This window comes from Streptomyces cellostaticus (assembly GCF_023630175.1).
Classification (GTDB): domain Bacteria; phylum Actinomycetota; class Actinomycetes; order Streptomycetales; family Streptomycetaceae; genus Streptomyces; species Streptomyces cellostaticus_A.
Window position 1 is genome coordinate 1 of the sequence record NZ_JALLIN010000058.1, and the last position, 40,474, is coordinate 40,474.

28 protein-coding genes, 2 pseudogenes and 1 riboswitch are annotated in these 40,474 nt (G+C 74.0%); of the genes and pseudogenes, 10 read left to right on the plus strand and 20 right to left on the minus strand.

Features of this window, described 5'->3' with window-relative positions:
* The 4 genes and pseudogenes from MXD57_RS28045 to MXD57_RS28060 all read right to left on the minus strand — a co-directional run.
* A pseudogene (locus MXD57_RS28045) lies at nt 1-628 on the minus strand (hypothetical protein); the annotation flags it as partial.
* A gap of 170 nt (nt 629-798) precedes the next feature.
* On the minus strand, nt 799-1,977 hold the full coding sequence (locus MXD57_RS28050) for a vWA domain-containing protein (protein WP_250404935.1): 1,179 nt from the start codon (nt 1,975-1,977) through the stop codon (nt 799-801).
* A complete protein-coding gene (locus MXD57_RS28055) occupies nt 1,974-4,343 on the minus strand; it encodes a DUF5682 family protein (RefSeq protein WP_250404937.1) in 2,370 nt (789 codons plus the stop codon). Before MXD57_RS28055 ends, MXD57_RS28050 begins: the two co-directional genes overlap by 4 nt.
* Nucleotides 4,340-5,470 carry an ATP-binding protein gene (locus MXD57_RS28060; protein ID WP_250404938.1) on the minus strand — a complete coding sequence of 377 codons (1,131 nt, stop codon included), beginning with the start codon at nt 5,468-5,470 and terminating at the stop codon, nt 4,340-4,342. The genes MXD57_RS28055 and MXD57_RS28060 overlap by 4 nt, the downstream gene beginning before the upstream one ends.
* Before the next feature lie 132 nt (nt 5,471-5,602).
* Between MXD57_RS28060 and MXD57_RS28065 the strand changes: the two genes are divergently transcribed.
* Together MXD57_RS28065 and MXD57_RS28070 are read left to right on the plus strand one after the other, a co-directional pair.
* Nucleotides 5,603-6,964 (plus strand): SWIM zinc finger family protein, encoded by a 1,362-nt coding sequence (locus MXD57_RS28065; RefSeq protein WP_250404939.1) that lies wholly within the window; start codon nt 5,603-5,605, stop codon nt 6,962-6,964.
* A gap of 86 nt (nt 6,965-7,050) precedes the next feature.
* Complete coding sequence (locus MXD57_RS28070; protein WP_250404940.1) at nt 7,051-8,688, plus strand: DUF5691 domain-containing protein; 1,638 nt, start codon at nt 7,051-7,053, stop codon at nt 8,686-8,688.
* Nucleotides 8,689-8,765: 77 nt separating this feature from the next.
* On the opposite strand, the gene MXD57_RS28075 is transcribed toward MXD57_RS28070, so the two are convergent.
* A complete protein-coding gene (locus tag MXD57_RS28075) occupies nt 8,766-9,182 on the minus strand; it encodes a cobalamin B12-binding domain-containing protein (RefSeq protein ID WP_250404942.1) in 417 nt (138 codons plus the stop codon).
* A 224-nt stretch (nt 9,183-9,406) separates the two neighbouring features.
* Here MXD57_RS28075 and MXD57_RS28080 point away from each other — a divergent pair, with 224 nt between their 5' ends.
* Nucleotides 9,407-10,258 carry an esterase/lipase family protein gene (locus tag MXD57_RS28080; protein WP_250404944.1) on the plus strand — a complete coding sequence of 284 codons (852 nt, stop codon included), beginning with the start codon at nt 9,407-9,409 and terminating at the stop codon, nt 10,256-10,258.
* Nucleotides 10,259-10,401: 143 nt separating this feature from the next.
* Nucleotides 10,402-12,102 (plus strand): M23 family metallopeptidase, encoded by a 1,701-nt coding sequence (locus MXD57_RS28085; RefSeq protein ID WP_284506199.1) that lies wholly within the window; start codon nt 10,402-10,404, stop codon nt 12,100-12,102.
* 202 nt (nt 12,103-12,304) lie between these two features.
* Here the strand turns inward: MXD57_RS28085 and pcrA are convergent, their stop codons facing one another.
* Nucleotides 12,305-14,785 carry a DNA helicase PcrA gene (gene pcrA, locus MXD57_RS28090; protein WP_250404947.1) on the minus strand — a complete coding sequence of 827 codons (2,481 nt, stop codon included), beginning with the start codon at nt 14,783-14,785 and terminating at the stop codon, nt 12,305-12,307.
* A gap of 298 nt (nt 14,786-15,083) precedes the next feature.
* A riboswitch (cyclic di-AMP (ydaO/yuaA leader) is annotated at nt 15,084-15,241 on the plus strand.
* 8 nt (nt 15,242-15,249) lie between these two features.
* Here pcrA and MXD57_RS28095 point away from each other — a divergent pair.
* Nucleotides 15,250-16,398 carry a C40 family peptidase gene (locus MXD57_RS28095; protein WP_250404949.1) on the plus strand — a complete coding sequence of 383 codons (1,149 nt, stop codon included), beginning with the start codon at nt 15,250-15,252 and terminating at the stop codon, nt 16,396-16,398.
* Between the two features lie 222 nt (nt 16,399-16,620).
* On the opposite strand, the gene MXD57_RS28100 is transcribed toward MXD57_RS28095, so the two are convergent.
* Nucleotides 16,621-16,974: a hypothetical protein gene (locus tag MXD57_RS28100; protein WP_250404951.1), complete on the minus strand. Its 354-nt coding sequence runs from the start codon at nt 16,972-16,974 to the stop codon at nt 16,621-16,623.
* A 423-nt stretch (nt 16,975-17,397) separates the two neighbouring features.
* Between MXD57_RS28100 and MXD57_RS28105 the strand changes: the two genes are divergently transcribed.
* Nucleotides 17,398-18,441, plus strand: coding sequence for a C40 family peptidase (locus MXD57_RS28105; RefSeq protein ID WP_250404982.1), 1,044 nt, complete (start codon nt 17,398-17,400; stop codon nt 18,439-18,441).
* A gap of 15 nt (nt 18,442-18,456) precedes the next feature.
* On the opposite strand, the gene MXD57_RS28110 is transcribed toward MXD57_RS28105, so the two are convergent.
* Both MXD57_RS28110 and MXD57_RS28115 read right to left on the minus strand, forming a co-directional pair.
* Nucleotides 18,457-19,173 (minus strand): LuxR C-terminal-related transcriptional regulator, encoded by a 717-nt coding sequence (locus MXD57_RS28110; RefSeq protein ID WP_250404952.1) that lies wholly within the window; start codon nt 19,171-19,173, stop codon nt 18,457-18,459.
* Nucleotides 19,170-20,495: an ATP-binding protein gene (locus MXD57_RS28115; RefSeq protein WP_250404955.1), complete on the minus strand. Its 1,326-nt coding sequence runs from the start codon at nt 20,493-20,495 to the stop codon at nt 19,170-19,172. The genes MXD57_RS28110 and MXD57_RS28115 overlap by 4 nt, the downstream gene beginning before the upstream one ends.
* Before the next feature lie 189 nt (nt 20,496-20,684).
* On the opposite strand from MXD57_RS28115, the gene MXD57_RS28120 reads away from it, so the two are divergent.
* Complete coding sequence (locus MXD57_RS28120; protein ID WP_250404957.1) at nt 20,685-22,157, plus strand: PspC domain-containing protein; 1,473 nt, start codon at nt 20,685-20,687, stop codon at nt 22,155-22,157.
* Nucleotides 22,144-22,359 carry a hypothetical protein gene (locus MXD57_RS28125; RefSeq protein ID WP_250404959.1) on the plus strand — a complete coding sequence of 72 codons (216 nt, stop codon included), beginning with the start codon at nt 22,144-22,146 and terminating at the stop codon, nt 22,357-22,359. Before MXD57_RS28120 ends, MXD57_RS28125 begins: the two co-directional genes overlap by 14 nt.
* On the opposite strand, the gene MXD57_RS28130 is transcribed toward MXD57_RS28125, so the two are convergent.
* From MXD57_RS28130 to MXD57_RS28140, 3 genes are all read right to left on the minus strand, one after another.
* Nucleotides 22,350-22,880, minus strand: a complete 531-nt coding sequence (locus MXD57_RS28130; protein WP_250404961.1) for a DoxX family protein — start codon at nt 22,878-22,880, stop codon at nt 22,350-22,352. The genes MXD57_RS28125 and MXD57_RS28130 overlap by 10 nt on opposite strands.
* A gap of 280 nt (nt 22,881-23,160) precedes the next feature.
* Nucleotides 23,161-24,441: a hypothetical protein gene (locus MXD57_RS28135; protein ID WP_250404962.1), complete on the minus strand. Its 1,281-nt coding sequence runs from the start codon at nt 24,439-24,441 to the stop codon at nt 23,161-23,163.
* A 422-nt stretch (nt 24,442-24,863) separates the two neighbouring features.
* Nucleotides 24,864-25,658, minus strand: coding sequence for a class II aldolase/adducin family protein (locus tag MXD57_RS28140; protein WP_250404964.1), 795 nt, complete (start codon nt 25,656-25,658; stop codon nt 24,864-24,866).
* A gap of 143 nt (nt 25,659-25,801) precedes the next feature.
* On the opposite strand from MXD57_RS28140, the gene MXD57_RS28145 reads away from it, so the two are divergent.
* Complete coding sequence (locus MXD57_RS28145; protein ID WP_250404966.1) at nt 25,802-26,269, plus strand: pyridoxamine 5'-phosphate oxidase family protein; 468 nt, start codon at nt 25,802-25,804, stop codon at nt 26,267-26,269.
* Nucleotides 26,270-26,286: 17 nt separating this feature from the next.
* On the opposite strand, the gene guaA is transcribed toward MXD57_RS28145, so the two are convergent.
* Nucleotides 26,287-27,867 (minus strand): glutamine-hydrolyzing GMP synthase, encoded by a 1,581-nt coding sequence (guaA, locus tag MXD57_RS28150; protein ID WP_250404968.1) that lies wholly within the window; start codon nt 27,865-27,867, stop codon nt 26,287-26,289.
* 290 nt (nt 27,868-28,157) lie between these two features.
* Here guaA and MXD57_RS28155 point away from each other — a divergent pair, with 290 nt between their 5' ends.
* Nucleotides 28,158-28,415 carry a chorismate mutase gene (locus MXD57_RS28155; RefSeq protein ID WP_250404970.1) on the plus strand — a complete coding sequence of 86 codons (258 nt, stop codon included), beginning with the start codon at nt 28,158-28,160 and terminating at the stop codon, nt 28,413-28,415.
* A 552-nt stretch (nt 28,416-28,967) separates the two neighbouring features.
* Here the strand turns inward: MXD57_RS28155 and MXD57_RS28160 are convergent.
* The 7 genes and pseudogenes from MXD57_RS28160 to MXD57_RS28190 form a co-directional block, all read right to left on the minus strand.
* Nucleotides 28,968-30,773, minus strand: a complete 1,806-nt coding sequence (locus tag MXD57_RS28160; RefSeq protein WP_250404972.1) for a GMC family oxidoreductase N-terminal domain-containing protein — start codon at nt 30,771-30,773, stop codon at nt 28,968-28,970.
* Nucleotides 30,774-30,897: 124 nt separating this feature from the next.
* On the minus strand, nt 30,898-32,511 hold the full coding sequence (locus MXD57_RS28165; protein ID WP_250404974.1) for a succinic semialdehyde dehydrogenase: 1,614 nt from the start codon (nt 32,509-32,511) through the stop codon (nt 30,898-30,900).
* A 193-nt stretch (nt 32,512-32,704) separates the two neighbouring features.
* Nucleotides 32,705-33,505, minus strand: a complete 801-nt coding sequence (locus MXD57_RS28170) for a serine/threonine-protein kinase (protein WP_250404975.1) — start codon at nt 33,503-33,505, stop codon at nt 32,705-32,707.
* 74 nt (nt 33,506-33,579) lie between these two features.
* Nucleotides 33,580-35,229 carry a serine/threonine-protein kinase gene (locus MXD57_RS28175; RefSeq protein WP_250404977.1) on the minus strand — a complete coding sequence of 550 codons (1,650 nt, stop codon included), beginning with the start codon at nt 35,227-35,229 and terminating at the stop codon, nt 33,580-33,582.
* 78 nt (nt 35,230-35,307) lie between these two features.
* A complete protein-coding gene (locus tag MXD57_RS28180) occupies nt 35,308-36,978 on the minus strand; it encodes a serine/threonine-protein kinase (RefSeq protein ID WP_250404979.1) in 1,671 nt (556 codons plus the stop codon).
* Nucleotides 36,979-37,041: 63 nt separating this feature from the next.
* On the minus strand, nt 37,042-38,757 hold the full coding sequence (locus MXD57_RS28185) for a serine/threonine-protein kinase (protein WP_250404983.1): 1,716 nt from the start codon (nt 38,755-38,757) through the stop codon (nt 37,042-37,044).
* 162 nt (nt 38,758-38,919) lie between these two features.
* A pseudogene (locus tag MXD57_RS28190) lies at nt 38,920-40,474 on the minus strand (serine/threonine protein kinase); the annotation flags it as partial.

Sequence of the window (40,474 nt, forward strand, 5' to 3'; positions counted from 1 at the left end):
CCGCGGCGCCGTGCCGCTCCGCCGCGGGTTCGGAGGTGACCGGCGCGGACGGCTGGTGCACGGGCAGCCGCTCGGAGACTCCGGGGAGTCCCGGCACCTGCAGGGGGGAGGTCGCGGGCAGCGCGGCGGCCCGTGCCTCCTCGAGCGTGCCGGCCGTCTCGCGCACGACGGCGCGCACCGGTGTGACGACCCGTTCGCCGGCCTCCTCGACCGAGGTGACGGGCTGTTCGGCGACCGTGCCGCCGATGACTCCTCGCACGGCGGTGGCGGCCCGTTCGGCGACGGCCCCTTCCGTGACGGCCCCTTCCGTGACGGTTCGTTCGGTGACGGTCTCTGAGGTGACGGCCGCGGCCCTGACGGACTCTGCCGTGACGGAGCGGGCGTTCGCCTCGGTACCGGACCCGGCCGTGACGGACTTCGCCGTGCCGGACTGCGCCGTGCCGGACCCGGCCGTGACGGCACCCGCCTCGACGGCCGGCACGTCCTCGTCAACGGTCCGCGGCAGCACCGAACCCACCGGGTTGGTGGGCGTGCCCTCGGCCGCGCGGGCCTGCCCCCCGCAGAGGAAGCCGACAGCGAGCAGTCCACCGAGCAGCAGCACCAGTTGGAGCGCACGCCGCCCGGCCACGGCGCGCACTGTGCGCACTGCGGTCCCGAACGGAGCTGCTGTCAGGGTCAAGAGGCGTGGACTTCCTCGGTTCGGCAGGTGAAGGCGGCGTAGATACTCGCACGCACGGCCCGAGATCGCGCAAGCCCCCCGTTACCAATGAGTAGCCAAGTCCCTTTTCTCATGCTCCGTCAGACGGTGTCCGGTATCGGCAGTGGACGCTTCTCGATCGCGGCGGCCATCACCTCCGGGAACAGGTCGGGCGTGCAGGCGAACGCCGGTGCGCCGAGCGCCGAAAGCGCCGCCGCGTGATCCCGGTCGTACGCCGGCGCTCCTTCGTCCGACAGCGCGAGCAGGGTGACGAACTGCACCCCGGACGCCTTCATGGCGGCGACCCGCTTGAGCATCTCGTCGCGTATGCCGCCCTCGTAGAGGTCGCTGATCAGCACGACCACCGTCTCGGCGGGCCGGGTGATCCGCTCCTGGCAGTGGGCCAGGGCCCGGTTGATGTCCGTGCCGCCGCCGAGCTGGGTGCCGAAGAGCACGTCGACCGGGTCGTCCAGTTGGTCGGTGAGGTCCACGACCGCCGTGTCGAAGACGACGAGCCGGGTGTCGATCGACCGCATCGAGGCCAGCACCGCCCCGAACACGGACGCGTGGACCACGGACGCCGCCATCGAGCCCGACTGGTCGACGCAGAGGACGACCTCCTTCCTCACGGACCGTGCGGCCCGCCCGTACCCGACGAGCCGCTCCGGCACGACCGTGCGGAACTCGGGCAGGTAGTGCCTGAGGTTGGCCGCGACGGTGCGGTTCCAGTCGATGTCGTGGTGGCGAGGCCGGCTCACCCGCGCGCTGCGGTCGAGGGCACCGGTGAGGGTGGCCCGGGTCCGGGCCGCGAGCCTCTTCTCCAGGTCCTCGACCACCTTGCGCACCACCGCCCGTGCCGTCTCCCTGGTCGTCTCCGGCATGGCCTTGCCGAGCGAGAGCAGCGTGCCGACCAGATGCACGTCGGCCTCGACCGCCTCCAGCATCTCCGGCTCCAGCAGCAGGGACGCGAGCCCCAGCCGGTCGATGGCGTCGCGCTGCATGACCTGGACCACGGAGGAGGGGAAGTAGGTGCGGATGTCGCCCAGCCAGCGGGCCACGGAGGGCGCCGAGGCGCCCAGGCCCGCCGAACGGTCCCGCCCTCCCCGCGGTCTGTCGCCCTTGCCGTACAGGGCGGCGAGCGTCGCGTCCATCGCCGCGTCCCGGCCGGACAGCGCGCACCCCGTGCCGTCGGCCCGGTCGCCGCCGAGCACCAGCCGCCAGCGCCGCAGCCGCTCCGGTGCCGGGTCGGCGGATTCCGTCGGCAGGGGTTCGCCGGTCATGCGCACACTCCCGTCGGGCAGTGGTCGTCGGTCGTCGTGGTGCCGCCGCCCGGGTCCGGGCCGAGCAGCAGCCGCAGCACGGGCAGCACGGCGGCGGCGCGCGCGGCGTCCGGTTCGGCGGCGAAGCCGGGTACGGCCGCCGCCCGGGCCGTACGGGCCGGGCCCGCTCCGGGGCCACGGCGCACCAGTTCCCCGAGGGTTCTGCGCACGCCCGGCTCGTACGCCGCGAACGTGCGCCGCAGCAGCGGGAGCACGTCGGTGAAGGCGTCCGCGGGGACACCGGTCAGCCAGGCGTCGACCAGGCCGAGCAGCCGTTCGTCGTGGACCAGCAGCATGCCGCCCCCGCCCCCGGCGAAGCCCTCGATCCAGGCCGCCGCGTCGGCGGGCGGGGTGCCCGGGGAGAGCACGAGGCCCATCAGCCGGGCCGCCTCCCCGGGCTCCAGTCCGCCGTCGTCCAGCAGCAGCCGCACGGCCCGCCCGCGGACGACGCCGGACACGGTGTCCCGCGTGGCCAGGGTCCGCAGCACGGCGCGCCACCGGCCGCGCAGGTCCCCGCGCCCGGCGGCCGGGCTGCCCGCCAGGGTCTCCGCGAGCAGGCCGACGGCCGTGTGCACGGCGTCCACGTGGCCGCGCATCTCCCACGCCGCGTCCGGGTCCAGGGCGGCGCAGGCAGGGGGCAGGCCGACGAAGACCCGCTCGGCGAGGCCCGCCGCGACACCGGCCAGCGCTCCGGTGTCGGTGCCGCGCACGTCGCCGTAGCGCAGGGAACGGACGAGGGCCGGCAGGGCGTGGGCGAGGTGACCGACGTCCGTGTCGAGGGCCGCCCGGTCGGCGAGCGCCCGCATCACCGCGGGCAGTGCCGCGGGCAGCCCGGCGAGCAGGCAGTGCTCGGCGAGGGCGGTGACGTCGGCGAGGGCGCGCGCGGCGAGCGCGTCGGCCTCGGCCTTCGCCGTGGCCGCGGCGCGCACGGTCGTCCCCCACACCCCCGCCTCGGCGACCCGCACCGACAGCTCCGGTTCCCAGCGCAGCCGCCAGGTCTCCCGGAAGGTGCCCGTGCTCCCCCGGGACTCGACGGGCTCGCCCCAGCCGACGCCGAGCAGCCGCAGCCGGTGCAGCAGCCTGCCGCGGCCGGCGTCGGTGTCCTTGCGCAGGTCGAGCTCCAGCTCCCGCTGCGGAGCCTCCGGCTTCAGCCGCAGCCTGCGCTGCTCCCGGGCCAGGTCGCGCTGCAGGGGCACCGCGGGTGCCGTCCGCGGCACCTCGCCCAGCAGGTCGCCGACCACCAGCCGGTCGTGCACCAGCGCCAGCGGCACGTCGGACCCGTCGCACATCACCGCGCGCACGGCGTCCGTGGTCTCGCTCAGGCCGGGCAGCGGGCGGCCGCGCATCGCCGCGAGGGCGCCGGCGAGCCGTACGGCCTCGATGACGTGCGCGGCGGACACCATCCGGTCCTCGGCGCGCAGCAGTCGCGCCACCTCGGTCAGCCAGCGCTCGACCGGCCGGTCCGGTGCCCGGAACAGATGGCCGTACCAGCCCGGCGAGTCGATGCCGGCGCCGTAGCCGCTCGATCGTGCCAGCCTGCGGTGCGTCCACGGCACCCACGTCAGGTCGGCCCTGACCTTGGGCAGGCCCTTGAGCAGTGCCCGGTCGGCGGTGACGGTGGTCCCCTCCCGCAGCGCGGGCACGTGCCACGCGCCGCACACGACGGCCACCGCGGGGCCGAACTCCCTGCGCGCGGCCCGCACCCGGAGCCGCATGTGGGCCTCCCGCACCAGGTCGCGCGGTCTGCCGCCGGCGCCGTACCGCTCCCGCAGCGCGGCCATGGCCTCCGCCAGCGCGGCGAACGGCGCGAAGGGGTCCCGGGGCCCGGCGCCCCGGTGTTCGACGACGTCCTCCCACCAGCGCTCGGGATCGTCGTGACCGGCGGTCCCGGCGAGCACCGAGAGCGGGTCGACGCGCGGATCGTCCTCCGGGCCCTGCCCGCCCCCGGCGCCGGACGGGGTCGGCGCCTCGGCGTCCCAGGCCAGCGTGTGCGCCGCCGGCAGGTCGATGAAGCGGACCGGGACACCGTGCTCCAGGGCCCAGCGGATCGCCACCCACTCGGGGCTGAACTCGGCCATGGGCCAGAACGCCGAGCGGCCGGGCTCGTCCACGGCGTGGGCGAGCAGGGCGACCGGGGGCCGCATGTCCGGGTCGGCGGCCAGCTCGACCAGCGGGTCGGCCTCGGGCGGTCCCTCGACGAGTACCACCCCGGGCCGGGCGGCCTCCAGGGCCTCGCGCACCGCGCGCGCCGAGCCGGGCCCGTGATGCCGTACGCCCAGCAGCAGCGGCCCGGAGCCGTACGCGCCGTCCCGGGCGGCGTCGCTCACGCGCTCACCTCCCGGCAGGCCCGGTAGAAGTCCTTCCAGCCGTCGCGCTCGCGCACGACCGTCTCCAGGTACTCCTGCCAGATCACCCGGTCGGCCGCCGGGTCGCGGACGACGGCGCCGAGGATGCCGGCGGCGACATCGCCCGCGCGCAGCACGCCGTCACCGAAGTGGGCCGCCAGGGCCAGGCCGCTGGTCACGACGGAGATGGCCTCGGCCGTGGACAGCGTGCCGCTCGGCGACTTCAGCTTCGTGCGGCCGTCGGCGGTCACGCCGTCGCGCAGCTCGCGGAAGACGGTCACCACCCGGCGGATCTCGTCGATGCCGTCGGGCGCGGCGGGCAGGTCGAGGGAGCGGCCGATCTGCTCCACCCGCCGGGTGACGATGTCGACCTCGGCGTCGGGGCTCTCCGGGAGCGGCAGCACCACGGTGTTGAAGCGGCGGCGCAGGGCGCTGGAGAGGTCGTTGACGCCGCGGTCGCGGTCGTTGGCGGTGGCGATGAGGTTGAAGCCGCGGACCGCCTGCACCTCCTGTCCCAGCTCCGGGACCGGCAGCGTCTTCTCGGACAGGATCGTGATCAGGGTGTCCTGGACGTCGGCCGGGACACGGGTCAGCTCCTCCACCCGGGCCGTCATGCCCTCGGCCATGGCCCGCATGACGGGGCTGGGCACGAGGGCGTCCCGGCTGGGGCCGTGGGCGAGGAGCCGCGCGTAGTTCCAGCCGTAGCGGATCGCCTCCTCGGGCGTGCCCGCCGTGCCCTGCACCAGCAGGGTCGAGTCGCCGCTCACGGCGGCCGCCAGGTGCTCCGACACCCAGGTCTTGGCCGTGCCGGGCACCCCGAGCAGGAGCAGGGCGCGGTCGGTGGCGAGGGTGGTGACGGCGACCTCGACGATACGGCGCGGGCCCACGTACTTCGGCGTGATCACGGTGCCGTCCGGCAGGACGCCGCCGAGCAGGTAGGTCGCCACCGCCCACGGCGACAGTCTCCAGCGGGCCGGGCGCGGGCGGTCGTCCTGGGCGGCGAGCGCGGCGAGTTCGGCGGCGAAGGCGTGCTCGGCGTGCGGCCGCAAGGCCTGCGCGTCCTGTTCCACGCTCGCGTCGACGGACATCCGTTCCACGGACACAGACATGGCTGAGGCCCCCTCCAGCTCGGCCGGTTCGGATCTGGGTCCCACCGTGCACCACCCCACTGACAATCACCCTGACCTGCACGAACACGCCCGCAGGGTCGATTGTCAGTGGGGGGACCTACCGTCGTTTCCATGACTGAGCAGGGGGTGCGCCGGACCGCGGAAGAGGTGCTGGCCCTGGCGCCTGACGCCGCGTCACGCAAGGCGGGGAGCAGGCTGGGCGCGGCCGGGCCGTGGTCCGGTACGGGGAGCGGGGAGGGGACGGTGTGGGGGCTGTGCGAGGGCAGCGGCAGCAGGCCGTACCGGACGGTGGTGGACCTCGCGGGCACCGCCGGCCCCGGATACAAGTGCAGTTGCCCGAGCCGTAGGTCCCCCTGCAAGCACGCCCTGGGCCTGCTCCTGCTGTGGGCGGACGGGGAGGGCTCGGTGCCGGTGGCGGCCGGGCCCCCGGACTGGGCCGGGCAGTGGCTCGCGGGCCGGCGCGAGCGCGCGGAGCACCGGCGGGCCGGGGGCGGGGCTACGGCGTCCGGGTCCGCGGATTCCGAGGCGGCGCGGCGGCGGGCGGAGCGCCGTGCCGAGCGGGTCACGGCGGGCGCCGCGGAGCTGGAGCAGCGCCTGGCGGATCTGCTGCGCGACGGCCTGGCCGCGGCCGAGCAGCCGGGGTACGGCCTGTGGGAGGAGACCGCGGCGCGCATGGTCGACGCGCAGGCGCCGGGACTCGCATCGCGCGTCAGGGAGTTGGGGGCGATACCGGCCTCCGGTTCGGGCTGGCCGGCGCGGCTGCTGGAGGAGAGCGCCCTGCTGCACCTCCTCGACCAGGGCTGGCTGCGCCGCGACGGCCTGCCGGACGCCCTCGCGGCCACGATCCGCTCCCGGATCGGCCTGCCCGCGGCACCGGAGGGCCCGCCGCTGCGCGACCGCTGGCTGGTCCTCGCGCAGTACGACACGTCCGACGTCAGACTGACGACGCGCCGGACATGGCTGCGCGGTGCCGAGTCGGGCCTGACCCGGCTGCTCCTCTCCTACGGGGCGGCCGGCCGGGCACCGGAGCTGTCGCTGCCGGTCGGTCTCGCGCTGGACGCGGACCTGTGCGTGCTCCCGGGCGCCGGTCAGGTACGGGCGGTCCTGGGCGAGCAGTACGGCCCGCCCGCGCCCGCCGCGCCGCGCCCGCCCGGTGGGACCACCTCCGAGGCCGCGGCGCGCTACGGCGAGGCGCTGGGCGCGGACCCCTGGCTGGACTCGGTCCCGGTGACGCTGGACCGCGTCGTGCCCGCCCAGGACACGGATGCGGGCGGCGCCTGGCAACTGGCCGACGCCGAGGCCGACTCGGCGCTGCCGCTCACCGAGGCGTTCCGTTCCGGCCCCGGCCTGTGGCGCCTGATCGCCCTGTCCGGCGGCGCCCCCGTGCGGGTCTTCGGCGAGTGCGGCCACCGCGGCTTCACCCCGCTGACGGCGTGGCCCGAGGGGCCGGGCGATGCGGTGACGCTGTGCTGACCGGGACCGGCCGGCGGCCGAGGTGCGGGGCGGCGCCCGCAGCGATGGAAGAGGAAGAAGAAGAGGAAGAAGAGGAAGGGGACGTCATGCACGGACCGCCGGCCACCCGGAACGGCGAGGCCCCCTGGGAGGAACTGGTCACCGCCGCCCTGCTCGGCACCGCCCGGCGCCCCCCGGCCACGGCCGCCGGGCGGGAGGCGCCCTTGGCGCTGCTGGACGCCGCCGCCGTGGCGACCGTGCGACGGCGGGCGGGCCTGCGGCCCGGTCCGGCGGCACGGCGGCCGGAGCCCGCCCCCGAGGACCCGCGTCCGGCGCTGCCCGCGGCCGCGGCCCGCCGGCTCGCCTCGCTGCTGGCCGACCGTTCCGGCGCCGCGGGCGGCGGCCGGCGGAGCGGCTCGCCGGACCTCATGGAACTGCTCCCGCAGTGGCTGGCGGCGGCCTGCGCCCACGGCTACGCGCCCCCCGCCCAGGCGCTGCCCGCCCTGCTGGACGCCGCCCGGGGCCGTACCGACCTGCGGCCGGCGGCGCTGGCGTTCGCCGGGCCGCGGGCGTTGTGGCTGGCCCGGCTCAACCCGGACTGGCGGTTCGCCCTGCGCGCGGCACCGGGCGGTGGCGTGGCACCGCCCGACGCCGCGGACGGTGCCGCGGTGCTCCGGCTGTGGCAGGAAGGGCTGTTCGCCGAGCGGGTCGCGCTGCTGGGCGCACTGCGGGCCGGTACGCCCGCCGTCGCGCGGGAACTGCTGGAGGGGACCTGGTCGACGGAGCGGGCGGAGGACCGCCTGATGTTCCTCGACTCGCTGCGCGCGGGCCTGTCGGCCGAGGACGAGCCCTTCCTAGAACGGGCGTTGGGCGACCGTAGCCGCAACGTTCGTGCGACGGCGGCGGAGTTGCTGTCGTCGCTGCCGGGTTCGGCGCTCGCCGGACGCATGGCGGGCCGGGCCGCGGCGTGTGTGGCCGTGGACCGCACGGCGGCCTCGCCCACGCTCGTCGTGGAGGCACCGCACGAGTGCGACCCGGGCATGGAACGGGACGGTGTGGCGGCCACGCCTCCCACCGGCCGGGGGGAGAGGTCCTGGTGGCTGGCCCAGTTGGTGGAGGCGGCACCGCTGGGGGTCTGGCCCGGGCGGCTCGGCGGCCGCGCTCCGGAGCAGATCGTGGCGCTGCCGGTGGCCGACGGCTGGCAGGGCGAGCTGCACGCCGCGTGGTGCCGGGCGGCGGTGCGGCAGCGGGACGCCGAGTGGTCGAGGGTGCTGCTCGGCTCCCCGTCGGCCCCCGAGGCAGGCGGGCCCGGGGCGGTGTCCCTGGCGGAGCGGGCGAGGCTGCTGACGGCGCTCGACGCCGGTGAACGGGCCGAGTGGGTGGCGGGGTTCATCGCGACCCACGGCCTGTCGGAGGCGTTCCAGTTGCTCGGAGTGTGCGCGGTCCCCTGGGCCGCCCCACTCGGCCGGGCCGTGGTGGACGCCCTCGACATCGCGCGGGACGCCGGCAGTTACCCCTGGAGTTTCAGCGGGGTGATGGGGCTGGCCGAGCGGTGCCTGGATCCGGCGGAGGCCACCCGCCTCGACGGCCTGCTGGCGATACCGGACGAGCGGGAGGACGCCTCACCGGGCGCCGGGGGGTACTGGGCCGAGGCGTTCCAGCGGCTCGTCACCACCCTGCGGCTGCGGGCGGCGATGGCCGGGGAACTGGCACCGGACGGAGCACCCGGCCCGTCCGGGGTCTGAGAGGGGGAACCGTTCGTTGAAGGCTCCGGGGGCGCGCCCCGGAGCCGTACGGCGCCCCGCGTCCATGTCGGCCCGGTTCAGGAAGCGGCCGGCTGACGCACGTTCTCCCGCACCCACTCCACGATCGTCCCGGTGGTCGCTCCCGGCGTGAAGATCCCCGCGACGCCCTTGTCCTTCAGCGGCGCGATGTCCTCCTCGGGGATGATGCCGCCCCCGAAGACGATGATGTCCTCGGCGTCGCGCTCCTTGAGGAGATCGATGACGGCGGCGAAGAGCGTGTTGTGGGCACCCGAGAGGATCGACAGGCCGATCGCGTCGGCGTCCTCCTGGATCGCGGTGTCGACGATCTGCTCCGGCGTCTGGTGGAGCCCGGTGTAGATGACCTCCATGCCGGCGTCGCGCAGCGCACGCGCGATGACCTTGGCCCCGCGATCGTGGCCGTCGAGCCCCGGCTTGGCCACAACCACGCGGATCGGACCGGCTGCCACACCCATCACTGCCTCCATCAGACGACCCCGGAAGCGATCGCTTCCGTCCGTAACGACAAGTACCGCACTTTTGGCGCGTTCCGCCACCCGTCGCGAAGTGAACGAACGTTATCGCCAGCATCCCGCAACCGGCGGTTTCGCGGTGCGCGGGGAGGGGGAAATCACATGATGGGACATGAGGGCACGCGGGGGACCGAGCCGCCCCCCACGTGCCGACTGGAGGTCGGCCAATGAAGGTCACCGGGGTACTGCCGCTCGTCCTCCCGCTCTACCGGCGCCTGTGGCCCGGCAGACTGGTCGATCTCTCCATGACCCTGCTCAAGGCGACCGCACTGGAAGCCGCGATCCTGGCCGGGCATCTGCTGCTGTATCCCACCGGCCTCACCCAGGAACGCCGCGGCCCCGCGCCCTCCGCCCAGGACGGCACCACCCGGCTGCCGGACAGGCACGGACCGCCGGTCGTGCTGCTGCACGGCTTCATCGACAACCGCTCGGTCTTCGTCCTGCTGCGCCGCAGCCTCGCGCGCAGCGGCCCGCAGCGGGTGGAGTCACTCAACTACTCTCCGTTGACGTGCGACATACGCATAGCCGCCGAGCTGCTGGGCCGGCACGTCGAGGAGATCTGCGAGCGCACCGGCAGCACCCGGGTCGACATCGTGGGCCACAGCCTCGGCGGCCTCATCGCGCGCTACTACACACAGTGCCTGGGCGGTGACGTCCGGGTGCGCACGCTCGTCACCCTCGGCACCCCGCACTCCGGAACCCGGGCGATGCCGCTGGCCAGCGCCCACCCGATCGTGCGGCAGATGCGGCCCGGCTCCGAGGTGATCGAGGAGCTGACCCGTCCGGCGCCCGGCTGCCGTACGCGGTTCGTCAGCTTCTGGAGCGACCTGGACTCGGTGATGGCCCCCCTGGAATCGGCCTGTATCGACCACCCCGACCTCGAGGTGCGCAACGTCCGGGTGACGGGCATCGGGCATCTCGCCCTGCCGGTGCACCCCGCCGTGGCCTCCGGGATACGCGAGGCCCTCGAGGGCGCTCCCGCCGGGAACCCGCTCGCCGACGGCGTGACGGTGGCGTGAGAGAGGCCGCCCCCGAGAGGCGGGCCGGGAGCGTTCACAGCCGGTGACACGGCCGCTCGGCAGTGACACAGCGTCATCCGATATCGAACATTCCTCGAACACAAAGCCAAACTCGCGTTCACGGTCCCCCGAATCACGGCCGAATGCCCGTTTCCGGCCCACGCGAAACCGGCCGACGATTGTCGCGCCCGCGTACCGCCGGGTACAGTCGCCGCACTGCTCTGGCAGCCACCGTTGTCGAGGCGAAAGAGAAGTTGGTGAACGACCGTCACCCGTCGGGGACCATGACCACCCCGACCCCGGCTTCCGACGCCTCCACCGGGCACTACGCGTACGGAACGCAGGAAGCCCAGTACGACGACCTCACCACGTCCGGTGGCTACGACGCCACCGGTTTCACGGCCGGCGGGACCGGCGCCTTCGCCGCCGACCCGCTCTTCGGCAGCCTCCCGGCAGACGAGCAGCACACGGGCGCCTACGACGGCACGCAGTGGCAGGCCGGTACGGGCCAGTTCACCCCGTACGACCCGTACGCCGCACAGCAGCACACCGCGTACGACACGGGCGGGTACGACACCACCGCCTGGACGGTCCCGGCGCAGGCCACGGGCAACGACGTCAGCGGCCAGTGGGACGCGAACGCCTGGCTGCAGCACGACCAGTCCGCCGCCGACCCCACCCAGCAGTGGCAGTGGGGCACCCAGACCTATGACACCGGCGTGTACGACGCCACGCAGTGGAACTCCGGCGACACGCCGGAGCGGCACGACCGGCTCGACACGGCGCACGATCAGCTTTCCGAGCCGTTCGACCAGGTCGCCGAGACGGGCGAGTTCGGCGAGTACACCGACGCGGGCGAGTACACCGACTCGGGCGAGTACACCGGGACCGGCGAGTACGCGGACACCGGCGACTGCACCGACGCCGTCGACTTCGGCGAGTACGCCGAACCCGGCGTGTACGCCGAACCCGGCGCGTTCGGGGAAACGGCCGCCGGGGACGGCGGGCCGGGCGACACGGGTGAACTGCCCGCCGTACCGGGTCTGCTCGACGACCAGGAGGGTCCCGCCGCGATCCCGGCTCCCCGCCCGGGCTCCCGCAGCGCGGCGCGTTCCCGTCGCCGTACGCCCCCCAAGCGCTCCGCGCTGCTGACCATCGCCGTGCCCTCGGCCTGCGTGATGGGGGTCGCCGGTATCGCCGCCGCCTCCGTCGGCGGCCTGACCGACGACGGCAAGGAATCGTCCGCCACCGCCTCGGACGCGCAGACGGTGAAACCGTCCGTCGCCAACAGCAAGCTGGACACCCAGCTCAGGACGCTCTCCGCCGGCGCGGACGACTTCGCCGACCGGGCCAGCCGTACGCAGGAACGCATCGACCTCAAGAACCAGCAGGAACTGCAGAAGAAGAAGGCCGCCGCCGAGGCCGCGCTCAAGGAGCGGCTGCGGCCCAAGTTCGCGGTCCCGGTCGCCCAGAAGGGGCTCAGCGCCTACTTCGGCCAGGCCGGTGTGAACTGGATGTCCGTGCACACGGGCATCGACTTCCCGGTCTCGTACGGCACCACGGTGATGGCCGCGACCGACGGCGTCGTCTCCACCAAGTGGAACAGCGCCTACGGCAACATGATGATCGTGACGGCGAAGGACGGCACGGAGACCTGGTACTGCCACCTCTCCAGCTACCGCGTCGCCTCCGGCACGGTCGTCAAGGCCGGCCAGCCGGTCGCCTACTCCGGCAATTCCGGCAACTCCACCGGACCGCACCTGCACTTCGAGGTCCGGCCGGCCGGCGGGGCGGCCATGGACCCGCTGCCGTGGCTGCGGAGCCACGGGCTGGACCCGAGCTGACCCCCGCGGAGACGGACGAATGACGTGAGCCCCGCCCGGGACCGGGCGGGGCTCACCTCGTCCGGTAGTCCAGCGGGTCGCCCGGTGCCGCGACCGGAACCAGTGCCGCGTCAGCCGAGGTTCGCCCCGTCTCGACGCCAAGCGGGCACACTCGCCGCACCGGACGCCGCTCCTCGACGGGCGAACCCTGGCTGACGCGGGACTAGAGCTTCTCGACGGGCGCGTACCGCAGCAGCAGCCGCTTCGGCTTGGTGTCCCCGAAGTCGATCGTCGCCTCGGCGTTGCCACCGGTGCCCTTGACCCCGACGACCGTGCCGAGTCCGAACTGGTCGTGCGTGACCCGGTCTCCGACGGCCAGGGCGACCACCGGCTTCTCGGCCGAGCGCCGGGTGGCGAACCCGGACGCGCCCGACGTGGCGGAGCGGGAGCGGGAGGAAGACAGCGACGCGGCGATCCCGGCGGCGGGCCCGGAGGACACCGGCGCCGCCGCACCGGTCCGCTTCCACTCCAGGTGCGCGGCCGGAATCTCCTCCAGGAAGCGCGAGGGGGGGTTGTACGACGGCTGGCCCCAGGCGCTGCGCATCGCCGACCGGGTGAGGTACAGCCGCTCCCGCGCGCGGGTGATGCCCACGTACGCCAGGCGCCGCTCCTCCTCCAGCTCCTTGGTCTGGCCGAGGGCGCGCATGTGCGGGAAGACGCCGTCCTCCATGCCGGTGAGGAAGACGACCGGGAACTCCAGGCCCTTGGCGGTGTGCAGGGTCATCAGGGTGATGACGCCGTCGCCGTCCTCCTCGTCGGGGATCTGGTCGGAGTCGGCGACCAGCGCCACCTGCTCCAGGAAGTCGGCGAGCGTGCCCGTCTCGCCCTCCCCGCGCTCCTGCTCGAACTCCAGCGCCACCGCGGCGAGTTCCTGGAGGTTCTCGATGCGGGTCTCGTCCTGCGGGTCGGTGGAGTTCTGCAGCTCGGCCAGGTAACCGGTGCGTTCGAGTATGGCCTCCAGCACCGTGGCCGGTCCGGCGCCGGACTCCACGACGGTCCGCAGGTCCTCCATCAGCGTGTTGAACCGCCTGACGGCGTTGGTGGAGCGCGCGGCCATGCCGTAGGCCTCGTCCACACGCTTGAGCGCCTGCGGGAAGCTGATCCGCTCGCGCTGGGAGAGGGCGTCGATCATCGCCTCGGCCCGCTCACCGATGCCGCGCTTGGGCACGTTGAGGATGCGGCGCAGCGGGACCGAGTCCTCGGGGTTGGCGAGGACACGCAGGTAGGCCAGGACGTCCCGGACCTCCTTGCGCTCGTAGAAGCGGACACCGCCGACGACCTTGTAGGGCAGGCCGACGCGGATGAAGACCTCCTCGAAGACGCGGGACTGGGCGTTGGTCCGGTAGAAGACGGCGACGTCCCCGGCCTTCGCCTCGCCCGCGTCGGTGAGGCGGTCTATCTCGTCGGCGACGAACTGCGCCTCGTCGTGCTCGGTGTCGGCGACGTAGCCGGTGATCCGCGCGCCCTGGCCGGCGTTGGTCCACAGGTTCTTCGGGCGGCGGGACTCGTTGCGCTCGATGACCGCGTTGGCGGCGGACAGGATGGTCTGCGTGGAGCGGTAGTTCTGCTCCAGCAGGATCGTCGTCGCGTCCGGGTAGTCCTCCTCGAACTGGAGGATGTTGCGGATCGTCGCGCCCCGGAAGGCGTAGATCGACTGGTCCGCGTCGCCCACCACGCAGAGCTCGGCGGGCGGCAGGTCGAACTCGCCGGGCGGCACGTCCTCGTCGTGCTGTCCGGTGCCCACCAGCTCCCGTACGAGGGCGTACTGGGCGTGGTTGGTGTCCTGGTACTCGTCGACCATGACGTGCCTGAAGCGGCGCCGGTAGTGCTCGGCCACGTCCGGGAAGGCGCGCAGCAGGTTGACCGTCGTCATGATCAGGTCGTCGAAGTCCAGCGCGTTGGCCTCGCGCAGCCGTGACTGGTAGAGCGCGTAGGCCTGGGCGAGGGTCTTCTCGAAGCCGTCGGCGGCCTGGGCGGCGAAGTCCTCCTCGTCGATCAGCTCGTTCTTCAGATTGCTGATCTTGGCGCTGAAGGACTTCGGCGGGAAGCGCTTGGGGTCGAGGTCGAGATCGCGGCAGACCAGGGCCATCAGGCGCTTGGAGTCGGCGGCGTCGTAGATCGAGAAGGACGACGTGAAGCCGAGCCGCTTGGACTCGCGCCGCAGGATGCGCACGCACGCGCTGTGGAAGGTCATCACCCACATCGCGCCGGCGCGCGGTCCGACGAGCTGTTCCACCCGCTCCTTCATCTCGCCCGCGGCCTTGTTGGTGAAGGTGATGGCGAGGATCTGGCCCGGGTGCACGTTCCGCGCGGCGAGCAGGTGGGCGATGCGGTGGGTGAGCACGCGGGTCTTGCCGGAGCCCGCGCCGGCGACGATGAGCAGCGGCGAGCCGGCGTGCACGACCGCGGCGCGCTGGTTGTCGTTCAGCCCCCGCAGCAGCGCGTCCGGGTCGATCACGGGACGCGGGGCACCGTCGCGGTAGTGGGTGTCCCGGTCCGGCGGCACGTCGAACTTCCCGCCGAACAGATCGTCCGGAAGGGGCTCCGGCGCGTGATCGTCCTCGGGCGGCGGCGGGGGCTCCTCCGCGTGCCCGCGAGGGGCCTGGAGGTCCGCCAGGAAGCTGTCGTCAAAGAGGCTGCTCATCGCTCTACGAGTCTAGGGGGCCGCACCGACAACCGGTCCCGGCACCGGAAAGTCGGCACCCGTGAGGTCCGCGACAGGACACGGCACCGGCGCGTCGGCCATCGCGGCACGAGCGCGGCCGAAATCCCTCACACTGCGAAAGCGCCCTGTCACGCCCGCGTGAAACCGGGCCCGGGGCACGGAAATGTATCGGACATATGACGCAGCAACCTTCACAGAAGTCACACGAGTTGGCTAGGTTGCCGTCGGGCCGCACGACCCCTACCGGCGAACCTCGCCGGGCCGCGCGGCCTCCGCCGAGTCCGGTGCGCCCCTTCGTGGCGGCCGGAGCCGGGGACCCACCGTTCCTGGGGTGAATCGGCCGACTCCCGCCCGGGACGACGCCATAGGGCAACCCTTCCGAACCACCCGCCCGAACCCGACAGCTAACCCGGTAGGCGGCACGTTGGAAGGAGTCGCCAGCCTTGGCGTCGCACCGCAAGCCGGGTCCCCCGGGGACCCGCGGGACGGACATCCGCACCCCCGTCCTGGCCACCGCCGCCCTCACCTCCGTCGCCGTCCTGTCCCAGACGGCCGGGGCCGCTTCGGCCCCCGCCTCCGCCACGGGCGACGGCAGGCCGAGCGCGGAGGAGATCGAGAAGAAGATCGACGAGCTCTACCGCAGGGCGGACCCGGAGGAGGAGACCGCGGCGGCGCCGCGGTCCCGCGCCGAGGCCCCGCCCGGGGAAACCCTCCGGCGTCCGGGGCTGTTCACGAAGGCCCGTGAGGGACTGGCCCCGTTCACGGCCGCCCCCGAGACGGCCGGCTCGCTGCTCGCGGAGTACCCGGAGGACCACTTCACCCAGAACCGGCTGATGAACCGGCTGGCCTCCCGGGTGAGGGGCACGGCCGAGCGCGGGAGGTCCCCCCGGGCCCCCGAGGAGCCCGCAGCCGCCCGGTACGACGTGAAGTCGGCCAAGACGGCCGTCCAGCACAAGCTCGCCACCTCCCGGGAACTGCTGTCCCGGCTCACGGCCCCGGCCGCGGAACCGGCTCGGGCACAGGCGCCCGCTCCGGTCCGAGCCCCGGACCCGGACCCGGATCCCGCTCCGGTCCCGGCCCCGCCCTCGGCCGAGGCTGCGCCTTCGGTCGCGGCCCCGGTCCCGGCGCCGGCCCCGGCCGTGGCTTCGCCCCCGGCCCCGGCCCCGGCTCCCGAGCGGCAGCCGTCCTCGGCGGTGCCGGTGAGCGTGCCGTCCGTCGTCCCGCCGGTCCCCGTCACCAAGGCCGAGAAGGCGATCGCCTTCGCCCGCGCCCAGATCGGCAAGCCGTACGTCTCGGGAGCGAGCGGGCCCGGCTCCTACGACTGCGCCGGCCTCACCCAGGCCGCCTGGAAGGCAGCCGGTGTCACCCTGCCGCGTACCGCGCGTGACCAGGCCGCCATGGGCACCGCGGTCCCGCTCACCGATGCGCGCCCCGGTGACCTGGTCTTCTTCCATGAAGACAGCAGCCATGTGGGCCTGTGCACGGGCGACGGGACCATGATCCACGCCCCGCGTCCCGGCGCGTACGTACGCGAGGAGCCGGTCCACCTGGCGGGAGAGTCGGTCGTCCACCGCGTGGTGCGGCCCGCCTGACGGTGCGCTTCCCGCGCCTGGCGCGCGTGCTGCGCGAGGCGCGGGCGCGACCGCTCCCCGGCGTCGGGCGCCCGCCCCTTCCCGGCTCCCCGGGTCCGCGTTCGTGGGGCGGTGCCCGCACCGGCGGCGGGGGCCGCCGGCATGGCGGGCGGTGTCGTGCCGGCGGGGCCGGCCGGGGCGGTGCGCGCGGCCCTCGCCGGCCCGGTCAAGGCGCGCCGAGCCTCACGTCCACAGCACCGCGATGAAGATGTTCGCCACGGTCAGCAGGCCGACGAGCCCGAAGACGCGCTTGTCCACCTTCTCCTCGTCGCGCTGCACGTAGACCAGGCCGAGGATCACGATCAGCAGGGCCAGCTTCACGCCGATCTTGAAGGTGTTGACGTGGTGGCCGTCGGCCTCGTTGAGCCCGACCAGGGCCACGCCGGTGACCAGCATGGTGAACGCGCCGTGCAGCATCCCGGGGACGAACCGGGCCGTGCCCTGGCCCATCGCCTTCATCTGGGTGAGGAAACCGCCGAGCAGCGCGGCGATGCCAATGATGTGCAGGCCGACGAGGAGATGGATGAGTACGTCCATGACCCCGGAGCCTATGAGGGGGTCCCGGGCGGCCGGACACCGGGCCCGCTCCCGCGGCCGTGCGGGCAGGGGGACCTCACACCTGTGCGCCGCATAGCACCACACGTCCCCAGTGGGTCCCTCAACGGACACTTCGGTCACCACACGGCGTGAAGTCGGCAGCATCGCCCCGTCCACATGATCACAGGCGGACGCGACCGGCCCGTCTCGGTCACTTCCGCACAGCGTGTTACCAACCTGTCACAGTCCGGCCTAGCGTCCTCCCCCAGGTGACCGGCTTCCCACCGCCGCCCGGGCCAGGGGCGGCCGCCGGACACCTCCGCCGAGAAAGGTCCGGCGGCGGCCCGTCCCCCTGTGCGGGAAGCCGCCGGACACCCCTACCGCTCGGCCGCAGAGGTTCCATGGAAGGACGTGACGGTCCAGGTGGCAGCGCACCGCAAGCCCCCACAGCGCTCACTCGGCGGCAACACGGCCCGCACGGCCGTCACCCTCGCCCTGGCGGGCGCGGCCACCGCGACGGCCTTCGAGGGCACGGGCAACGCCGAGCCGCGACTGACGCCGGCCGAGGTGAAGGCCAGGGTCGACAAGCTGTACCACGAGGCGGAGACCGCCACCGAGAAGTACAACGGGTCCAAGGAGAAGGCGGACTCCGCCCAGCGGCGGCTCAACTCGCTGCGGGACGAGACCGCCCGCAGGCAGCAGAAGCTCGACACGGCGCGTGACGCGCTCGGTTCACTGGCGGCGGCGCAGTACCGCGACGGCACGATCGCCCCCTCCTGGCAACTGGCGCTCTCCAGCCACCCGGACCGGTACCTCGACGGGGCCGCGTTCGCGGAACGGGCGGGCGACCGGCAGGCCGGCACGGTGGCACGGGTGCGGGAACAGCTCCGCGAGATCGAGCAGTTGCGCGGCGCCTCCCGCGTCGAGCTGAAGTCGCTGCGGTCGCGGCAGGCGGAGGTACGACGGCACAAGCGGACCGTCACCGGCAAGCTCGTCGAGGCCCGCAGGCTGCTGGCACGGCTCACTCCCCCGGAGCGTTCGCGGGTCGCGGGCGACGGCACCACCGGGCACTCCTCGCGCTCCACCCCGGAGCAGGCGGGGTCCGTCGCCGCCCCCGGCTCCCGCGCGGGCGCGGCCGTCGCCTACGCCTACCAGAAACTCGGGAGCCCGTACGTGTGGGGCGCGACCGGGCCCGACGCCTTCGACTGCTCGGGACTGGTGCAGGCCGCCTACCGCTCCGCCGGCGTCTCGCTGCCCCGCACCACCTACGCCCAGATCAACGCGGGCCGGCGTGTGCCCCGATCCCAGCTCCAGCCCGGCGACCTGGTCTTCTTCTACTCCGGCATCAGCCATGTCGGCATCTACATCGGCAACGGCCGGATGATCCACGCCCCGAACCCGTCGGCTCCGGTCCGGGTGGCCCCCGTCGACGAGATGCCGTTCGCGGGGGCGACCCGGGTGGCGTGAGGGCGCGGCCGCGGGTCAGACCAGCCGGCGTGCCGTGGCCCAGCGGGTCAGCTCGTGCCGGTTGGAGAGCTGGAGCTTGCGCAGGACCGCCGAGACATGGGACTCGACCGTCTTGACCGAGATGAAGAGCTGCTTGGCGATCTCCTTGTAGGCGTAGCCGCGGGCGATCAGGCGCAGCACCTCCCGCTCGCGCTGGGTGAGGCGGTCCAGGTCCTCGTCGACCGGCGGGGCGTCGGTGGAGGCGAACGCGTCGAGCACGAACCCGGCCAGACGCGGCGAGAAGACGGCGTCGCCCTCCTGGACCCGGAAGACCGAGTCGACCAGATCGGTGCCGGTGATGGTCTTGGTGACGTAGCCGCGGGCCCCGCCGCGGATCACGCCGATCACGTCCTCCGCGGCGTCGGAGACCGACAGGGCGAGGAACCGGACGGGCCGCTCGGCATCCGCCATCAACGCGGCGCACCGGCGGAGCACTTCGACGCCGCCACCGCCGGGCAGGTGGACGTCGAGCAGGACCACCTCGGGCCGGGTCGCGGTGATGACCGAGACAGCCTGGTCGACGTCCGCGGCCTCGCCGACCACCTCGACCCCGGTCTCGGCGGTCTGCCCGATCTCCGCCTGGACGCCGGTGCGGAACATACGGTGGTCGTCCACGAGCACCACGCGCACGTGCCGCCCCCCGGCCGGCTCCGCCGCTCCCGCCGTACCGTTCGCCTCGGTCGCGTCGCTCATGACGTCTTCTCCGCCCTCTCCATCTCCAGTTCGACCTCCGTGCCGCCGCCCGGCACCGACCGCAGCCGGGCCGTGCCGCCGTTGCGCTCCATGCGGCCGATGATCGATTCTCTGACACCCATGCGGTCGGCGGGTATCGAGTCGAGGTCGAAACCCGGGCCGCGGTCGCGGACCGACACGAACACCGTCCTCCCCTCGACCTCGGCGTACACCTGCACGGCACCGCCCTCGCCACCGTACTTGGCGGCGTTGACCATCGCCTCGCGCGCGGCCTGCATCTGCGCCCCGGTCCGTTCGTCGAGCGGGCAGTCGCCGACCACGACCACCTCGATGGGCACACCGTGCTTGTCCTCCACCTCGGCGGCGCTGCGCCGCACCGCCTCGGCGACCGTGTCGGGCTCGTCCGCCTCGTCCGTGCCGGTGCCCTCGGGCTTGTACAACCAGGTGCGCAGGTCCCGCTCCTGGGCCCGGGCCAGGCGGCGCACCTCGCCGGCGTTGTCGGCGTTGCGCTGGATCAGGGTGAGGGTGTGCAGCACCGAGTCGTGGACGTGGGCGGCGACCTCGGCGCGCTCCTGGGCGCGGATGCGCATCAGGCGTTCCTCGGACAGGTCCTGGGTCATCCGGACCAGATAGGGGCCGGCGAGCAGGGTGATGCCGACGAGGACGGCGAGCGCCGCCTGGAGGACCGCGCCGAGGTGGGCGGCCGAGCCCTGCATGACGAAGATGGCGGAGACACCGGCGGTGACCAGCAGGACTCCGACGCCCGCACGGAGCAGGCTGAGGGTGCGCCGGCGGCTGCCGACCTCGACCCAGCGGGCCCGGCGGGCGTTGTCCGCCTGGCGCCAGACGAGGGCGACACCGGCCGCCACCAGCACGGCGGGCAGCAGATACGCCCGGGCCCCGTTGGTCAGGTTGACGCTGCCCACGAAGACCATGGACACGATCACCATGAGGAGGAGGGCGACGATCTGCCCCTTGTCCGGTTTGCGGGCCACGAGTCTGCGGCGGCCCTCCGGCGAGGTCCCGGTGCCGACCAGCGGTGGCTTGTGGCCGCCGACACCGCCCACGCCGAGCGGCACGAAGAACCAGAACGCGGCGTACAGCAGCGCGCCCAGTCCGTTGGCCATGAACAGGCCGACGAAGGCGAGCCGGACCCAGATGACGGGCAGGCCGAGGTGCCCGGCGAGGCCCCGCGCCACTCCGCCGAGCCAGCGGCCGTCGCTGCTGCGGTAGAGCTTGCGCGGCGGCCGCGAGTCGTCGAGGGGCACTGCTGCGGCTTCCGGCATGCCATCGATGGTCACACGGCCTCGACGGCGGAGCATCAGGGTCCGCCCCCTAGACTCCCCTGATCTCCGGGCCGGCGGTCGCTTCCCCTCTCCGGGCCGGCGGTCGGGGCGGCCGGCCGCCGGCTGCCCCGCGCCTCCTCCCCCTCGTCCCTCCGGGCCGATCTCAGGGTTCGTCCAGGGTCATCCCGACTGCCCTCGCGAAGGACGGACCGTCACCATGGACACATGACGGATCACGAGCACGCCGCGACGGGTCCGGGACCCGGCCCCGGCCCGCGCCCGGCGCCGGGCACCGGGCCGACGGATGCCGCGCCCGCCGCGACGGGAGGGACGGGAGCGCCCGGAGCGGAGGGAGCCGCGGGCGCCCACGGCGGGACGACGACGGGGACGACGCAGCGGCAGACGGAGGAGCGGACGGAGGAGCAGGACCTCTCCGGGGTTCCGGGCCGCTTCCGGCGCGACCGCCGGCACAAGATGATCGCGGGCGTGTGCGCGGGGCTGGGACGGCAGGCCGACATGGACCCGGTGATCTTCCGGATCACCCTGTCCGTGCTGGCCGCGACCGGGGGCATCGGCCTCATCTTCTACGGCTTCGCCTGGCTGCTCGTACCGTACGAGGAGGAAGAGGAGAACGAGGTCCGCAGGCTGCTGACCGGGCGGGTCGACGGGCAGGCGCTGGCCGCCGTGCTGTTCGCCCTGGTCGGCTGCGGGACCTTCCTGACCATGCTGAGGAACGGCGGGGTGCTCGCCTTCGCCGCGGTGCTCTCCCTGCTGCTGGCCGGCGCCGGGTACTGGTCGCGGCACCGCGGTGCCGCCGACCCCGATCCACTCGCCGCGCAGGCCGCCGCCGACGCCCCGCCGGAGGCCAAGGCGCCGCCCGTCGTCACCCTTCACCACGCCTCCTGGTGGCGTGATCCCATCGTCAAGGACGGCACCCACGTCGGCGGCACCGGGTACCTGTGGGGCCCCTCCGACACCCCCGGCCGGGGCCCGGCCGTCGACCTCGGCGTCGATCTGCCCTGGGCCCATCCCGGCGCCCCGCGGCCGACGGTGCCGGGACCGCGCGGCCCGCGCTGGGTCGGCGGCTGGGTGTTCCTGTCCGCCCTGCTGGCCGGGGGCCTGGGTACCGGGCTGACCTGGGACACGCACCCGCTGGGCACCAGCCTCCAGACCGGCCTGTCCTGGGCACTCGTGGCGGTCGGCCTCGGTATCGCGGTCAGCTCGTTCCTGGGCCGGACGGGGGCCGGGTCGGTACTCCTGGCGATCGTCACCGCGGGCCTGCTGGCGGGCGCCACCGCCCTGCCGAAGGACATGGCGACCCACTGGGACCGGACGTCATGGAGACCGGCCGCGACGGCGGAGGTGCGGCCCGCCTACTCCGTGGGCACCGGTGTCGGCACCCTGGACCTGGCCCGGGTCCACCCCGGCAGAGGGCGGACGGTGAGCACCGACGCGCAGGTGGGCGCGGGGCAGCTCAAGGTGATCGTGCCGCGGGACGCGACCGTGCGGATGAGCATCGACGTGGGCGTGGGCGACATCCGGTTGCCCGGTGACAGCAGGAAGGACGTGGACGTGAAGCCGGGCAGGCACCAGGAGGTGACCCTGTCTCCGGCCGGGTCCGGGAGGAAGGCGGGCACGCTCAGGCTGGATCTCCGGGTGGGCGTCGGACAGGTGGAGGTCAGCCGTGCTGCGTCATGAGTTCCAGCCGGGCAGGCTGGTCACCGGTCTCTTCCTCACCGCCGCGGGCGGGATCTACGCCGCGGACGCGGCCGGGCTGTGGGACGTCCCGTGGTTCCTGATCGTTCCCCTGGTGGTGGGCGGCCTCTGCCTGGCCGGCGTCAGCGCGGCGGCGGCGCGCGGCGTCCGCAGACGGCGGGCCGCGCGCGATGGTCAGCGGTAGCCGCCCGCCCGGACCCGTCGGCGTGACCTGAGGGCGGCGTCGAGGGAGAGGTAGGGCGTTCCGGCGAGGACGAGGGGCAGCCAGGCCATCAGGTAGGCGAGGTCGTTGCCGTAGTAGTACGGCGTCGAGGCCCAGCTCACGGTCAGCCACAGGCTGAGCGAGATCAGCGCGCCGCCGAGGGCCGCCACCCGGCCGAGCAGCCCGAGCAGGGTGCCGATGCCGACGGCCACCTCGCCGAGGGCGATGGCGAGGCCGAAGCCGACCGGGTTCCTGAGTGCCAGGTCGATCAGGGCCGGGAGGGCGGCGGAGCCGCGGGCCGCGCGCATGGTGTCAGCGATGGACCCCGCGCCGCCGGACTGGAGGAAGACGCTGTCGGTGATCTTGCTGAGGCCGGCGTAGACGAAGGTCACGCCGAGGAAGACGCGAAGCGGGAGGAGGGCGTACCGGGTGGCCGTTTCCCGCCAGCCGCGCACACCGTTCAGATCGGAGGTGTAGGTGTCCGTCCGAATTCCCTGAGTCATCGCTGCCAGCCGCCTCTCACCTGCCGTGCCGGACCCCTCAATCGACGATACGTATGACGAACGGCAACCGTTCAATCCCCTATGGGACTCTTTCACCGCTTTTACCGACTTCCGACCTCGCGGTTCGCACGGACGGCCGGAGCGGTGAAGGGCCGGCCCGGCGCCCGCCCGCGCTCGCCCCGCCCCTCGGTCGGCCCGTGCCCCACGAGCCGCGCCCCACGCGGCCCACGCCCCACGCGGCCCACGCCCCACGCGGCCCGGGACCCACGCGGCCCGGGTCTCACTCGGCGACCCGCACGACGCACCGGTTGGTCGCCGCACCGCCCGCGGTGATCACCTGCACCTCCACCGGGCCGGGTTCCACCTCGACCGGCACCGCGACGGTCAGGACCGTGTCGGTGGGGTTGCGGAAGCCGCCGGCGACGGGGACCAGCGGCACGTGGACGTCGACGGCCCCGATGCGCACGACCGTGCGGGACAGCCGGTCGGCACCGTGCGCGCCGGGCGGGACGAAGCCGGTGCCGCGGATCTCGATGTCGTCGCCGGTGCGGATCGGGCCGTCCAGGTCGCCGGGCTCACGGGCGCGGACCACGGAGAGGATCACCGGGCGACCGCCCTCCGCGTACTTGCCGGCCAGATAGGTCGCGGCGGAGACCAGCACCAGCACCGCGAGCCCCCAGGGCAGGTCGGGGAGCTGGTCGGGGCGGCGGGCCAGCCGGACGGCGGCGAACAGCAGGGCGACCGCGTTCACGACGACGTACTGGAGGTCGGCGAAGGAGCCCCGGCCGGAGTCGTCGGTCAGCAGGTCGGCGGCGCGCGGCCGGTGGGCCGGCACCTTCTGCAGCCGCTGGGCGAGGATGCGCAGGCCGACCACCCGGCGGACCAGCACGGCGATGCCGCACAGCACGCCGACGACGGTCACCAGCCCCGCGCCGCGCGCGAGGTCAAGACCGGTGAGCAGCGCGTCGCGCTCGGTGCGGCCGGAGGCGGCGGCCAGCCGGCCCACGAGCAGCAGCACGGCGTAGACCACGAGGAGGATCCAGCTCGCGGCCACGGTGCGGGAGGTGGACATGCGGTTGTCCTCGCCTACGAGCGGGGCGAGCACCCCGCCGCGCGCCCGGTGCCACCAGGAGGCGGCGGCCAGCACGCCTCCGACCGCGAGGGCGGCGAGCAGGGCGGCGGTCCGGGCGCTGCTCCAGCCCGCGCCGATCGCGGTGAGCGACTCGGCCAGCAGGAGGGCGAGGACCGCCCCGCCCACCACGCACACCGTCCGCAGCCACAGCCGCGCGAGCCACGCCTCGCCCTCGGCGCGGCCGCGCTCGGCGACCTCCTCGGCCCGCTGGGTCAGCTCCTCGGAGACCCACTGGCGGGAGGCGGAGGCCGAGTGAGCCACGGCCGGCGGCAGGCCCTGTCCGGCCGCGAACTCGTCGCGGACGCGCAGGAACGCCGCGACGGCCCGCCGGTGCCCCTGCCGGGCCCCGTGCGGGCAGTCCCCGCACGCACAGCCGCCCTCATGAGTGCCGTCGGCACCCACGCCCTGTCTCGCCTCCTGCACCGCCACGCCCGACGCCCGCCTTCCCCATGACCTCTCGACACGGCCGAAACCACCCGAAGCGCGTATTTTCGGCCGCGCGACTCCCCTGCGACGAAAGCGAATTGTTCCCTACCCCGGGCGGTCCGGACCCGACGGTCCAGGTCACTACGGGTGAATTTCGAGGCGCCATGTTGACGCGACTCCCGGGCCCCGTCCGGTCGGCCCACCTGCCCGAGCAGCCGGGTGGGCGGGGCACCGACGTCCCCGGCCCGGCCGACACGGCACCAAGGGCTGTCCCGTAGTCCCCGGTGGGTCGGCGCACGGCGCCGGATGCGATGCGCCGCGAGGCGGAGGGGTCGTCCTCACACCGGGCGTATCCGGGCGATCCGACAACGCGGCGAGGTGCCGTGGCCGTCGTCGTGCGCCCGCCGGGGATCACGGGGCAGCCCTCAGCCGAGCAGGTCGGGTTCGCTTCGGCTGACGTCCTGCCACAGCGGCTGGTAGTTGATCCAGGCCACCAGGTCTCCGCCGAGCTGTTCACGGGTGGCCACGGCCAGCTTGTGGTCGATGAGGACCGGCCGCCCGGCCGCCTTGGCCAGTAGCTGCACCTGGCAGGACCGCTCCAGGGACAGGAACCACCAGGCCGCCGCGTCCACCGAGTTCCCCACGGTCAGGAGCCCGTGGTTGCGCAGCACCAGCGCCTTGCGGGACCCCAGCGCACCGGCGATGCGGCGGCCCTCCTCGGCGTCCACGTTGACGCCGGTGTAGGCGTCGTACAGGGCCAGGTCCTCGTAGAAGGCGCAGCTCTCCTGGGTGATGGGGTCGATGAGGTCGCCGAGCGCCGCGACGGCCCGGCCGTGCACGGAGTGGCAGTGCGCGACCGCGACGACGTCCGGGCGGGCGGCGTGCACCTGGGCGTGCACGGTGAACGCGGCCTGGTTGACGTGGTACTGACCCTCGACGACCTGCCCGTCCTGGTTGACGAGCACGAGGTCGCCGACGGTGACGTGCTTGAACGGCATCCCGAACGGGTTGACCCAGAAGCAGTCGCTGTACTCCGGGTCGCGTGCGGTGATGTGGCCGGACACCCCGTCCTCGAGTCCGTCCCGGCCGAAGATCCGCAGGGCACCCGCGAGCCGCTCCTTGCGGTGCCGGCGTTCGTCCTCGACCGAGTCGTGCATCGGCGGCATCGCGAACTTCAGCCGGTCGGTGGGCAGCGGAGGCGGCGGCGTGGGCCCGTGCATGGGGTCCTCCAGCGTGGGGGGGCGGCGGTACGGGCGGGAAATTACCGCCGGTCGGCGCAAAAGGGCAGCGCTGGTTGGTAAAGATGCCGCACGCGGTGGATATCGGACAGAGGGTGTCCGGTTTGCCGGTGAGACTGGCCGGCATGAACTGGGCAGCCTTCACCACCGCCGCACCCGAGCTGGCGGCCGTCACCGAGCGGCGCTTCGGCGCCTTCCGCCACCACGTCCTCGCCACCCTGCGCCGCGACGGCTCGCCGCGCACCTCGGGCCTGGAGGCCGACTTCCGGGGCGGCGAGCTGTGGCTCGGCATGATGGACGGCTCGCTGAAGGCCCTCGATCTGCGCCGCGATCCGCGCTTCGCGCTGCAGGCGAACCCGGGCGGGGGCACCGGGATGGGCGGCGGGGACGTGCGGATCGCCGGACGGGCGTACGAGGTCGGGGAGGGCGAGCGGCGGGCCGCGTACGTGGAAGAGGTGGAACCGCCGCAGCCGTTCCACCTCTTCCGCACCGAGTTGACGGAGGTCGTGCGGACCTGCGTCGAGGACGACACGTTCCTGGTCGTCCAGGTCTGGCGGCCCGGCGCGCCGGTGCGCACGCTCAGGCGGACCTGATCCTCATCGGGTGAGGATCACTCCCACTCGATGGTGCCCGGGGGCTTGGAGGTCACGTCCAGGACGACGCGGTTGACGTCCCGGACCTCGTTGGTGATCCGGGTCGAGATGCGGGCGAGGACGTCGTACGGCAGCCGCGACCAGTCGGCGGTCATGGCGTCCTCGGAGGAGACCGGGCGCAGCACGATCGGGTGGCCGTAGGTGCGGCCGTCGCCCTGGACGCCGACGCTGCGGACGTCCGCGAGCAGGACCACCGGGCACTGCCAGATGTCCCGGTCCAGGCCGGCCGCGGTCAGTTCCTCGCGGGCGATGGCGTCGGCATCCCGGAGCAGGTCGAGACGCTCCTTGGTGACCTCGCCGACGATGCGGATACCGAGGCCGGGGCCCGGGAAGGGCTGACGCTGCACGATCTCCTCCGGCAGGCCCAGCTCCTGGCCGACCATCCGGACCTCGTCCTTGAACAGCTTGCGCAGCGGCTCGATCAGCTTGAACTCGAGGTCCTCGGGCAGCCCGCCGACGTTGTGGTGCGACTTGATGTTGGCGGTGCCGGTGCCGCCGCCGGACTCGACCACGTCCGGGTACAGGGTGCCCTGGACCAGGAACTCCACGGCCGGGCCCTCGTCGGCGATGATCTCCGCCTGCGCCTGCTCGAAGACGCGGATGAACTCACGGCCGATGATCTTGCGCTTCTGCTCCGGGTCGGAGACGCCCTTGAGGGCGGTCAGGAAGCGCTCCTCGGCGTCCACGACGACCAGCTTGACGCCGGTCGCGGCCACGAAGTCCTTCTCGACCTGCTCGGTCTCGCCCTTGCGCATGAGGCCGTGGTCGACGTAGACGCAGGTGAGCTGGTCGCCGATGGCCCGCGCGACGAGCGCGGCGGCGACCGCGGAGTCCACGCCGCCGGACAGACCGCAGATGGCGCGCCGGTCGCCGACCTGCTCGCGGATCTCGGTGACCTGCTCCTCGATCACGTTGCCGGTGGTCCAGGACGGGGTCAGGCCCGCGCCCCGGTACAGGAAGTGCTCCAGCACCTGCTGGCCGTGCGTGGAGTGCATGACCTCGGGGTGGTACTGGACGCCGTACAGCTTCTTCTCGTCGTTCTCGAAGGCGGCGACCGGGACGACGTCGGTGGACGCCGTGACGGCGAAGCCTTCGGGGGCGGCGGAGCAGGCGTCGCCGTGCGACATCCACACGTGCTGCTCGTCCGGGGTGCCCTCGAAGAGGGTGGAGCCCGACCTGGAGACGTGCAGGTCGGTGCGGCCGTACTCACGGGCGCCGGTGTTGTCGACGGTGCCGCCGAGGATCTGCGCCATGAGCTGGAAGCCGTAGCACATGCCGAAGACGGGGACACCGGCCTCGAAGAGCGCGCCGTCGAGCCGGGGGGCGCCCTCCTCGTACACGGACGAGGGTCCGCCGGAGAGGATGATCGCCGCGGGGTTCTTGGCGAGCATCTCCTGGACCGGCATGGTGCTCGGCACGATCTCGCTGTAGACCCGCGCCTCGCGGACGCGACGGGCGATGAGCTGGGCGTACTGCGCGCCGAAGTCGACGACCAGGACGGTGTCGGGGGAGGCGGCAGTGGAGGTCGCTGATGACACGGGGTGCCTTCTGGTGGTCGGGCGGGGTCTGTGCTAACGAGTCTAGCGGTGCGGGCGGGCGCGCCCTCCCCGCGCGGGGACCGTGGCATACTGGCCGCATGCTCGCGCACTCGACCTTCCTCTTTACCTATGGCACCCGGCCCGCCGGCTGCCATGGTCGTGCTGCTTGAGCGAACAGCCGAGCGACTTACCAGGCGCCCCGGGCCGACAAGGCCCGGGGCGCCTGTCGTTTCTCCGGGTACTGCCGCTCCGGGGCCTGAGGTCAGCCACCTTCACGAGGAGACCCCGACATGACCACCCTCACCGCGGAACAGACCATCGAGGACGCACGTTCCCGCATCGACGCGCTCGACGACCGGATCATCGGGCTCATCCAGGAGCGGATGGCCGTGTCCACCGTCGTCCAGGAGGCCCGGATCGCGTCCGGTGGCCGGCGGGTGAACCTCTCCCGCGAGATGGAGATCCTCGGCCGCTACCGCGAGGCGCTCGGCAGGCCGGGCACCGCGCTGGCGATGACCATGCTGGAGCTGTGCCGGGGTCGCATCTGAGTTCGGTCCGGGTCTCACCCGTACGGCGCGTGACCGTCGCCCGCACCGCTTCGTTGAGACGGTTGTCCGTGCCAGCCAGGGGCGGGCCCGACAGAACCACGCGTGGCTCACCGGAGCGATGAGGCGTACGGGTCGTGCCGTACACCGTGGGACCTCGCTCCGGAGAAGTGACCGGACGGCAGGGGACAGCAGCCCGGTCATCGAAGAGAACGGCCGGCTCCGGGGACGCCCGGGGCCGGCCGGCGGAAGACACAAGGCCAGGAGCACAGAGCAGGCGGCGCGACCCCCCGGCGCCGCTCCCGGGCACCGGCGCGCCCCCGCGCCGGTGCCGGCGAAAGGAGGGCCCCGCGGTTCGAGTCCCGCGGGGCCCTTCGTCGCGCCCGGCTCCCGCCCGCAGCGCATGTGATCCACACCACACGAATTCCGGTGCATCCGGAAGCAACCATTCATCGCCCTCGCGGATCAAACCTGCTGCCGGATCAAGAAGACGGTGTGCGGCGGAGGACCTGCGTTCGGAGGGGGACGCAGGTCCCCCTGCGTCCCCGGGTCCGGCTACTCCTTCGGCGGCACCGCCGGGATGCCCAGGAACGGCAGCCTGAGCGCGCCGAACGCGTCAGCCGGGACCGCCGGCTCGCGCGGCTCGACCGGCTTGAGCCGCTCGTAGGCCGCCCCCTGGGCCGGACGCGGGTCCTCCTCGCCCTTGTTCGGCCAGTACGACATGGCCCGCTCCGCCTGTGCGGTGATCGTCAGCGAGGGATTGACGCCCAGGTTGGCCGAGACCGCGGCACCGTCCACCACCGAGATGCCGCAGTGACCGTAGAGCCGGTGGTAGGGGTCGATCACCCCCCTCTCCGGGGAGTCGCCGATGGGGCAGCCGCCGAGGAAGTGCGCGGTCAGCGGGGTGCCCATCAGCTCACCGACGTTGCTGCCCGGGAAGCCGTTGATCTCCTCGGCGAGCGCGGCGGCGGCCTCGGAGGCGGCCTTGATCTGCTTGGGGTTCGGGGCGCCGTGTCCCTGGCGGGCGGTGAGCAGGCCCTTGCCCACCCCGCCGGGCTTCAGATACGTCGTCAGCGAGTTGTCCAGCGACTGCATCACCAGTCCGATGATGGACCGCTCCGACCAACGCCGGTTGGACAGCGAGCGGGCGACGAGCAGGGGGTGGCGGGCGGCGTTCGCCAGCCAGCCCAGGACGCGCGAGGACCCCTCGGCGTAGGGCACCTGGAGGATGGACAGGCCGCCCATCGAGTTGGAGCCCTTGCCGTAGCGGACGGGTTCGATGTGGGTGCTGTCGTCGGGGTGGATCGAGGACGTGATGGCGACCCCGCGCGTGAAGTCGGCCCTGCGCTGCCCGGTCGCCCTGCGGTAGCGGCGGTCGTCGGTCTGCGCGCCCACCAGGGCCTCGGAGTTGGTGCGGGTCAGGTCGCCCAGCCGGGCGGAGAGGTGGGGAAGCTGACCGCCGGCCTTCATGCGGTGCAGCAGGGTCTGGGTACCGTACGTACCCGCCGCGACCACCACCTTCCGCGCGGTGAACAGCCGCCCCTCGCCCTTCTTCTTCTCGTCCGTCGGCAGCGTCGCGACCGCGTACCCGCCGCGCGAGTCGTCCGTGAGGGACACCACCGTCGTCATCGGGTGGACCACCGCACCGGCCTTCTCGGCGAGGTACAGGTAGTTCTCGTTGAGGGTGTTCTTCGCGCCGTGCCGGCAGCCGGTCATGCACTCGCCGCACTCGGTGCAGGCGTTGCGGGCCGGCCCGGCGCCGCCGAAGTACGGGTCGGGCACCTGCTCGCCGGGCCCGCCCCGCGCCGTGCCGTCGGCGTCCTTGCCGTCACCGAAGAACACGCCGACCGGTGCCAGGTGGAAGGTGTCGCCGACGCCCATCCGCTCGGCCGCCGCCTTCAGGTGCACGTCGGACGGGGTCATGGTCGGGTTCAGCCGCACGCCGAGCATGCGCTGCGCCTGTTCGTAGTACGGCTTCAGCTCCTGCTGCCAGTCGGTGATGCCGCGCCACTGGGGATCGTCGAAGAAGGCCTTCGGCGGCACGTAGAGGGTGTTGGCGTAGTTGAGCGAACCGCCGCCCACGCCCGCGCCGGCCAGCACCATCACGTTGCCCAGCAGATGGATGCGCTGGATGCCGTACATACCGAGCCGCGGGGCCCAGAGGTAGTTCTTCAGGTCCCAGGAGTTCCTGGGCAGGGAGTCGCGGGTGAAGCGGCGGCCGGCCTCCAGCACGCCCACCCGGTAGCCCTTCTCGGTGAGGCGCAGGGCGGAGACCGAGCCGCCGAACCCCGAACCGATCACGATGACGTCGTAGTCGTACCCGTCCTCGTCCCGGGTCTGGACAGACTTCTCCTGCGACACGTGCTCTCCTCGTCGAGAACGGATTTGGGTGACTGCGGGTCGGGGGTGGGCCGGCAGCGCGTCGGCCAGGTTCCGCCCGCTGAGGAACGGCGGTACGACGGGGCGGCCCCTGACCGGCCCGGCACTAGCGGAAGCGGAAGGACTTCATCAGGCGGAGGCTGCGGCTCATGAGCTGCGCGTACTGCGCGTCGTCCATCCCCAGCGACGGCGCCATCGGCAGCATCCGCTGCCGGGCCACCGTCTGGGCCTCGGTGTACTTGAGGATGCCCTCGGAGCCGTGGCGGCGGCCGAGGCCGGAGTCCTTCATGCCGCCCATCGGCGACTGGACGCTGCCGTAGGCGGGCGCGTAGCCCTCGTTGACGTTGACCGTGCCGGTGCGCAGCCGGGAGGCGACGTCCAGGCCGCGCCGGGCGGACTTCGTCCACACGGACGCGTTCAGGCCGTACGGCGTGGAGTTGGCGCGCTCGACCGCCTCGTCCTCGGTGCTGAACCGGTACAGGGAGACGACGGGCCCGAAGGTCTCCTCCTCGCAGACGGCCATGGAGTCCTCGACGCCGTCGAGGATGGTCGGCTCGAAGAAGTACGGGCCGATGTCCGGGCGGGCCACGCCGCCCGCGACCACCTCGGCCCCCTTGGCGACGGCCTCCTGGACGTGCCGCTCCACGGTCTTGAGCTGCCGCTCCCCCACCAGTGAGCCCATGTCGGCGCCGTAGGCGAGGGAGTTGCCGAGCCGCATGGCCCGGGTGCGGGCGGCGAAGCGCTCCAGGAAGGCGTCGGCGACGGACTCGTGGACGTACAGCCGCTCGATGGAGATGCAGAGCTGGCCGGCGGAGGAGAAGCAGGCCCGGACGGCGCCCGCGGCGGCCTTCTCGATGTCGGCGTCCTCCAGGACCAGCATGGCGTTCTTGCCGCCGAGTTCGAGGGAGACGCCGACCAGGCGGGCGGCGGCACCCTGCGCGACCTCGCGGCCGGTGCGGGTGGAGCCGGTGAAGGAGACGTAGTCGGCGTGCCTGACCAGCTCGGGTCCGACGACCGGTCCCTCGCCGAGCACGACCTGGAAGACGCCCTCGGGCAGCCCCGCCTCGACGAGCAGGTCGCGGGCCCACAGCGCGGTGAGGCAGGTCTCGGTGTCCGGCTTCATGACGACCGCGTTGCCGGCGGCGAACGCGGGCAGCGCGTCGCCGACGGACAGCTCCAGCGGGTAGTTCCAGGGGGCGATCTGGCCGACGACCCCGCGCGGGTGGCGCAGTTCGGTGACCTTCGTCAGGGCCGGCACGGCGCCGCCGTGCCTCTTGGGCCGCAGGTAGGCGGGGGCCTTGCGGCCGTAGTGGCGGGCCGCGACGGCGACGGCCTGCACCTCCTCGTGCGCGTGCAGCCGGGCCTTGCCGGTCTCGAGCTGGATGAGGTCGAGCACCTCGGCCTGGCGCTCGAGCACCAGGTCGTGGAAGCGGAGCAGCACGGCGGCGCGCTGCCGCACCGGGGTCCTCTCCCAGACGGACTGGGCGGCCCGGGCGGCCGCGAAGGCCTCTCGGACGTCCTCGGGCGTCGACTCGGGCAGGTCGGCCAGCTTCTCGCCGGTGAAGGGGGTGTGGTTGGCGGTACGGCCGGAGCCGACGACGCCCTTGATGAGCTGGGCCACCAGCGTCGGGGTGACCACGTCGGCGGCGGTGCGGACGCCCTCGGGGGCGGGCGCGAGCGGGTTGGTACCGGTGATGTCCGGGGCCTGCGAGTCCGTCATGACGCGCAGGGTATGCCGCGGCGCAGGCTTTGGGTACCCGTCGGTAACGGGGATTCACCGAGTACACACATGGCGCCAGTGATCACTGGCAGCAAATGCGCTGATCAGCGCGTTGTCGAGTGACGATCACCGCGGGCCGGATTTTTCGGGGCCCGGGGAGGGCCGCGGTGGTGAAAAGGCGGCGCCGCTCGGGTCAGGGGTGCGGTTCGGGTGCCGGGGTCCGCGCCGGCGCCGCAGGCGCCGGGCGGGCGGCGGGCACCGTCGCGCAGGCCTCCAGGGCGGCCGCGACCTCCTCGGCGGTCGGCCTCGCGCCCGGGTCCGGCGCGTGCAGCCGGGTCAGCAGCGGTCGCAGCGGGCCGACGTCGCCGCCCTCCACGGCGCCGGCGAGGAGGGCGCCGAGGGACCACAGGTCGGAGGCGGGTCCGGCGCCGCGTCCGGCGGCCCGCTCCGGCGCGGCGAACCCGGCGGGGACGTCCGCGGCGGGCCCGTCCCCTGTCCCGAGGTCCGTGACGACGACCCGCCCGGTCCCTGACTCGATCAGGACGTTCTCGGGCTTGAGGTCCCGGTGCACGATGCCCACGGCGTGCGCGGCACGCAGCGCTCCCAGGACGGCGAGTCCGACACGGGCGGCCTCGGCGGGCGGCAGCGGCCCGCGCCGTACGGCCTCCCGGAGCGACTCGCCCCCCACCAACTCCATGACGATCCAGGGCAGTCCGCCGTCCAGGACGACATCGTGCAGCGCGACGACCGAGGGATGCCGTACCCGGGCGGCGGTCCGGGCCTCCCGGTTGAGCCGGTGCGCGAACCGGCGGCTCTCCTCGTCGGCGGCCGACCGCCCGGGCAGAACGGGTTCCTTGACGGCGACGTCCCGCCCCTCCTGCTCGTCCCGGGCCCGCCAGACGGTCCCGGACGGCCCGGCGCCCAGGCGTGCGAGAAGCCGGTAGCGTCCCCCGATCAGCCGCGCGCCGGGCGGGTGTTCGCCGTCTCCACTCATGTCACATGAGTACCGTGCGCACCACGCCCTTGTCGAAGCGGGTCGGGACCGGCCGGCCCCGAACGTCCGTGGCGTCAGGGCTTCTTGATCTCCAGGTTCGCGATCACGGTCCTGGCGACCTCCTCGCCGCGCGCGGTGAAGTCGCCCTTGCCCGGGTAGCCGATGGTGAGTCGGTACAGGTCACCGGCGCCGGTGCGGTAGTAGAAGATCCGCAGCTCGCGCGGGAGCGGGTGCTGGGAGTCGTCGGTGGTGTACTCGACGGTGTTCGTGGCGGCCTGCCTGCCCTGGTACCTGGTGCCGTCGTCCGGGTGCGTCCTCGCGCCCTCGGGCATGTCGAGGGTGTAGTCGCCCTCGTTCTTGAACTTCTCGTCCTCGGCGTGCATCTGGGCCACCGCGTTGCTCTTGATCGCGTGCAGCGAGTCCTCCGACTTCCGGGACAGGTCGAGCACGACCGAGACGGCGCCGCTCGGATCCGTGTACGACACCCAGCTCTGGTCGGAGTCGCCCTTGTCCGGGTGGCCGGGCACGTAGGAGGCGGGGACGGCGAGGGTGACGCCCAGTCCGGCGTCGGTCCGCTTCGCCCAGCCGTCCGGCAGCGGTCCCGCGAAGGGATCGGCGAGGACGAGGTACCCGGCCACCGCGGCCGCGGCCACGGCCGCGCCGACACCCAGCCAGGCCTTGCGGCCCGGGCGCGGGAGGCGGCCGGCCGGCGCGGTGGGCGCGGCGGCCGCCACGTGCTGGGGTGGTTCCGGCGCCGGGGGGTTGGCGGCCGCCTCCAGCAGCGCCCGCACCCGGCCCGCCGTCGGACGGTGGGAAGGGTCCTTCTGCAGCAGGCTGTTGACGGCCTCCGCCAGCGGGCCGCGGGCGGCCGCCGGTGCGGCCGGGGTGGCGTTGAGGACGGACTGCAGCGTGGCCGGGGTGTTGCTGCGGCGGAACGGGGAGACGCCCTCGGTGGCGGTGTAGAGCACGACGCCCAGGGACCACAGGTCGCTCGACGGCCCGGGGCGCTGCCCCAGCACCCGCTCCGGCGCGATGTACTCGGGCGAACCGACGAAACCGCCGGTGTCGGTCAGGTTCGTCTCGCCCTCGATCTGCGCGATGCCGAAGTCCGTGAGGACGACCCGGCCGTACCGGCCCAGCAGCACGTTGTCCGGCTTGACGTCCCGGTGCAGCACGCCCGCCGCGTGCGCGGCCTCCAACGCGCCGAGCACCTCCAGGCCGATCCGCGCCGCCTCGCGCGCGTCCAGCGTGCCCTCCTGCAGCGCGTCGCCCAGCGAGCGGCCGTGCACCAGCTCCATCACGATCCAGGGCCGGCCGTCCACGACCGCGACGTCGTGCACGTTGACCACGGCGGGGTGGTCGAGCCGGGCCGCCGCGCGTGCCTCGCGGCGCATCCGCTCGAAGGCGTTGGCGCGTTCACGCTCGGGAAGGTGGTCCGGTACGCGGGGCTCCTTCACCGCGACCTCGCGGTCCACCGTCTCGTCCTTGGCCCGCCACACGGTGCCCATGCCGCCGTGCCCGAGCTTGGCGAGCAGCCGGTACCGGCCTGCGATCAGCCGCCCGGTGCCGTCCTGAGCGGCGGGAGCCCGGCCCCGCTCCGGGCTCGGCGGGGCCGCCGGCCGGGGCACCGCACCGGGCCGCGCACCCGGCACCGGGGCAGGCGGTCGCAGAACAAAACTCGTCGTGTCGTCGGCCGTACGGCCGGCTCCCCCGTCACTGCTCATGGAACATCCATATCGCGCCACCGGCGTCCGCCACCACAGGGAACACGAACCGGTCACGAAGCCGTGACCGAGCGGGAATCAACGCGCCGTGGCCGAGAAGGTGTCCACGGCCACGTCGAAGTACTCCCTGGCCTCCCGGACCCGTCCGACCGGCGCCGACACCCACACGTCGTACATCCGGCCGTCCTCCTCCCAGCACAGGTCGTAGGTGTGGCGCGGGCCCTCGGCGGCGCTGAAGCCGTCCCAGGTGAACTCCCAGAGCGCGGCGGGGTGTCCGGCGTGCGTGGTCCCGATGACCCGGCCGTCGTGGTAGCCCGGGTTGGTGCCGGCCCCCTCCGCCGCCGCCCGGCTCATCACCGCGGCGGGGCCGCCCGCGGCGGGCGGGGAGACCTTGACGCCGAGGCGGAAGGTCAGGCCCGGGGAGAGGTAGAAGACGCGCTCGCCCTGCCGCTCGCGGTCGAAGTCCTCCGGCACGGCCAGCGAGAATCCGGCCGGGTCCCGTGCGGTGCGGTAACCGGAGGGGGCGGTGTGGGGCCGGGACGCCGCGGGCGCGCCGCTCGCGGAGTCCGCCGGGGACGGCGTGGGCCTGCCCGTCGGCGGTGCCCCGGAGCGGCTGGTCGGCGCCGCCGGACTGCTCGTCGTGCCGCCGGGCGGGCCGCCGCCCTCGCCCTGGTGCAGCAGCAGTGCCGCCGCCGAGATGCCCGCCCCGGCCACCGCGGCGACCAGCAGGGCGGCGATCAGCACCCCGCGCGAGGACTGGCGGGCGGGCGGGGGCCGTTCCGGCGTCGGCCGGTCGCCCGGCGCCCGCGGCACGTCGGGCTCGGTCGGCGGGTGGCCCGCTCCGGCCGCACGGGCCGCGAGGGCGACGATCCTGGGGGTGCGGCCCGTCGCCGGCGGTTCGGGGGCGGCCGGTGTGCGGCCCGTCTCCAGGAACGTCCGCAGCATCCGCTCGGCGTCCGCCGCGTCCAGCCGGCGGTCGGGGTCGCGCTCCAGCAGGCCCCGTACGACGGGCAGCAGCGGTTCGGCCTGCGACGGTGGCCGGATCTCGGCGGCGACGACGGCGTGCAGGATGCCGCCGAGCGAGTCCCGCCGGAACGGGGACTCGCCGCTGAGCACCGTGCACAGCAGGGCGCCGAGCGACCACAGGTCGGACTCGGGCCCGGTCTGGGTGCCGGCCATCCGCTCCGGGGCGGTGTACTCGGGCGAGCCGACGAAGGAGCCGGTCTCGGTGAGCGTGGTGGCGCCCGCGACCTGCGCGATGCCGAAGTCGGTGAGCACCACCCGGCCGGTGCCGGACTCCAGCAGCACGTTCGCGGGCTTGATGTCGCGGTGCAGCACGCCGGCCTCGTGCGCGACCCGCAGCGCGCCCAGCAGGTCGGCGCCGATCCGGGCGGCCTCGACGGCGTCGACGGGGCCGTGCCTGGCGATGCGGTCGGCGAGGGAGCCGCCGTCGATCAGTTCCATGACGAGGTACGGGCGGTCGTCCTGCTCGACGACGTCGTGCACGACGATGATGTGGGGGTGCCGCAACTGCGCGACCGCCCGCGCCTCACGGAAGGTGCGGTCCCGGCGGCGGCGGGCGTCGTCGTCCGGGAGGGAGTCGTCGGCCGCCAGCTCCTTGACCGCCACCAGCCGGCCCAGCACCTCGTCGCTCGCCCGCCAGACGACGCCCATGCCGCCGCGTCCGATCCGCTCCTGGAGGCGGTAACGGCCCGCGATCACGCGGAAGTCGTCCCCGTCGGATCCCATGAGGCCCATCATGCCGCACCGGCCGCACCCGTTCGGGTCGGTGATCGGCCAAGCCTGGGCCGGTCAGCCGGCGGCCGGCGGCTGCCAGCTCCGCAGCACCCAGTGGAACTGCTTGCTGGACTGCGGCCAGTCCGCCTCGGGTGTCGACATGTAGATCGCGTACTCGGTGCCCTCGCGCGAGAAGTACGTCTCCTCGACGGCGTGCCGGGGACCGGCCTCGTAGGGCGGGTCCTTCGCCAGCGCGTCCCAGGTCATCTCCCACAGCGCCGCCTGGCGATCGCGGTAGGTGTTCGCCTTCATGGTCACCCGGTGGTAGTTGACCAGCGATTGAATCTGCCCTTCCAGGTTCTTCTGGTGCTCGAGGGCGTTGGCGAAGTCCGAGCTGGTGTCGATGGAGATGCGCAGGAAGTGCTTGCCGCCGTCGGGCGTGTAGTCGACCTGCCGGAGGTCCGGGTCGGCCTGCCCGGCGCTCTGCGCACCGGCCTGCGCGCCGACGACCCTGCGCGACCAGCCCTCGGGCAGGTACACGGTGAAGCCCCACGGGTCGTGGTACGCCTGCCAGGAGTCGGGCACGACTCCGCCGGGCTTCGGTGTGGCGCTGCTGTCGCCGCCGGCGGAGGCCGACGGCGTGACCTGGTGGGTGTCCCCGCCGGCGCCGGTGTCCCGCCGCGCGCCGTCCCACTGCTGGAAGGCGACGGCCGCGCCTCCGCCGATCACGGCCGCGGCGGCGACGACCAGCGCGAGGGCGCGCAGCCTGCGCCGGGGCCGGGTCGGCCTGCCCGCGGGTGCGGGGGCCACCGCGGTCGCGCCGGTCGTGGAACGGCCCGCGCGGGCCGGTTCGCCGGGCAGCCGGCCGGGCGCGGTCTCTCCGGAGGGGTGGCCGGTGGAAGCGTGGGCGGTGCCGCCCGTCGCGCCGTCGTGCGCGCCGGATCCCTGCGCCGGTACGAACGCCGGTGCGTGCGGCAGGCGGCCCTGCGCCGCCTCGGCGAGCATGCGTTCCGCGTCCTGCGGCCCCGGCCGCCGGGCCGGGTCCTTGCGGAGCAGGGCGGTGATGACGGGCCCGAGCGGACCGGCGTTGCGGGGCTCCTCCACCTCCTCCTCGACGACCGCCTGCATGGTGCTGAGCGGCGAGGTGCGGCGGAACGGCGAGCGGCCCTCGACCGCCGTGTACAGCGTGGCCCCGAGCGCCCACAGGTCCGAGGACGGGCCCGGGTCGTGGCCGCGCACCCGTTCGGGCGCGAGGTAGTCGACCGAGCCGACGACCTCTCCGGTGCGGGTGATGGTGGAGTCGCCCTCGATCTGCGCGATGCCGAAGTCGGTGAGCAGGACCCGGCCGTCCCGGCCGAGGAGGACGTTGCCTGGCTTGACGTCCCGGTGCAGGACGCCCGCCGCGTGCGCGGCGCGCAGGGCCCGCAGTACCCACAGGCCGATCCGCGCGGCCTCGGGGGCTTCGAGGCGGCCGCTCTCCTTGACCGCGTCGGCCAGCGAGTGGCCCTCGACCAGTTCCATCACGATCCACGGGCGGCCGTCGTGCTCCAGCACGTCGTGGACGGTGACGACGGCGGAGTGGTTGATGCGTGCGGCGGCCCGCGCCTCGGCCCGGGTGCGGGCCAGCAGGACGGCCTGGTCGCTCTCCGAGACGTAGAGCGCCGCGGTCAGCTCCTTGACGGCGACGTGACGGTGCAGCACCTCGTCGTGGGCGCGCCACACCCGGCCCATGCCGCCGCTGCCGATGGAATCGGCGAGCCGGTAGCGGCCCGCTATGAGCAGGCCCTGCATCTGATTCACGTTGCCCCGCAATGTTATTGACAGGGTCAGACTAAGGACCGGCCCTCCCCCTGGGAACACGAGGGGTACCAAGGTGACAGTCCTGTGACGGTTGTCGCTTCCGGCGCGCGGGAGGAACCCGGCGCCGTTTGCCGCAGGCGGTGTACGGGGCGCTCAGCCCGTGTAGCGGTACGTCGCGGTGGCCTGCTCGTACAGCCGTGTCACCTCGTCGCGTTCGGCCTCCGGGCCCCGGACCTGGACGATGTGGTAGCGGCCGTTCAGCAGGATCGCCATGTTGCGCACGTACCGGTCGCGGCCCTGTCCGTCGGTCCACGTGAACTGGCCCTCGGCCATGGTCCGTCCGCCCACCTCGATGGTCCGCAGTCCGGTGGCCGTGGCCCAGCTCGAGTCCCGGTACGGCTGGAGTTCGCGCTCCTTGTCCCGCTGGTAGACCATCGGGTCGCTGCCGTAGGTGCCCGCGCCGTCCCGTCCGGGCACGACGAGAAGCTCGAAGTTCCCGTGCGCGTAGACGACTTGGCCGCTGCCGTTCTTCGGCGTGCGGTCCCACCCCTGGGCGACGGCGATCCGGAAGCCGTCCGGATCCTTGCGCAGGGTGAACCCGTCGGCCGCGGAGGGGTCGCCGCCGGTCTGCGTCTCGGCGGCGGGCGCGGACGCCGAGGGCCCGGGGGCGGACGGCCGCCCGGAGGAGGGCCGGTCGGTGGGCGAGGGCGCGGGTCTCGCCTCGCCGGCACTGCCGGTGCGGTCGCCGCCCGCGGCGCCGTTCTCATCCCGCTTCGGCATGAACAGCATCGCGTAGGCCACCGCCCCGGCGAGCAGCAGCAGTACCAGCAGGAGCAGCAGCCGGCCCAGGCTGCGGGGGGAACGGGTCGGCCCCGGCGCGCGCTTGTGCCGGCCGTGCGGGTGGGTCGCGGGCACCCGGGCACGCCGCCGCCGCACCAGCTCGCCGCGCCGCCGGACGATCGGCAGCCGGCTGGGGTCGGCGGGCGGCACGGGCACCACATGGCTGCCGGCGTCCGGCTCGGGCGCCGAGCGCACCAGGGAGCGCAGCCAGCCGCTCAGCTCCTCGAAGTCCGGGCGGTCGGTGGGGTCCTGACGCAGCAGCGACTCCACCACCGGGCGCAGCGGGCCGCACTCCTCGGCGAAGGCGGGCGGCTCCGCGCACACGAGCTGCACCAGCTCGGCCGTGGACTCCTCGGGGTAGGGGGCGTGTCCCTGGACGGCCCGGAAGAGCAGTGCGCCCAGCGCCCAGAGGTCGGTGGCCGGCCCGATCGGCGCGGCGAGCTGCCAGTTCTCGTGCACGGGGCCCGCCTGCTCCGGCGCCCAGCGCTCGGTGACCGGCCCGACCACGGTCATCCGCACCTGCCGGGCCCGCTCGGCGGCGAGCGCGGTGCCGGGCCCACGACGTGCGGCACCGCCTCCGGCGCCGGGCTCGTCCCACCGCGAGGCCGCGGCGGAGGGGTGGGCGGGTGCCTCCGGGGCGGAACCGGAGCCCGGGGCCGGCGCCTGCGCCGGGACCACGGCGCCGTGCCCGGCGGCCGGAGCGCCGTGTCCGGGTGCGGGTGACCGGCCGGGGACGGGCAGGCGTCCGGAGCCCGGGGCCGTGTCGTCGCCGGGCGGCGGTCCCGGACGCTGCGGGTCGCCGGCCGGGCCGGTGCGGGCTCTCGTTCCTGCTCGGCCGGGGCGAGAGCGGCCAGGCTGCCGGAGAGGG

Bases quoted from the DNA above. Each gene is read 5' to 3' on its own strand.
- MXD57_RS28140 (WP_250404964.1), bottom strand. From the start codon at position 25,658: ATGCACGGGCCCACGCCGCCGCCTCCGCTGCCCACCGACCGGCTGAAG.
- MXD57_RS28100 (WP_250404951.1), bottom strand. From the start codon at position 16,974: ATGGACGTACTCATCCATCTCCTCGTCGGCCTGCACATCATTGGCATC.
- MXD57_RS28170 (WP_250404975.1), bottom strand. From the start codon at position 33,505: ATGAGTGGAGACGGCGAACACCCGCCCGGCGCGCGGCTGATCGGGGGA.
- MXD57_RS28120 (WP_250404957.1), top strand. From the start codon at position 20,685: ATGACGGATCACGAGCACGCCGCGACGGGTCCGGGACCCGGCCCCGGC.
- MXD57_RS28065 (WP_250404939.1), top strand. From the start codon at position 5,603: ATGACTGAGCAGGGGGTGCGCCGGACCGCGGAAGAGGTGCTGGCCCTG.
- MXD57_RS28115 (WP_250404955.1), bottom strand. From the start codon at position 20,495: ATGCTCCGCCGTCGAGGCCGTGTGACCATCGATGGCATGCCGGAAGCC.
- MXD57_RS28165 (WP_250404974.1), bottom strand. From the start codon at position 32,511: ATGACGGACTCGCAGGCCCCGGACATCACCGGTACCAACCCGCTCGCG.
- MXD57_RS28080 (WP_250404944.1), top strand. From the start codon at position 9,407: ATGAAGGTCACCGGGGTACTGCCGCTCGTCCTCCCGCTCTACCGGCGC.
- MXD57_RS28180 (WP_250404979.1), bottom strand. From the start codon at position 36,978: ATGGGATCCGACGGGGACGACTTCCGCGTGATCGCGGGCCGTTACCGC.
- MXD57_RS28130 (WP_250404961.1), bottom strand. From the start codon at position 22,880: ATGACTCAGGGAATTCGGACGGACACCTACACCTCCGATCTGAACGGT.
- MXD57_RS28110 (WP_250404952.1), bottom strand. From the start codon at position 19,173: ATGAGCGACGCGACCGAGGCGAACGGTACGGCGGGAGCGGCGGAGCCG.
- MXD57_RS28060 (WP_250404938.1), bottom strand. From the start codon at position 5,470: ATGTCTGTGTCCGTGGAACGGATGTCCGTCGACGCGAGCGTGGAACAG.
- MXD57_RS28175 (WP_250404977.1), bottom strand. From the start codon at position 35,229: ATGAGCAGTGACGGGGGAGCCGGCCGTACGGCCGACGACACGACGAGT.
- MXD57_RS28075 (WP_250404942.1), bottom strand. From the start codon at position 9,182: ATGGGTGTGGCAGCCGGTCCGATCCGCGTGGTTGTGGCCAAGCCGGGG.
- MXD57_RS28145 (WP_250404966.1), top strand. From the start codon at position 25,802: ATGAACTGGGCAGCCTTCACCACCGCCGCACCCGAGCTGGCGGCCGTC.
- MXD57_RS28185 (WP_250404983.1), bottom strand. From the start codon at position 38,757: ATGCAGGGCCTGCTCATAGCGGGCCGCTACCGGCTCGCCGATTCCATC.
- MXD57_RS28070 (WP_250404940.1), top strand. From the start codon at position 7,051: ATGCACGGACCGCCGGCCACCCGGAACGGCGAGGCCCCCTGGGAGGAA.
- MXD57_RS28155 (WP_250404970.1), top strand. From the start codon at position 28,158: ATGACCACCCTCACCGCGGAACAGACCATCGAGGACGCACGTTCCCGC.
- MXD57_RS28050 (WP_250404935.1), bottom strand. From the start codon at position 1,977: ATGACCGGCGAACCCCTGCCGACGGAATCCGCCGACCCGGCACCGGAG.
- MXD57_RS28085 (WP_284506199.1), top strand. From the start codon at position 10,402: ATGCCCGTTTCCGGCCCACGCGAAACCGGCCGACGATTGTCGCGCCCG.
- pcrA (WP_250404947.1), bottom strand. From the start codon at position 14,785: ATGAGCAGCCTCTTTGACGACAGCTTCCTGGCGGACCTCCAGGCCCCT.